Annotated in this window: 54 protein-coding genes and 1 pseudogene (1 of these 55 running past the window's edge); 33 read left to right on the top strand and 22 right to left on the bottom strand. The window is 62.5% G+C overall.

Going from position 1 to position 56,489, the window contains the following annotated elements; all coding sequences use genetic code 11:
* From ONR57_RS00275 to ONR57_RS00225, 11 genes and pseudogenes are all read left to right on the top strand, one after another.
* Positions 1–159, top strand: partial view of an MmcQ/YjbR family DNA-binding protein gene (locus tag ONR57_RS00275; RefSeq protein ID WP_265120802.1) — the 3' portion only. 210 nt of this gene lie to the left of the window's left edge; only the last 159 of its 369 coding nucleotides appear in the window; the start codon falls outside the window, past its left edge; it ends in the stop codon at positions 157–159.
* Between the two features lie 48 nt (positions 160–207).
* Positions 208–411: pseudogene (locus ONR57_RS00270) on the top strand (helix-turn-helix domain-containing protein); the annotation flags it as partial.
* Between the two features lie 17 nt (positions 412–428).
* Positions 429–656 carry a hypothetical protein gene (locus ONR57_RS00265; RefSeq protein WP_265120847.1) on the top strand — a complete coding sequence of 76 codons (228 nt, stop codon included), beginning with the start codon at positions 429–431 and terminating at the stop codon, positions 654–656.
* 71 nt (positions 657–727) lie between these two features.
* Complete coding sequence (locus ONR57_RS00260) at positions 728–1,513, top strand: TIM barrel protein (RefSeq protein ID WP_265120800.1); 786 nt, start codon at positions 728–730, stop codon at positions 1,511–1,513.
* A gap of 25 nt (positions 1,514–1,538) precedes the next feature.
* On the top strand, positions 1,539–2,570 hold the full coding sequence (locus ONR57_RS00255; RefSeq protein WP_265120798.1) for a Gfo/Idh/MocA family oxidoreductase: 1,032 nt from the start codon (positions 1,539–1,541) through the stop codon (positions 2,568–2,570).
* A gap of 27 nt (positions 2,571–2,597) precedes the next feature.
* Positions 2,598–3,632, top strand: coding sequence for a LacI family DNA-binding transcriptional regulator (locus ONR57_RS00250; RefSeq protein ID WP_265120796.1), 1,035 nt, complete (start codon positions 2,598–2,600; stop codon positions 3,630–3,632).
* Positions 3,633–3,745: 113 nt separating this feature from the next.
* Positions 3,746–5,137 carry a serine/threonine-protein kinase gene (locus ONR57_RS00245; RefSeq protein WP_265120795.1) on the top strand — a complete coding sequence of 464 codons (1,392 nt, stop codon included), beginning with the start codon at positions 3,746–3,748 and terminating at the stop codon, positions 5,135–5,137.
* A 56-nt stretch (positions 5,138–5,193) separates the two neighbouring features.
* Positions 5,194–6,624 (top strand): NAD(P)/FAD-dependent oxidoreductase, encoded by a 1,431-nt coding sequence (locus ONR57_RS00240; RefSeq protein ID WP_265120794.1) that lies wholly within the window; start codon positions 5,194–5,196, stop codon positions 6,622–6,624.
* 64 nt (positions 6,625–6,688) lie between these two features.
* Positions 6,689–6,967, top strand: coding sequence for a hypothetical protein (locus ONR57_RS00235; protein ID WP_265120793.1), 279 nt, complete (start codon positions 6,689–6,691; stop codon positions 6,965–6,967).
* A gap of 140 nt (positions 6,968–7,107) precedes the next feature.
* Positions 7,108–7,266, top strand: coding sequence for a hypothetical protein (locus ONR57_RS00230; RefSeq protein ID WP_265120791.1), 159 nt, complete (start codon positions 7,108–7,110; stop codon positions 7,264–7,266).
* Between the two features lie 186 nt (positions 7,267–7,452).
* On the top strand, positions 7,453–8,898 hold the full coding sequence (locus tag ONR57_RS00225; protein WP_265120790.1) for a sodium:alanine symporter family protein: 1,446 nt from the start codon (positions 7,453–7,455) through the stop codon (positions 8,896–8,898).
* A 5-nt stretch (positions 8,899–8,903) separates the two neighbouring features.
* Here the strand turns inward: ONR57_RS00225 and ONR57_RS00220 are convergent, their stop codons facing one another.
* Positions 8,904–9,767, bottom strand: coding sequence for an alpha/beta fold hydrolase (locus tag ONR57_RS00220; protein ID WP_265120789.1), 864 nt, complete (start codon positions 9,765–9,767; stop codon positions 8,904–8,906).
* 81 nt (positions 9,768–9,848) lie between these two features.
* Here ONR57_RS00220 and ONR57_RS00215 point away from each other — a divergent pair, with 81 nt between their 5' ends.
* Entirely contained in the window at positions 9,849–10,469 is a 621-nt protein-coding gene (locus ONR57_RS00215; RefSeq protein WP_265120787.1) for a TetR/AcrR family transcriptional regulator, read from the top strand.
* Here ONR57_RS00215 and ONR57_RS00210 read toward each other — a convergent pair.
* The 3 genes from ONR57_RS00210 to ONR57_RS00200 all read right to left on the bottom strand — a co-directional run bounded on the left by ONR57_RS00210 (position 10,466) and on the right by ONR57_RS00200 (position 12,998).
* Positions 10,466–11,182, bottom strand: coding sequence for an HAD family hydrolase (locus ONR57_RS00210; protein WP_265120786.1), 717 nt, complete (start codon positions 11,180–11,182; stop codon positions 10,466–10,468). The two genes, ONR57_RS00215 and ONR57_RS00210, sit on opposite strands and share 4 nt — an antisense overlap.
* 50 nt (positions 11,183–11,232) lie before the next feature.
* Positions 11,233–12,405: a 4-hydroxyphenylpyruvate dioxygenase gene (gene hppD, locus ONR57_RS00205; protein ID WP_279347300.1), complete on the bottom strand. Its 1,173-nt coding sequence runs from the start codon at positions 12,403–12,405 to the stop codon at positions 11,233–11,235.
* 125 nt (positions 12,406–12,530) lie between these two features.
* Positions 12,531–12,998: a hypothetical protein gene (locus ONR57_RS00200; protein ID WP_265120783.1), complete on the bottom strand. Its 468-nt coding sequence runs from the start codon at positions 12,996–12,998 to the stop codon at positions 12,531–12,533.
* Positions 12,999–13,180: 182 nt separating this feature from the next.
* Between ONR57_RS00200 and ONR57_RS00195 the strand changes: the two genes are divergently transcribed.
* Positions 13,181–15,361: a thiamine pyrophosphate-dependent enzyme gene (locus tag ONR57_RS00195; protein WP_265120782.1), complete on the top strand. Its 2,181-nt coding sequence runs from the start codon at positions 13,181–13,183 to the stop codon at positions 15,359–15,361.
* Here ONR57_RS00195 and ONR57_RS00190 read toward each other — a convergent pair.
* The 3 genes from ONR57_RS00190 to ONR57_RS00180 are packed head-to-tail and all read right to left on the bottom strand — an operon-like array spanning position 15,341 to position 17,192.
* Positions 15,341–15,769: a VOC family protein gene (locus ONR57_RS00190; RefSeq protein WP_265120781.1), complete on the bottom strand. Its 429-nt coding sequence runs from the start codon at positions 15,767–15,769 to the stop codon at positions 15,341–15,343. The genes ONR57_RS00195 and ONR57_RS00190 overlap by 21 nt on opposite strands.
* A gap of 57 nt (positions 15,770–15,826) precedes the next feature.
* Positions 15,827–16,549 carry a type 1 glutamine amidotransferase domain-containing protein gene (locus ONR57_RS00185; RefSeq protein ID WP_265120780.1) on the bottom strand — a complete coding sequence of 241 codons (723 nt, stop codon included), beginning with the start codon at positions 16,547–16,549 and terminating at the stop codon, positions 15,827–15,829.
* Positions 16,550–16,574: 25 nt separating this feature from the next.
* A complete protein-coding gene (locus ONR57_RS00180; protein WP_265120779.1) occupies positions 16,575–17,192 on the bottom strand; it encodes a TetR/AcrR family transcriptional regulator in 618 nt (205 codons plus the stop codon).
* A gap of 123 nt (positions 17,193–17,315) precedes the next feature.
* Here ONR57_RS00180 and ONR57_RS00175 point away from each other — a divergent pair, with 123 nt between their 5' ends.
* Genes ONR57_RS00175 through ONR57_RS00165 form a run of 3 tightly spaced genes read left to right on the top strand, consistent with a single transcriptional unit; the run spans position 17,316 to position 19,922 of the window.
* Positions 17,316–18,203, top strand: coding sequence for an alpha/beta fold hydrolase (locus tag ONR57_RS00175; protein WP_265120778.1), 888 nt, complete (start codon positions 17,316–17,318; stop codon positions 18,201–18,203).
* An 8-nt stretch (positions 18,204–18,211) separates the two neighbouring features.
* Positions 18,212–19,276 (top strand): DUF6670 family protein, encoded by a 1,065-nt coding sequence (locus ONR57_RS00170; RefSeq protein WP_265120777.1) that lies wholly within the window; start codon positions 18,212–18,214, stop codon positions 19,274–19,276.
* A 43-nt stretch (positions 19,277–19,319) separates the two neighbouring features.
* Entirely contained in the window at positions 19,320–19,922 is a 603-nt protein-coding gene (locus ONR57_RS00165) for a cysteine hydrolase (RefSeq protein WP_265120776.1), read from the top strand.
* A 7-nt stretch (positions 19,923–19,929) separates the two neighbouring features.
* Here ONR57_RS00165 and ONR57_RS00160 read toward each other — a convergent pair whose 3' ends face one another.
* Positions 19,930–20,580 carry a class I SAM-dependent methyltransferase gene (locus ONR57_RS00160; protein WP_265120775.1) on the bottom strand — a complete coding sequence of 217 codons (651 nt, stop codon included), beginning with the start codon at positions 20,578–20,580 and terminating at the stop codon, positions 19,930–19,932.
* Between the two features lie 245 nt (positions 20,581–20,825).
* Here ONR57_RS00160 and ONR57_RS00155 point away from each other — a divergent pair, with 245 nt between their 5' ends.
* Positions 20,826–21,731: an AraC family transcriptional regulator gene (locus tag ONR57_RS00155; protein WP_265120774.1), complete on the top strand. Its 906-nt coding sequence runs from the start codon at positions 20,826–20,828 to the stop codon at positions 21,729–21,731.
* Here ONR57_RS00155 and ONR57_RS00150 read toward each other — a convergent pair.
* The 6 genes from ONR57_RS00150 to ONR57_RS00125 all read right to left on the bottom strand — a co-directional run bounded on the left by ONR57_RS00150 (position 21,650) and on the right by ONR57_RS00125 (position 29,701).
* Entirely contained in the window at positions 21,650–22,381 is a 732-nt protein-coding gene (locus ONR57_RS00150) for an alpha/beta fold hydrolase (RefSeq protein ID WP_265120773.1), read from the bottom strand. The genes ONR57_RS00155 and ONR57_RS00150 overlap by 82 nt on opposite strands.
* Positions 22,378–23,742 (bottom strand): NAD(P)/FAD-dependent oxidoreductase, encoded by a 1,365-nt coding sequence (locus ONR57_RS00145; RefSeq protein WP_265120772.1) that lies wholly within the window; start codon positions 23,740–23,742, stop codon positions 22,378–22,380. Before ONR57_RS00145 ends, ONR57_RS00150 begins: the two co-directional genes overlap by 4 nt.
* Positions 23,743–23,874: 132 nt before the next feature.
* Positions 23,875–24,321 carry a L,D-transpeptidase gene (locus ONR57_RS00140; RefSeq protein ID WP_265120771.1) on the bottom strand — a complete coding sequence of 149 codons (447 nt, stop codon included), beginning with the start codon at positions 24,319–24,321 and terminating at the stop codon, positions 23,875–23,877.
* A 141-nt stretch (positions 24,322–24,462) separates the two neighbouring features.
* A complete protein-coding gene (gene betT / locus ONR57_RS00135; protein ID WP_265120770.1) occupies positions 24,463–26,553 on the bottom strand; it encodes a choline BCCT transporter BetT in 2,091 nt (696 codons plus the stop codon).
* 5 nt (positions 26,554–26,558) lie between these two features.
* Positions 26,559–28,217: a choline dehydrogenase gene (gene betA, locus ONR57_RS00130; protein WP_265120769.1), complete on the bottom strand. Its 1,659-nt coding sequence runs from the start codon at positions 28,215–28,217 to the stop codon at positions 26,559–26,561.
* Positions 28,214–29,701, bottom strand: coding sequence for an aldehyde dehydrogenase family protein (locus tag ONR57_RS00125; RefSeq protein ID WP_265120768.1), 1,488 nt, complete (start codon positions 29,699–29,701; stop codon positions 28,214–28,216). Before ONR57_RS00125 ends, betA begins: the two co-directional genes overlap by 4 nt.
* A gap of 124 nt (positions 29,702–29,825) precedes the next feature.
* Between ONR57_RS00125 and ONR57_RS23245 the strand changes: the two genes are divergently transcribed.
* A complete protein-coding gene (locus ONR57_RS23245; protein ID WP_265120767.1) occupies positions 29,826–30,413 on the top strand; it encodes a TetR/AcrR family transcriptional regulator in 588 nt (195 codons plus the stop codon).
* A 79-nt stretch (positions 30,414–30,492) separates the two neighbouring features.
* Positions 30,493–31,974 (top strand): glyceraldehyde-3-phosphate dehydrogenase, encoded by a 1,482-nt coding sequence (locus ONR57_RS00115; RefSeq protein ID WP_374116359.1) that lies wholly within the window; start codon positions 30,493–30,495, stop codon positions 31,972–31,974.
* Here ONR57_RS00115 and ONR57_RS00110 read toward each other — a convergent pair whose 3' ends face one another.
* A complete protein-coding gene (locus ONR57_RS00110; protein ID WP_265120764.1) occupies positions 31,975–33,030 on the bottom strand; it encodes an alpha/beta hydrolase in 1,056 nt (351 codons plus the stop codon).
* Between the two features lie 85 nt (positions 33,031–33,115).
* Between ONR57_RS00110 and dinB the strand changes: the two genes are divergently transcribed.
* Positions 33,116–34,324, top strand: coding sequence for a DNA polymerase IV (gene dinB / locus ONR57_RS00105; RefSeq protein ID WP_265120763.1), 1,209 nt, complete (start codon positions 33,116–33,118; stop codon positions 34,322–34,324).
* On the opposite strand, the gene ONR57_RS00100 is transcribed toward dinB, so the two are convergent.
* Positions 34,325–35,485, bottom strand: a complete 1,161-nt coding sequence (locus ONR57_RS00100) for an NAD(P)/FAD-dependent oxidoreductase (protein WP_265120762.1) — start codon at positions 35,483–35,485, stop codon at positions 34,325–34,327.
* Between the two features lie 63 nt (positions 35,486–35,548).
* Here ONR57_RS00100 and ONR57_RS00095 point away from each other — a divergent pair, with 63 nt between their 5' ends.
* Positions 35,549–36,460, top strand: coding sequence for a cation diffusion facilitator family transporter (locus ONR57_RS00095; protein WP_265120761.1), 912 nt, complete (start codon positions 35,549–35,551; stop codon positions 36,458–36,460).
* 40 nt (positions 36,461–36,500) lie between these two features.
* Positions 36,501–38,597 carry an ATP-dependent DNA helicase RecQ gene (locus ONR57_RS00090; protein ID WP_265120760.1) on the top strand — a complete coding sequence of 699 codons (2,097 nt, stop codon included), beginning with the start codon at positions 36,501–36,503 and terminating at the stop codon, positions 38,595–38,597.
* Here the strand turns inward: ONR57_RS00090 and ONR57_RS00085 are convergent.
* Positions 38,594–39,142 carry a dihydrofolate reductase family protein gene (locus tag ONR57_RS00085; protein ID WP_265120759.1) on the bottom strand — a complete coding sequence of 183 codons (549 nt, stop codon included), beginning with the start codon at positions 39,140–39,142 and terminating at the stop codon, positions 38,594–38,596. The two genes, ONR57_RS00090 and ONR57_RS00085, sit on opposite strands and share 4 nt — an antisense overlap.
* Complete coding sequence (locus tag ONR57_RS00080; protein WP_265120758.1) at positions 39,139–40,074, bottom strand: helix-turn-helix domain-containing protein; 936 nt, start codon at positions 40,072–40,074, stop codon at positions 39,139–39,141. The genes ONR57_RS00085 and ONR57_RS00080 overlap by 4 nt, the downstream gene beginning before the upstream one ends.
* Positions 40,075–40,181: 107 nt before the next feature.
* Here ONR57_RS00080 and ONR57_RS00075 point away from each other — a divergent pair, with 107 nt between their 5' ends.
* A complete protein-coding gene (locus tag ONR57_RS00075; RefSeq protein ID WP_265120757.1) occupies positions 40,182–41,363 on the top strand; it encodes a thiolase family protein in 1,182 nt (393 codons plus the stop codon).
* Positions 41,364–41,369: 6 nt separating this feature from the next.
* Here ONR57_RS00075 and ONR57_RS00070 read toward each other — a convergent pair whose 3' ends face one another.
* The gene (locus ONR57_RS00070; RefSeq protein ID WP_265120756.1) at positions 41,370–42,329 is read right to left on the bottom strand and encodes a DUF3048 domain-containing protein; all 960 of its coding nucleotides are present in this window, start codon (positions 42,327–42,329) and stop codon (positions 41,370–41,372) included.
* A gap of 7 nt (positions 42,330–42,336) precedes the next feature.
* On the bottom strand, positions 42,337–43,743 hold the full coding sequence (locus tag ONR57_RS00065) for a glutamate decarboxylase (protein WP_265120755.1): 1,407 nt from the start codon (positions 43,741–43,743) through the stop codon (positions 42,337–42,339).
* Between the two features lie 97 nt (positions 43,744–43,840).
* On the opposite strand from ONR57_RS00065, the gene ONR57_RS00060 reads away from it, so the two are divergent.
* The 3 genes from ONR57_RS00060 to ONR57_RS00050 are packed head-to-tail and all read left to right on the top strand — an operon-like array spanning position 43,841 to position 46,212.
* Positions 43,841–44,479, top strand: a complete 639-nt coding sequence (locus ONR57_RS00060) for a response regulator transcription factor (protein WP_265120754.1) — start codon at positions 43,841–43,843, stop codon at positions 44,477–44,479.
* 1 nt (position 44,480) lies between these two features.
* Positions 44,481–45,683, top strand: a complete 1,203-nt coding sequence (locus tag ONR57_RS00055) for a sensor histidine kinase (protein ID WP_265120752.1) — start codon at positions 44,481–44,483, stop codon at positions 45,681–45,683.
* A 55-nt stretch (positions 45,684–45,738) separates the two neighbouring features.
* A complete protein-coding gene (locus ONR57_RS00050) occupies positions 45,739–46,212 on the top strand; it encodes a limonene-1,2-epoxide hydrolase family protein (RefSeq protein ID WP_265120751.1) in 474 nt (157 codons plus the stop codon).
* A 263-nt stretch (positions 46,213–46,475) separates the two neighbouring features.
* Here the strand turns inward: ONR57_RS00050 and ONR57_RS00045 are convergent, their stop codons facing one another.
* Positions 46,476–47,384 (bottom strand): amidohydrolase family protein, encoded by a 909-nt coding sequence (locus tag ONR57_RS00045; RefSeq protein WP_265120750.1) that lies wholly within the window; start codon positions 47,382–47,384, stop codon positions 46,476–46,478.
* Entirely contained in the window at positions 47,381–48,421 is a 1,041-nt protein-coding gene (locus ONR57_RS00040; protein WP_265120749.1) for an enoyl-CoA hydratase/isomerase family protein, read from the bottom strand. Before ONR57_RS00040 ends, ONR57_RS00045 begins: the two co-directional genes overlap by 4 nt.
* Before the next feature lie 158 nt (positions 48,422–48,579).
* On the opposite strand from ONR57_RS00040, the gene ONR57_RS00035 reads away from it, so the two are divergent.
* The 7 genes from ONR57_RS00035 to ONR57_RS00005 form a co-directional block, all read left to right on the top strand.
* Positions 48,580–49,842 carry an HNH endonuclease signature motif containing protein gene (locus ONR57_RS00035; RefSeq protein WP_265120748.1) on the top strand — a complete coding sequence of 421 codons (1,263 nt, stop codon included), beginning with the start codon at positions 48,580–48,582 and terminating at the stop codon, positions 49,840–49,842.
* Between the two features lie 14 nt (positions 49,843–49,856).
* Entirely contained in the window at positions 49,857–50,747 is an 891-nt protein-coding gene (locus ONR57_RS00030; protein ID WP_265120747.1) for a DNA-3-methyladenine glycosylase, read from the top strand.
* Positions 50,748–50,829: 82 nt separating this feature from the next.
* Entirely contained in the window at positions 50,830–52,704 is a 1,875-nt protein-coding gene (locus tag ONR57_RS00025; RefSeq protein WP_265120746.1) for a hypothetical protein, read from the top strand.
* Between the two features lie 284 nt (positions 52,705–52,988).
* Positions 52,989–54,284 carry an ABC transporter substrate-binding protein gene (locus ONR57_RS00020; protein ID WP_265120745.1) on the top strand — a complete coding sequence of 432 codons (1,296 nt, stop codon included), beginning with the start codon at positions 52,989–52,991 and terminating at the stop codon, positions 54,282–54,284.
* Complete coding sequence (locus tag ONR57_RS00015; protein ID WP_265120744.1) at positions 54,281–55,219, top strand: carbohydrate ABC transporter permease; 939 nt, start codon at positions 54,281–54,283, stop codon at positions 55,217–55,219. The genes ONR57_RS00020 and ONR57_RS00015 overlap by 4 nt, the downstream gene beginning before the upstream one ends.
* Complete coding sequence (locus tag ONR57_RS00010; protein ID WP_265120743.1) at positions 55,216–56,055, top strand: carbohydrate ABC transporter permease; 840 nt, start codon at positions 55,216–55,218, stop codon at positions 56,053–56,055. The genes ONR57_RS00015 and ONR57_RS00010 overlap by 4 nt, the downstream gene beginning before the upstream one ends.
* 53 nt (positions 56,056–56,108) lie before the next feature.
* On the top strand, positions 56,109–56,489 hold a 381-nt coding region (locus tag ONR57_RS00005), incomplete at its 3' end, for an ABC transporter ATP-binding protein (protein WP_265120742.1).

The raw sequence follows: 56,489 nt of genomic DNA, 5'->3' as shown, positions 1-56,489 counted from the left end.
ACCGCTGGAGGATTCGGGTGGGTCGTCGTCTACCTCGAAGGAATCGATAGCCGCGAACTGAGCGAGCTGGTCTATGAAGCGTGGCGCTTGTCCGCTCCTGACGATCTGTCCGAGCGTCACTCGTTCGCCGGTTATCTTCGAGCTTTCGACCGCAGCTAGTGTCAACTCACATTGACGCTAGCTCCACCGTCAATGCAGGTTGACAGCATGACCGAAGCGACAGAGCTTGCCGCCTCCGCGGGCAGCCAGGATCCCCATACAGGACTGCGCGCAGTCGTAGCCCTCCGCCGTCTGCTTGAACGACTCGAAGCGCTCCAGGTGGCGAACGCGCGCAGACAGGGATGGTCATGGCAGGCGATTGCTGATGCGCTCGGAGCCAGCCGACAGGCAGGGTCACGAGAATCTCATCGAGGCACTTCTTGCGGCCGGTGCAACCCCGAGAAGCAGCGCTGGGTTATTTGCGCATTGCCCGCAGCCCTGACGTGCTCGGAGAGAAGGATGCCGCTGCCTTGCGCGCGATTTGCATCGATCTCGACGCGGTTCGCAGCAGTGCAGCGGAGAGCTTCGATGCCGACGTCTTCGCGAATCAGCGCGGCTATTGCTGCCTCGATCGACGCCCCCTAGCCGCCGGGTGCATTCGTCGCTTACCGATCTGACCCTTGCCTCCCTTCGTTAGAACGTTCTACACTTAGGTTACTAGAACGTTCTATCGAGAGGCGTAACCGACATGCCAAAGCTCGCGGTCTGCGCGGAGATGGTGTTTAAGAACCGCCCGTTCACGGAACGCGTGCGAATCCTCGATGATCTGGGTTTTGCTGTAGTCCTGTGGGATTGGAGCAACTACGATATCGATGATCTCGTGCGGACCGGTGCGGCCTTTTCGTCGATGACGGGTTATCTGCGAGGCAGCCTCACTGATGCGGCAGGTGCAGCAGAACTTCTTCGCACAGCCCGGCAATCTGCTGCGATAGCGCAGGAACTCGGCTGTACGCGACTCAATCTGCACGGCACCGGACTCGACCGCAACGGATTGCCAATCCACCCAGTCCAGCACGTGACCGGAGCGATGTGGGTTAAGGCCGCGCAAACGTTGGGACGCATCGCTGAACTTGGCATGCAACATGGCGTGACGTTTATGCTCGAAAACCTCAACACTGCCGTAGACCATCCAGGCGTGCCCTTTGCGAGGGCGGCAGACACTCTGGCGCTCGTTGAATCGGTCGCCAGCCCTGCGCTCCGCATGAACCTCGATCTCTACCACGCACAAATCGGTGAAGGTAACCTGATCGAACTCCTGCGAAGCGCCGTCGGGCGCGGACTTGTGGCGGAGGTGCAAGTGGCTGACGTGCCCGGCCGGTGCGAACCCGGAACCGGAGAAATCAACTATCCGGCTATCGCCACCGCCCTTGCGGTCGCGGGCTACGACGGCCCCGTGGCGATGGAAGCGTGGGCCAGCGGTGACGATCATGAGGCACTCGATCGGTTCCGCACCGCATTCAGTCTCTCTCAATGATCACTTCGCAAACAAAGGAACCCGCATGACCACTTCAACACCCGTCACGATAGGACTCATCGGTGCAGGCCGCATGGGTGCGTTTCACGCCGAGGCCCTGGCCCGCAGGATTCCCGGCGCTCGGCTCGGAGCCATAGCTGACCCCGCACCTGGCCTCGCTGCAAACCTCGCGAAGACGCTCGCCTGCCCACGTCATTTCAGCAATGTCGAGGAATTATTCGCCGATCCCGCGATCGACGGCGTCGTGATTGCAACGCCGGCCCGCACACATGCAGCGATGATCGAAGCGGCAGCCCGTGCAGGCAAAGCCGTGTTCTGTGAGAAGCCCATGGCAGCGACCCTTGAGGAAGCAGACCGCGCCATCGCGGCCGCGGCGAGCGCCAGCGTGCCACTGCAAGTCGGCTTCAACAGGCGTTTCGATCGCGGGTTCGGGTCAGCGCTCGCGAAGATTTCAGCTGGGGAGATCGGTACCCCGCAACTCATGCGTTCGAACACGCGAGACCCTAAGCTGGCAGATCCCGCGCGCATCCCACAATGGACGATCTTCCTGGAAACTCTGATCCACGACTTCGACACACTCAACTGGCTCAACCCCGGTGCTACTGCCGTCGAGGTGTATGCCGCCGGAGACGCACTTATCCGGCCTGACTTCAAAACACATGGTCTGCTCGACACGAGCGTCGTGACTATCCGCTACGACAATGGTGCGTTAGCGATCGCGGACGCCAGCTTCCAGGCGGTGTACGGCTACGACGTTCGCGCCGAAGTGTTCGGCACCGGCGGCCTCGTCACGGCGGGCGACCTTCTAGCGACTCACACCACGACCTATACCGCAGCTGGTGGCACGACGAGCACGGTGCGCTCCGACCAGGAGTTGTTCCGGGACGCATACATCAGCGAACTCGCTCATTTCGCAGAGTGCACACGCACGGGACAGCAGCCTTCGGTGACTGGTCATGACGCCCGGGCTGCACTGACAATTGCCCTCGCCGCCATTGAGTCCATCGAACGGGGCGTGCCCGTGCGTCCCCGCGCGGCGTTTGCGACTAACGTGTAAGGCAACCCACCTCAGGAAAGGTTGAGTGTGTCTCGGGGGCAGAGCACCGGAACCGCCGCCAAACGGCCAACGCTTGTCACAGTGGCGCAGCGTGCGGGGGTGTCAACAGCGCTTGCGTCAATCGTGATGCGCGGCGCCAAGGGTGCAAGCGACGAGACTCGGCAGCGCGTTCTTGAGGCCGCGCGCACCGTCGGTTACCAGCCCGACGCACGCGCGCGAATGCTCCGACAGACCCGGACCAGGCTTATCGGTGTGCAGTTCGGGCTGCAACACCCATTCCACTCGGATCTCGTGGAGGGCGTGTACCGGGCTGCGGAGTCGGCCGGTTACGACGTCGCGCTCAGCGCGGTTTCCCAGGACCGAAAGGAATCACGCGCAATCGAGTCGCTGCTCGCTAACCGGTGTGAATCACTGATCCTGCTGGGACCGCAGCAATCCACGGAGCAACTTGCCAACGTGGCGCAGCAGCTACCCGTGGTTTGCGTCGCCAGGCGGCTGCGGGGCCAGATCGCGAAGTCGATTGATGTGGTACGCAGCGCGGACGACGCCGGCATCCGGGAGGCAGTGGGACATCTCGTTCAACTCGGGCACCGGCGCATTGCTCACCTCGACGGTGGTGACGCACCAGGTGCCGCTGACCGCCGCCGGGGATACCTTACTGCGATGCGGCGCAGAGGTCTCGAAGCGGAGAGCGTGATCCTCGCCAGCGGTTTGAGTGAGGACGACGGCGCGGCCGCCGCTCACCAACTGCTTCAGCGAACACCAAGACCTACTGCGGTAATCGCATTCAACGATCGGTGCGCCGCCGGGGTCCTTGACGTGCTCTTGCGCCGCGGGGTGGATGTGCCGGGCGAGATATCAGTCATCGGTTACGACAACAGTTACTTCGCGAGCATGTCGCACATAGGGCTGACGACAGTCGGTCAGGACGCGGATGAGCTCGCACGCCTCGCCGTCGAGCGCGCTATCGCACGCCTCGACGGCGAGGAGGCCATCGATGAGCGGGAGATAGTCTGCGTTCCGCACCTCGTAATCCGGGGCACGACGGGTCCAGCCGCCTAGCCGCCGCGACGAATCTCACAGCAGCAAGGGAGCCGCGGCACCCTCAGCATCCACGTGCCGCCGTCATACTTATTGCCGCACACACGTCACGTCGGCAGCAGGCAGGATCAACGATGACCTACCCACTCCACGGCTCCACCCGGAGCGCGCACACCGCCGCCCGGCTACTGGCGAACCGGTACCGGCTAGGTGAATTGCTCGGCACCGGCGGCGCCGCAGATGTGTATGCAGCAGTTGACGAGGCGCTCGGGCGCCGTGTTGCCGTGAAAGTCTTCCGCTCCAACGACGACGACCCCGCCACCGCGCGTCAACGTATTGAAGCCGAGAAGCTCACGCTGGCGCGATTGAATGAACCGGGTCTTGTGGCGTTGTACGACGCAGGTGTCGATGATGACGAGAGACAGCTGCCTGTCCCATTCTTTGTCATGGAGCTGGTCGACGGCCCAAGTCTGCGGCATGAGCTCAACGTCCACACCATTTCCCCGGCTGAGACGGCTCTGATCGGCCGGGAACTCGCGACGACGCTCGCATACGTGCACAGTCGCGGCGTCATCCATCGTGACATCAAGCCCGGCAACATCTTGCTCGGCCCGCCGCGCGGTCATTCGGGGCGTTATTCCACGAAGCTCGCAGATTTCGGCATCGCCCGGCTCGCAGGCGCGGACCGGCTCACCGCGCATGGCTCAGCCGTCGGGACGGCCCACTACCTCAGCCCTGAACAAGCCCTGGGCGAGTCGCTCGGGCCTTCTTCGGATATCTACTCACTCGGCTTGGTTCTCATTGAGTGTCTAACCGGCGAGATGGCATTCCCGGGCGATCCCATACCGGCTGCGGTGGCGCGCCTCCGCAGCGATCCGCCCGTCCCAGCAGAGTTCGGTGCCGCGTGGCAGCGCGTACTTACGGCCATGACCGATCGCAAGGCCGACGCTCGACCTTCAGCGAAACGCGTCGCCGCACTCCTCGCCGATATCGAGACCGGCACTATTGATGGTGCGGCGATCTTGCCCGTGCATCCGCATAGGCGCCGCACCTCTGTGCTTGCCGCGCCGCAGGTGACCGCGACGACGCCGCTCACACCGCGGCAGGGCAAGCTGCGCCGTCCCGTGGGCGTTACCGCAGTCACCCTAGCCAGCCTGGCCACGGTGCTCGGCGGCGTGCTCATCAGTCAGCACACACCAGAGGCAGAGACGTTTGAGCCGCGGGCGGAACTCGAGCGCAAAGGCTCCGCAACCGTAGAAAAGTCACGCGTATTCGCCGGCGAAACCGCTGAATACACCGCCCCGGCGGAAACTGCGCCTGCAACCTCGCAGCCTATAATCGTTCCTGTCGCGGCGGAACCGGAACAGGCCCCCGAAAGCCCCGCTGCCGCACCTCCCGCGGATGACTCGGCTGAACCGCCCGGGAACCCGCGTGGCCCCGGCAATAACAACGGAAACGGCCCAGGCAATGGCAATGGCAACGCCAACGGTCCCGGCAACAGCAACGGTGCCCGCTGGCGCAACTAAAGCATTCTGACCACCGATTGCCACATCAGCCTCCGCCCAACGGTTACATTCGGTTCATGCCTCAAGACACGTACGACGTTGTTGTCATTGGCGGTGGACCAGCGGGCGAGAACGCGGCGGCGTACGCAATTGCGGGCAGCCAGCGAACCGCAGCGATCGTCGAGCGTGAACTCGTCGGTGGTGAATGCTCATACTGGGCATGCATCCCGAGCAAAGCGCTCCTGCGTCCCACTCAGGTACTCGAGGGCGGCCGCGCGCTGCCCGGTGTCAGCGAACGAATCACCGCCGGCGGACTGCAACTCGACGCTGTGTTCGCGCGCCGGGACGCGTTCGTCAGCCACCATAATGACGCCGGGCAGGTGAAGTGGGCTGACAGCAACGGCATCGACGTGGTCCGTGGCGTGGGACAACTCGCGGGGAGAGGCGCGGTCAACGTGGGTGGGCGAACCCTGCGTGCGAGGCATGCCGTTGTTGTCGCGACGGGTACCACGGCGAGACTTCCAGATGTACCCGGTTTGCCTGCGGCACTGCCCTGGACGTCGCGTGATGCGACCAATATGCACGAAGTCCCGCAACGAGTCGTCATTGTGGGCGGCGGCGTGGTGGCCTGCGAATCTGCCACCTGGATGGCCGCGTTCGGCGCCGAGGTGACCATGCTGGTGCGCGGCAGCAGTCTCGTCAGCGGGGCGGAGCCCTTCGCCCGGGAACGCATTGTGGCTGGGCTGCGCGCACATGGGGTGGACGTCCGGTTCAGGACCGCACCGGTGTCGGTGCACAGGGAGCGCCCTGAGAATACGGGCGAGGGCCGCATACACGGTGGGCCTGTGTTGGTACAGCTCGATGACGGCTCACTTCAGGCTGACGAGATCGTCGTCGCTGCGGGACGGGTGCCCGCAACCGCAGACCTAGGTTTGGGCACTGTGGGGCTAGAAGCTGACAAGCCAATTCCCGTGGATGATCACTTGTGCGTGACGAACGCAGGAGGTGAGTGGCTGTACGCCGTCGGTGACGTCAACGGCCGTACCGCTGTCACACACATGGGCAAGTATCAAGCGCGCGTGTGCGGCGACGTGATCGCGGCACGTGCCGAGGGCCGACCGCTTTCTGGGCCGCGCTACACAGCGCGAGCCGATCGAGGACTGGTCCCCCAGGTCGTCTTCACGGCTCCGGAACTTGGATCTGCCGGAATCACCGAGGCACAGGCGAGAGAGCGCGGCTTGAGCGTCCGAACCACGGAGATCGACATCGCGGTAGCCGGGGCGTCGCTATCGCGTGATGACTTCAGCGGTCGCGCAAAGCTCGTCATCGATGCCGACCGTCAGTGTCTCCTTGGCGCAACATTTGTCGGCCCAGATGTTGGCGAACTGGTGCATGCCGCGACAATTGCCATCGCTGGTGAAGTGCCGCTCGAAACCCTATGGCATGCCGTCCCCGCGTTTCCCACCGTCAGTGAGATCTGGCTGCGCCTGCTGGAATCCCTCCGCTGAAGCTCGCTGCGCAGCGCTATCATGGGAGCCTCAGGCACACGCTCGGCTGAGTTCGTGAGGCGCCATGTATATCGAAGAATTCTGTGCTGGCGGGCCGCTCAGCAGCGAGATAGCGGACGAGCTCACGTGGAAAACGGCGGCGTATACCTCACGTATTCTCGTGATCGTGGAGGGACGTAAGGTGAGCGCAAACTGCCTGTCGCTCTGCTGGAATGAACTCAAGGTTCGCGCCGGAATGCCAATACTGGTGATCGTCCATGGCGGGTGCTCTCCTCCGGATGAAGAGGACCGGCGTGCACTCAGAGATTTTTCGGAGGCATTCAAGGCCCTGACGGCAGCGTGATCCGGGCGGGCGGCACCATCGGCGTGTGGTGTTTCACGCCCACAAACGCCCGTGATTCTGCGGAACTGCCGACGCTGGCGCATTTTAATGGCCTACGATTTGTCTGAACATATGTACATGAGTCTTAGCTAGGCGGCACCATGAACGAGATTCCCGATCGTCCGGAAGCTCTCCAGCACGGTGTGTTTCGCTCGCTTGCCAAAGACGTCGCAGCACTCGTGGCACCAGCCCGGATTGCGGCGTGGCTGCGCCTCGGCGCCGACACTCCACCAGACGGGCAGTCCTGTAACAAGCCATAGGGTCTGTGTGAATAGTTCGTGACGACAAGCCTCGCACACGTGATCTTCACACTGTGAAATTGCGCTTCTACATGCTCGTTCACGGCGCGGTAACACAATTCGGACGGGCATTCCTGGGTGCCTGCGCGTGGGTATTGTGCTCTCGGCCGTAACCCGGCCGTAGATCACTCACCCAAAGGTGGAGCCATGGATCAACTCAACGACATCATCACGACTGTTAACGACCGCTATTGGTACCTCATCATCGCCATCTTGCTGGCATCCGGAATCTTTTACACGGTTCGGACCAAGTTCGCCCAGTTCCGGATGATGCGGGACATGGCTCGTTCGGTAACCGAGCCGCCCCTCGTCATGGAGAACGGGCGCAAGGGCCTGTCCGCGTTCCAGTCCTTTTCCATTTCAGCGGCCGCGCGGGTCGGTACCGGAAACGTCGCAGGTGTCGCCGTCGCGATTACAATCGGCGGGCCCGGCGCTGTCTTCTGGATGTGGGTAACGGCCCTCATTGGCGCGGCGACCGCTTTCGTCGAATCGACACTCGCTCAGCTGTACAAGGTCAAAGACCACGACAGCTATCGCGGCGGTCCCGCGTACTACATCACCCGCGGACTAAAGAAACGCTGGCTTGCCTTGATCTTCGCCGGGGTCGCGCTTGTCACCTATCCGCTCGCCTTCAACAGCGTTCAGGCAAACACCATCGCGGACGTCACGAAAAACGCAATCGGCTCCGACTCGGCCCCGTTGACCATCGCTATCGGCGTGGGCCTCGCCACCCTCACTGCGCTCGTGATATTCGGTGGCATTCGGCGGATTTCATGGGTGTGTTCGATAGTCGTCCCCGCGATGGCGATCTCGTATGTGGGAATCGGGCTTGTTGTCGTCGCGATGAACATCTCCGAGGTGCCCACCGTTCTTCTTCTAATCGTTGAAAACGCATTTGGGATCGGTGAGGTTATCGGCGGCGGCATCGGGGCAGCATTGATGTATGGAATACGGCGCGGGCTGTATTCAAACGAAGCAGGCATGGGATCGATCCCCAATGTCAGCGCTACCGCAGCCGTTTCACACCCTGTCAAACAGGGCTTCGTACAGTCCCTCGGTGTCTACTTCGATACGCTCTTGATTTGCAGCATGACCGCATTCATCATCTTGCTGTCAGATCCAGACCTTTCAGAACGCGCGGGCGCCTCGCTTACGCAGGATTCGCTGGCAGCACAGTTCGGCAACTGGGCGCTCGTCTACCTCGCTGTCGTGATGTTCTTCCTCGCCTTTAGCTCGGTGCTCGGCAACTACTACGTGGGGCAGGCGAATGTTCAGTTCCTCACGTCGTCGCAATCGGCCCTGCAACTGTTCCGGCTCGCGGTAGTTGGGTGTGTCTTCGGCGGCGCCGTCGGATCGCTTCCCTTCGTGTGGAACCTGGCGGACCTCACCATGGGTGTGATGGTACTAATCAACCTGCTCGCGATCGCACCGCTCTCATTCGTGGCATTCCGCCTCCTGGAGCACTACCGCAATCAGCGCAGACTCGGACTGGATCCGGTATTCGTCCGGAGCGACATGCCAGACCTCACCGGCGTTGAGTGCTGGGAGCGCGTCAGTCAGCCCGACTCAATTGGCGCTGACGTGCGACGCTGACCCGGTCAGGCCCGGGGCTCGCTGGCCTCATCGGCGTCGTGGACGAAGCTCGTGATTATGTCGGTGACCCGGTGAGGCTCTTCCAGCATCGGAAGGTGCCCGCACTGCTCGAGCCATTCCGCACGTTCTGGACGCAGCGACTCGTTGAGCACCCGTCCCGCATCTGCGGAAAGCACCCGGTTCTGTTCGCCCCAGATCGTGCATACACGCGGAAAACCTGGAATATCTTGTTTGGGCTGTAGCGCGTCGAGGTCGCGATACCTCGGAATATCGGCGAGAAGCCCGGTCAGTGAGCGCATCTCGCCCTCACTGCGCAGCGCTGCGTGAAGGTCCGCATTCCGATGCGTACGCTCCCTGCGTCCAGACGTGCCGACCAGCATGGGCGTCATGAGCGCCGGGAGCCATCGTGGCAGCTTCGGCACCCGTCCCGCGAGCCGGCCTGCCAGTGGCAGCTTTCGGTCAAGCCAGTAGAGGGCCCCGGTGATTGTGCTGCGCATCAGGGTCGCCTCTGTCAGGGGGTTGATCAAGACGAGGCACCGTACGTCGGCGCTCCGGCGGCAGGCGAAGTTCAGCGCAATCGCGCTCCCCATGCAGTTGCCGACCAGGGTGATAGGGGGAAGTTCTTGGTGGTCGACGAAGGCTTCGACGAGATCTGTGTAGGTGTCAAGGGTGTATCCGTCCCTCGGCCTCGCAGACGCGCCATAGCCTGGCAGGTCCAGGGCGAAAACCTCATGATCCCGCGCGAGCTGCGCGATCTGGAAGCGCCAAATCGCGTGAGAAGTACCCCCGTTGTGGAGGAAGACGATGGGATCGCCCGCCCCGGCGCGGACGAAGGCGACCTCGTCTCCCTTGAAGTCGAACCGCTGCACAGGACTCCTCTCACACGACGACACTGTCAGATAACGAGTATTATCTGAATCTCCGCATGCTGCAACCCAGGGAGGCGGGATATGCCACGATCGACGGAGAAGAGCGTGAAACTGACACGCAAGGAAGCCCAGCAGCAGACTCGTCAGGGTCTGCTCGCCGCGGCCGCACGCGTATTCTCCGAGCATGGCTACCACGGCGCGAGCGTGCCCGCCATCGCAGCCAGAGCGGGCTGCACGACCGGCGCGGTCTACTCGAACTTTCGCGGCAAGGAAGATCTTTTCCTGTCCCTCATGCAACAGCGAATGGAACAAGAGGCACAGCAGCGAGATCACCTGAGCCGTGCCCACTCCACCCCGGCTGAACGCACGCGCGCGACTGCGGCGTCATGGACCGGCCTGCTCGAGTCCCGGCCAGAAGAAGTGGTGCTATTAGTGGAATTCTGGTTGTACGCGGTTCGCACTCCGCGTGCGCGCACTCACATTGCGTCCCGCTTCGCCGCAGTTCGCAGCGGCCTCACCGAATTGATCGCAAGTGTCACCGATACGCGTGACGAGGCCGCCGCGCTCGCCACGTCGATTCAGGCGCTCGCATACGGTTTTGCCTTGCAGCATGTAGCCGACCCAGAAGGCGTGCCAGCGGAGGCGTTCCTCACTGCGGTACAGACACAGCTTCGCGGCGCACAAGCTGCCGACCCTCGCTAACGTTCCTGTACAAACCCGAAATCAGCGAGCGCCGTGACGAGACCGTCGGCCCGATCGGTGGTCGGGTGTGGCTGAACGAGCGCGAACTCACAGCCTACTGTGCGAGCAGCGCCGTCGGCTTCCTCACTATCACCCACCATGAGCGTGCGTCTGGCGTCGCATTGCAATGCGTTCAGTGCGTATTCAAAAATAACGCGGTTCGGCTTGACAGCGCCGACCTCGAAGGACAGCACGAATTCGTCGACGAAACTATCCGCCCCAATCGCAGCGAATGCGGGCCGGATGTCGAAGGCGATGTTGCTGAGCACGGCAACCTTGATCCCCTGTTTGTTCAGCGCACACAGTGTCGCCGCGGTGTCCGGGTACGGAGTCCAACAGTCAGGATCGATGACCCGCGCGTACAGCGCCGCCGCCTGCTCCTGAACTATTACCCCCGACTTGCGCAGCACTTCCAGGTACGCGCGCCGGTGCAGCGCGGGATCGAGATCCCGGTTTTGCCATGCGAACAGCCCCTCCGCGTCCATGTCGACCATTTGCCCGACGGGAGCTGTCAAGCGCCGCATGATCTCGGCGCTCTGATGCACATCAAACGGCACGCCATCTTCCCCCGACAGGCCGTCGAGCCAGTTGTCATCTTCCTCAAACCGGAAAAGCGTGCCAGAAAAATCAAATAGGACTGCATCAAATTGGGTAGCGAACTGCGATTGAGCCATCACAGGTGCAAGCGTAGCCAGGCCCCGCCCAACTGGACCAAAACTGCTGGTCAGAGATTCCCCCGCGCCGCCTGTTCACGTTCAATCGCTTCGAACAGCGCTTTGAAGTTTCCCTTGCCAAAACCGGAAGAACCGTGCCGTTCGATCAGCTCGAAGAAAACGGTAGGGCGGTCGCCGATCGGTTTAGTGAATATTTGCAGCAAGTACCCATGCTCGTCCCGGTCAACGAGTATTCCTCGCTTCTGCAGCTCGCCAGTCGGCACCCGCACCTTGCCAATACGCTCACGCAGCACCGGATCACGGTAGTACGCGTCGGGGATGGCCAGAAACTCAACTCCATTCTTTGTCATCTCGTCCACCGCACGCACGATGTCGCTCGTCGCTAACGCGAGATGCTGCACACCCGGACCGCAGTAGAAGTCGAGGTATTCGTCGATCTGAGACCTCCGCTTGCCCACCGCGGGTTCGTTGAGGGGGAATTTGACCCAGTGGTTGCCGTTCGTCACAACCTTGCTCATCAAAGCGGAATACTCGGTCGCGATGTCAGCGCCGATGAATTCGGCGAGGTTCGTGAACCCCATAACACGGTGATAGAACTCAACCCAGGCGTCCATTCTCCCGAGCTCTACGTTGCCGACTACGTGATCGAGCGCTTCGAAGAGGCGGTCGGGAGCCGTAGTCCGCTTCTGGTACGTAGACGTGCGTGGAACGTAGCCCGGCCAGTACAGACCGTGGTAGTGCCGACGGTCAACGAGTGTATGAGTCGTTTCCCCATACGTCCCGATCACCGCACTGCGAATGACCCCCAGCTCATCGGCCTCATTGTGGGGTTCTGCAAGCACCCGGGCCCCCGCTCGGCGGGCTTGCGCGACACAGCGGTCGACGTCGGGAACCTCGAGCCCAATGTCCAGCACACCGTCACCGTGGCGGCGATGGTGATCAGCGAGCGGGCTGTTCGGTGAAACTGCTCCTTTCACGACGAAATGAACCGACCCGCTCTGCAAGACATATGCGTGGTGGTCGGGGTTCCCAGTCGTAGGCCCCGAGTACGCGATGAGTTCCATCCCGAGTGCGGACTGGAAGAAATGCGAACTCTGAGTCGCGTTACCTGCGGCCCACACGATTGCGTCCCACCCGATCACCGGGAAAACATCACGGGTGGGATCGTAATCGACGAGTCCAACAAGGTCGTGTAATTGCTCAGCATCGACACCGGCGAGCATCTCATCGTTCGGCAGAAAATGATCAGTTGTCACGTCGCACCGCCTTCGTGAGCCGCCGCGACGGACCTGCACGCGGCGGACCGTAACTCCAGGTTGACGCTCAGCACCAGGTGCGTCAAGAGCTATCAGTTCGGCTGCACCGCGTACGTCGCATTCATCGTGGGATAGCCGGTGCTGACATTCGTGTGAATCGTGAAGGCGTCGCCGTAGTCGCCAGTGGTATGAGTGCCGTCAGTCGTTGCTCCGGAGGAATAGTTGTTCGCTGTAAAGACGGCACCCGATCCGCTCGTGATGGAATACGAGGCGTCGATGCCGAAGCCGCCCGGGTCAGCGGACGACGCGGTGACGATCTCCGAGCTGTGCGGTGCGATAGATTCCTGCGGTGCCTGGATCCACTGGCCATGGGGGTTGTCCGACCCCTGCAGGAACATGGGGAAGTCGGTGTTGTTTGTGATCGTCATTGCGACGGTCACGTCGTTCGCGGGAACCGTTCCAGCGTGTGCGATACCGGCTGCTGCGCCAGCGAGCGCGAGTGTGGCGAATGAAATGCCGGCGATTTTTGCTGTGCGGCTGCGGCGTGCTGAGGTTGTCATCGGATTGTCCTCTCGGAGTGTTCTTTTGGTTGAGACCGGGTTGCTCCGGCGATGTCCTTAACTATCCGCCCGGTGCCGCAGCGGGACAGTCCACCGAACGGGCCCCTTCCCGGCTGATCAACTTCTCCCCCAATCGGTGGACATCTGGTTGACTAGAAACGCTCATCCGAGGAGTCAGGCGCATGGCTGAACACGTCGACGAAAACTTCGTTGCGGCACTGTCTGCGATGACAGGACCGCCCGAAAGCGATCGCCACATGCGCGATCCGATCGTTCCCGGCGCCCCACTCACCATCGCGGACGTGCGAGAACTATTCGATTCGCAGATCGGTAATAGACACCTTGATTTGGCCGCGCGGGACCTGCGCGGACATGGTGTCGGCTTCTACACGATCGGATCGTCTGGACACGAAGGGAACGCAGCAGTCGCCAGAGCGGTCAGACTAACCGATCCTGCTTTGCTGCACTATCGTTCTGGTGCGTTCTTCATCGAGCGCGCACGCGAAGCCCACGGGAGTGATCCACTACGCGACATCCTTCTCGGAATGGTTGCGGCTGAGGCGGAACCTATCGCGGGCGGGCGCCACAAGGTGTTTGGCCGCTATGACCTGAACATCATCCCGCAAACTTCAACCATTGCTTCACACCTTCCCCGGGCTATGGGGCTGGCGTTTGCGATCGAGCGCGCCGCGCGGTTGCGTACCACGACCCTGTGGCCTCGCGACGCCCTCGTGGTGTGCAGTTTCGGTGATGCATCAGCAAATCACTCGACCGCACTTGGCGCGATCAACGCCGCTTTGCACACGGCATACCAGGGTTTGCCGATGCCATTGCTCCTCGTCTGCGAAGACAACGGCATTGGGATCAGCACGAAAACACCCGCTGGGTGGATCCAGTCGATGTTCAGCCAGCGTGCTGGTGCTTATGGGCTGCAATGCTTTTCGGCTGACGGCTGCGATGTCCTCGACACTTTCCAGGCCGCGTCAAGCGCAGCACGCTGGGTGCGCGACACCCGGCGCCCAGCGCTTCTTCATCTGCGAACCGTGCGGCTGATGGGGCATGCGGGTGCGGATTTTGAAGCGGCATACCGCAATCCCCATGAGATCGCCGCGGAACTCGCACGCGATCCCCTCATCGGCACTGCCCGGCTGCTGATCGAGAGTGGCGCCGCGTCACGGGAGTCGATCCGCGCCGCATATGAGCGGAAACGGGAGGCAGTAGCCCGCCTCGCCACCGAGGCGGCGGCATGCGCACAACTGCCCGATGCGGCCGCTGTGATGCGACCGCTGACGCTCACCGCACACGCAACGGTCCAGGCGGCCCCGGCAGACGACGGGCATGAAGCTGACGACACTCCACTTACGCTCGCCCAGGCAATAAATCGGGCCCTTGCGGAGGTGCTGCAGAAGTATTCTGAGACGCTCGTCTTTGGTCAGGACGTGGCACGCAAGGGTGGCGTCTACGGGGTGACGCGCGGGCTGGTCAAAGCATTCTCCCCCGCCCGTGTGTTCGACACCATTCTGGACGAACAGTCCATTCTGGGCCTGGCACTCGGTGCGGGCCTTGCAGGCCTGCTGCCGCTGCCGGAAATTCAGTACCTCGCCTACCTGCACAATGCGGCCGATCAGATTCGTGGCGAAGGTGCGACCCTGCAGTTCTTTTCCCAGCGGCAGTACCGCAATCCGATGGTCGTACGTGTCGCCAGCTTCGCCTACCAGAGGGGCTTCGGCGGGCACTTCCACAACGACAACGCCATCGGCGCGCTCCGCGACATTCCAGGCCTGATCATCGCGGTACCGGCGCGGCCAGACGACGCCGCAGCGATGCTCGCCGCGTGCGTGGCCGCCGCCCGGTCAGCAGGCGCGCTGTGCGCGTTTCTCGAGCCGATCGCGCTGTACCACGTCAAAGACCTGCACACCGACGGAGACGAAGGCTGGATCGCCCCCTTCCCGCGCGGAGCCACGGTCGAAGTCGGCCAGGCTCGAACCTACGGCAGCGGTTCGGCCCTGACTATTCTCACGTTCGGCAACGGGTTGCGGATGAGTTTGCGGGTCGCCCGGCGGCTGGATAGGGAGGGTACGGCCATCCGGGTGGTTGACCTGAGGTGGATCGCTCCCTTGCCTGTCGCGGACATACTTCGCGAAGCGGAAGCAACTGGAAAGGTGCTCATCGTCGACGAAACTCGCCGAACCGGCGGCGTCAGTGAAGGTGTCCTCGCACTCCTCGCGGATCACTCCTTCAGAGGCACGGCCGTGCGTGTGACGAGCGAAGACAGCTTCATCCCCCTCGGTGACGCGGCCGCGCATGTCCTCGTCACCGAGCCGGACATCGAGAAGGCAGCGCTAGGTCTTCTGGGCGGGTGAGGCCAGCGACCACACATGTCCGAAGGGATCCCGTACCTGACCGTAACGATCGCCCCAGAACTGATCGGCAAGTTCCATGATCACGGTCGCACCTGCGTTGACAGCACGTTTCCAGGCCGCGTCAACATCGGCAACGTCGAGGTGCAGGACGACGGGCGAGCCGCCGAGAGCCTCTGGCGTGCTTCCTTTGCCGTCGCCATACTCCGGGAAATCATCCATCAGCATGACAAGCCCACCGTTGATTGTCACCGCAGCATGCATCAAGCGGCCGTCTTCGCTGGGCATGCGGTGTAGCTCGACCGCGCCGAAAGCGGCCTTGTAAAAATCGATGGCCTCCGCTGCACCTTTGACGATCAGATGCGGCGCCACTGGTGGCATGGGGAAGTCGGTATTCGCGTTCTCCGTCATCGGGATCTCCTCTCTCAGCAAACCCGGCTGAGTTATTGACCCGACGCGACATCGCGATTAATCGCTACTGCCGGACTTTCCTCGCTCGGTCAGCGCGTTGATGATCTCACGCGCGAGGGGTGCCGATGACGCAGGATTCTGCCCGGTGAAGAGGTTGCGATCCACGACCGTATGCGATTGCCAAGGCTCGCCTTCCTGAAACTCCGCACCGATCCGGACGAGACGGTCTTGAAGCAGCCACTTTGCCTTGCCTGCAAGCCCGGCTTGCTTCTCTTCGGCATTGGTGAAGCCGGTTAGGCGGTAACCCTCGAACGGTGACTGGCCGTCGGACCCTGTGGCGGCGAGGAGCGCTGCCGGGGCGTGGCACACAACGCCGAGCGGTTTGCCGGAACGCAGCGCCTCGGTAACGAGCCTGCCCGAGTCCGCGTTAACCGCCAGATCCTCCATAGGCCCATGCCCGCCCGGATAAAACACGGCCGCATACTCGTCGAGGTCAATGTCTTCGAGACCGATAGGATTGTTGAGCTCGGCAAAGCTCTCGAGTTCGTGACGCACACGTTCCGCCCCTTCTTCACCCCCGTTTGCATCTGGGGCGAGGCTGGCCTGGTCCACGGGCGGAACTTGGGCTCCGGGCGTGGCGACCACGATCTCGAACCCAGCATCCTTAAAGGTCCGGTAGGGCACCACAGCCTCTTCAGCCCAGAAGCCGGTGGGGTGTTCGGTCCCATCGTCGAGTGTCCATTTGTCCGCGGCGGTCATGACGAAAAGAATTTTCTGCATACCTCCGACGGTAGCGCGCAAGTGGTCACGCCCCGCCTTGCGCGCTATTTCCCGTGATGGTGGCCACGAGGCGCTGGCAACGCTCGATCATTTCCCCGGCCGAGGTTTCCGGGTGCCGGAGCCACCAGTTCACGACCGCGCCCACCGTGCTCATCCACACATCCGTCAGGATTGACAAGTCGTTCGCATCGGTGCCGCCCGCAAACTCTCCGGCCGCGGCCACGCCCCGCGCCGCCTGCTGTGCGAGTCGGCGGCGGATCTGGCGAGCCGCGTCGTACGCGACACCATCGCGCGGGATCGTGCGATCGAAAATGACATTCCAATCGTGTGGCCTGGGGGTGAGCGCCTCGATGAACGCCCGCAGCGTATCTGCGGCGAGGCGCGCGGTTCCACCATCAGAATCGAGTGCCAGCTCGATACGGCCGCAGAGATTGTTCCCCGCGCGTTCAGCACAGGCGACGTATAAACCATCCTTGGATCCGAAGTACGTGACTATGAGTGGCTTCGAGATCCCGGCGGTGGCAGCAATCATCGCGAGCGACGTTCCGGCGTACCCCCGGTGTGCAAACTCCGCTGCCGCGGCATCGAGTATCTGCTGCTCCCGTTCGCGCCGCGGAACTCCCTTTGTGCCAGCCGTACTCATCACACACATCTAATCACTGCCCAGGGCACCTATTGACCACTTCGGTGCATGCCAGGTAATTTACCGACTGGTCATATCGAATCGAGCGGCACAACGGTGTGCTTGCCGAGAGGAGTGTGTGCGATGAAATCGTCACGCATAAACATCGTCGTCAACGACGACCTGGTATTCGACGTCATCGACTCCGGGCCGATCGACGGGGAGCCCCTTATTCTGCTGCACGGCTTCCCACAGACGGGGCGTTCCTGGTCGGGGGTCGCGACCCACTTGCACCGGCGCGGCTTCCGGACGTTCGCCCCGACCCAGCGCGGGTACTCTCCGTTCGCTTTTCCCCGCGGGCGCATTGCATACCGCATGAGCTCACTCGCGGGCGACGTAGTGGCGCTTATGAACGAAATCGCCGCACCGAGTGTGCACCTTGCAGGCCACGATTGGGGCGCAGCGGTGGCGTGGTCCCTGGCGTCGAGTCGGCCCGCACGGGTGCGCACACTCACCACCGTCTCGGTACCGCATACCGGAGCTTTCCTGCGTTCGATGCTCACGAGTGATCAAGTACTGCGTTCCTACTACATGGGCCTTTTCCAGATCCCCTGGGTGCCGGAACTAGTGCTACGCCGCAACCCCAGTATGTTCGCTCAGCTATTGCGGGACACAGGGATGTCACCGGAAGAGGTCAAGGACGTCAAGGAAGAGATTCTCGACAATGGCGCTCTCACTGGCGCAATCAACTGGTACCGCGCGATGCCTTTCGCTAATCCGCTGACTTTTGCTCGTAAAGTTTCGGTGCCGACAACGCACGTTTGGGGCACGAAGGATACTGCATTGAGCCGCCGCGGAGCCGAACTCACGGCCCGCTACGTCACAGGGGATTACGAGTTCGCGGAAATCCCAGGCGCCACACACTGGATACCCACACAGAACGCGGAAGCTCTCGCGGACATCATCACTCACCGGGCGATGAGCTTCCACGCGGCGTCAGCTGCATGTCCCGGCACAGCGCACGAGAACTGAGGACCCCAATGACACAGTGGCCACAAAAGTTCGCGGCGCGGTTGCTCCTCGATGGCCTCGCACCGCGGATTGACCAGCGCATTTCCGCATCAAAGATGCCGTTCAGCGCACCTGAAATACTGCGTCCGGAAGTGAATTCGCGACGCTGGGCGTCGACGCACTACGGTGTGTTCGTGCCGGAACTGCCCGCACCACATCGCTACCTGAACACGATGACGCTCATCGGGGCGACGGGCAGCATCTGCTTCGACAACGACTACCTCTGTTCCTCCGACGCCCGGCGCACCGCGACCGTGCTGTCGTCCACTGCCGCTCCCGGCCACCGTCACTACCGCGCGTACGACACGCACGCGGACTGTGCATTCGACGAAGATGGTTCCGCGCTCACGTGGGGTGACGACCTGACGCTTACCGCAAACTTCCCGAGCTTTACCGTCGACGCGCAGTATCCGCAATTCGCTGCCACGCTAACCATTACCGCGACTCACGCCGCGTCGTGGTTCGTGCGCAGCATGGTATGCGACCATCTGAGCCTACTTGCCACCTGCACTGGCGTGATCGAAGATGCAACCGGCACTACAGATATCGCCGGCTTGTGCACCGTCGAATACGCGCGCTACATGTCACCGCAAGCTCTCACCTCTCGCCCGCTTCCCGGCGCGCTCAAACTTCCCCTCGACTTCTTCACCTACCAAATCGTGAACCTGGACGAGACGACGCAGCTTCTCCTCACCGATGTGCGCGCCGCGGGCGTGACCGCCTGCCGGCTCGCGCACATCCGTTCACTTGACGGTGCCGCCACGGTTTACGAGGACGTCACGATGTCGGTTACCCGCTATCGAGGCGCCCCAGCCATCGATGAATTGGGGCGACCGATGCGAGTTCCAGAGCAGATTCACTGGATCGTTCGCGAAAACGGCCGTGCCGTCGTCGAGTTCACTGCAGACGTGGACTCGGAGCTGCGCTATGGCCATGGGCGCGGTTACGCCGGGGCTTACAGCTACACGGGTGCGTGGCTGAACAGACCGATCGCCGGATCGGGCTACCTCGAGTGGATCGACTGCGAGTCGTAACGCGGCTGTGGCACGTGGCGCGCGAGGGTGGCACGATACGTTTATGACGCTCGATCTCCAGCGCACCGCGATCCTCGGTTTGCACTGGCAAGTGAATGTGATCAAGCCCGACGGCTTCTTCGGGCCGATGCTTGCCGAACCCGTAGCCGCAAGTGGTGTGGTGGAACGCGCGTTCGCGTTCCACCAGGCAATGAGCAGCCTCGGCGTCGCCGTTATCTACACGCGCTTCACCATCCCCGAGGGCGAGGGCCTCCTGGTCCGCAACACAGACTTCATGACGGCAGTCGCCGGGAATCAAGCCGCCTTTCGGCCCGAATCGCCTGGTGCGCAGATTATTCCGGAGATGAGCGAATCGGCAGCCCAGCAGCACGTTGCTGATAACCAGAAGCTCTCCGGTCTCGCTGGCAGTGACGTGCCCGTCTGGCTGGAGGACTGGGGTGTCGACACAATCCTGATCACGGGTGTCGCCACGAACTTGACGGTCGAGCAGACCGCTCGCCATGGTACGGACCTCGGCTTCACGATCCATGTGATGAGCGACTGTGTCGCTGCCGCAAATCCGGAAGTCCATGAGGCCTCGCTGGCGAATCTTGAACTTGTGACCGCTGGCTGCCGATCCTCGAGCGAGGTGCTGGCCCTCATTTAGCGCGGCGTCAGCTGGCGCGAGCCTCAAAGAACGCGATATGACCAAGACGGGTGTCGCGCTGCGCTACTACGCGCACGTCCGTGAACCCCGCTTCCCGTAGTCGATCGGGAACTCCGTCACCGAGCTGATCTTGCACGTACGCGCTGCGATGACTCCGGCGCGCGAACCATCCTCGCGCGTGGTGAGTGTGCCCTGCGATGTCCATTACGTGCAGCGTTCCCCTTGGTTCGAGGACGCGACGTACCTCCGCCAGCGCTTCGGATTTCGCAGCGACTGGCAGATGGTGCAGCATGAAGGCCGACAGTACCCGCGTGAAGCTGGCAGTGCTGTACGGAAGCTGCTGTGCGAATCCGTGATCGAGTTCGACGGCGAGACGCTTGCGCGCGGCCTTCTTCCCGGCTCGTTTCAGCGCCCTGGGGTCGGGGTCGAGCCCGGTGAATTTCGCCGCCGGCTCTGCGGCGGCTGCGCGCAGCAGGAGGTTACCCGTGCCGCAGCCAATCTCGAGTACGCGCTCGCCAGGAGCGATACCTGCCTGGTCTAACAACTGTTGATGGTACTTTCCGATGCCGGTGAGGCGGCTGAAAGGATCATAGAGCGGGAGAAGCCAATCGTGACCAAACCCGGGTAGATAGTCACTCTGAGTGGGCGAGTGTGCCATCGTCATCTCCATTCTGGATTATTCTCCTGCCTGGATTTAGCCTAAAAGAGCTTCAAGAACGCGCATAGGCGCATATGTACGTATTATTTGGATGATTTTCCGGGAGGTGTAATGGCAACCAGGCGGTTCCGGAAACGAGCGGATGGCATCCCGGTCAGACGCGTGACCTGTGGTGATGGTTCTGCTGGTGGGGTGGTTGAGGCACCTTCGCCTACGAGGCGGTACCAGGCCATCCACCTGTCACCGTGGCCCGCTTCGAATCGCATTCCGGTGCACCGTACAGCGGCTCTCACGCACACGATTTCGTCGTTCTGTGCTATTTCGAGGCTGACGGCGGCACCGTCGCATCCGGCGGAATTGACCATCAGATTCGTGCAGGGGATGTCTGCGTCGTGACGCCAGGTCTGGTGATCTCCCCTTCGCAGCACCCTACGATCATGCCGGAGGGATGGATCGCATACTTCCCACCAGACGCGGTGCAAGCCCGCGACGTTGCGTCCTGGGGCGGATGGCGCGCGCACCCCCTTTTGAGCGCCTTCACAACCGGTGCCGAACAGGCCGCACAATGGCTTTCGGTCCCCCTCGAACAGCAACCCGAATGGTCCCGGCGGTTCGCTGACCTCGATCGTGAACTCTCCGAACGACGCGAGGAATACCACGACGCGGTCCGTGCCCACCTCGCACTGATTCTCGTCGCCTGTGCGCGGCTCGCACATGACGTCGCGGGCGGGCTAGCTTTGCGCAACGAAACCCTGCTCGCTGATGTGTTCGGTTACATCGACAACCACTTCAGCGAAGCGCTGTCGCTGCGCGATGTAGCGTCCGCGCTGGGCCGCAGCCCCGGCCATTTGACGACAGTCGTACGCAACAAGACCGGCCGCACGGTTGGCGAATGGATCCTCGAACGCCGTATGAGCGAGTCACGGCGGCTCCTCACCGACACCAGAGATCCGATCGACGAAGTCGCACGCGCAGTCGGCTTCCCCGACGCAGCGTACTTCTCCCGCGTCTTCCGCCGTCATCACAGCACCCCGCCGGGTGCGTGGCGCCGCGCGGCCCGGCAGTCGCCTCAGGAATTGCCACCACGCGGTGTTAGCGGCGCTAGCGTGTCCACTGCCTCCGCGACGATCGCCGCGAACTCCTCGGGATGAGTCGTGGGCAGATAATGCCCGGCCCGGCGAACGTGGCGCAGTTCCACGCCAGCCACCGCTGCGAAGCGCCGCTCGTGCAGGCGAAAATGGTCCAGCGTGCCGTTGACCAGCCACACTGGTCCCGAAAAACTGCGCAGCGCCTCAAGCACGTCAAAATCCGCGACCTCACGGACCACGTCTGGAACTGCCTCCGTGGCGATTCCGGCCGCCATGATCTCGTCTACGAGCGCCCCGCTCGCGAACCGGCTCAATAACGCGCGGCTGGCAGCCTCCCCGCCATCTGGCAGCCGCCGCAAGACGTGGTAACCGGCGAGAAACGGAAGCCCGAAGACTCGGTTCGGAATCGCCGTTGCCCCTGCGACGAGCATCCCTGCGAACCGCTGCGGGAAGCGTGCTGCCGCGGCGATAGTCATGTAGCCACCCAGCGAGTGACCAACAACGAGCGCCTGTCCCCCAACATGATCGATCGCCTCAGCGATGGTGTCGGTTGCGGCATCGACACTGAACTGGTCCCCCCGCCGGCTGCCATGTGCCGGGAGGTCCACAACTGCGGTACGAATGTTCCGTGCTTCGAGCAGCCGGACTTGATCAGACCATGCAGCACCGCTCACGCGGATGCCATGCACGAAAACGACTGGTGGCCGCGTCACGTGCCGATTTCCTTCTTTCGCTCCTCTACCTCTTCGAGCGCATGCCTGCCCATCATCCATTGCTCTGTGACGTTCAGTTGAGTGCGGGCGTTCGACACAAAGGCGAACAACCAGTAGAGAAGCGTGCTGTAGCGATTCTTGAACCCCACGAGGTAAAACAGGTGCACCGCTAGCCACATGAACCAGCCGACCACGCCCGTGACGGGCACCTTCCCCCCGATGACCCGCCCGACCGCGCTGTACTTGGACACCACCGCGATACTGCCTTTGTCCAGGTACTTGAACGGCTTACGCTGCGATGTCGACGCTCCTGGGTTGCTTAGCTCATCCTTGATGATTCGGCCAGCGTAGGTGCCGCTCTGAATCGCCGCCGGGGCGATACCAGGCACGTCATCGAGCGCCATCATGTCACCCACAACGAAGACGTTGGGATGCCCCTGGATCGTCAGGTCTGGGTTCACCTTGACCCGCCCGGCCCGGTCGAGTTCAGTGCCGGTCTGTTCGGCGAGGATCTTGCCCAGCGGGCTCGCGGAAACGCCAGCGGCCCAGATTTTCGTGTAGGCCGGCACGCGCTCCTGGTTCCCGTCCTTGTCCTTCACCACAAGACCGCGTTCGTCGATGTCGGTCACAAACGCATTGAGCACGACTTCGACGCCGAGCTTTTCCAGCCGTCGCTGCGCTTTACCTCCCAGTCGTTTGCCCATCGGCGGCAGGACTATGGGAGCCCCATCGAGAAGGACTATGCGCGCCATCGAAGGATCGATGTTGCGGAACGCACCGACCAGAGTTTGACGGGCCAGTTCGGCAATCTGTCCAGCCATTTCCACACCAGTCGGTCCAGCACCAACCACGACGAAAGTGAGCAGCCGTGCCTGCTCTTCCGGATCTTCGGAAAGCTCGGCGCGCTCGAACGCGGTCAAGATCTTGCCGCGCAGTTCAAGAGCATGGTCGATCGTCTTCATGCCCGGCGCAAACCGCGCGAAATGATCGTTCCCGAAGTAGGACTGCTCGGCGCCCGCCGCCACGATCAGACTGTCGTACGACGTCACTGTGGTGTGACCGGACGCTTCAGAACTCACCGTCTGGTTCGTGACATCAACGTCGACCACGTCACCCAATAACACCTGGGTGTTCTTCTGCTTCCGCAAGATGATGCGGTTCGGCACCGCGATCTCCCCAACGGAGAGGATGCCCGTCGCAACTTGGTAGAGCAGCGGCTGAAACAAGTGGTGGGTAGTCCGTGCAATCAGTGTGACGTCCACATTCGCGTGCTTGAGCTTCTGAGCGGCGAAAATTCCGCCGAAACCCGATCCGACAATCACAACATGATGGCGCGTCGATTGGGCGGGCTGACTTCCCATGGCACTTCCTCAACTCGTGAGCAACGGACCAGCGCGTGCAGTGCTTTCAGTGCTTTCGGTGCTCACCGTATCGAAACGCGAGGGGCCCACATGCGAGTACCACCGAATTGACGGCAGCCTCTCAACAGTCGATCACCACACAACCTGGACCGTGTCGCCAGGGTTAAGAGTGTAGAAGAACGTTTGTGCCGCCTCCCGGCTCAGCCGCACACAGCCACCCGACCCGGAATCTAGGGAGCCCTCATGGAACGCGATCCCGCCGTTGAAGAACACCGAGTACGGCATCGGAGCGTCATAAATCGTGCTCCAATGGTTGATGTTCTTGAAGGTCACCGAGAAGATGCCCGGCGGCGTTTCGTAACCGGGTTTCCCGTGCCGAACCGGCACTGGCCCGTACGTCACAAAACCGCCGTTCATCAGCCATGCCTGGTTCGTCGATAGTTGGACACACGCCTTCGCATAGGAAACACAAGGCGGCCAGATGGACTGCGGTACCTGGGCCGCAGCCGTCGGACCAAGCGTGAGAGCGATTGCCGCAACAACACCCGCCACGGCCGCCGCTAGCTTTCGGGTTATCATCGCCAACTCCCTCCGGAGTGCGCCACGGTTGGAGGCTGCGGCGCTGCAGCCTATCCGCCTTACTCCAGTATCGAACTGGCGTGATCATGTGGTCAAGATCGCCCTCTGCCCCTAGATATGGGGTCGGCACCCTTTGTGGTATTAGTCCGCCTGATCGTCCGGACGCGCGTCCGACGCGGGCAAGCCATGCCCGGGCAACACAGAGGCGTTCGCGGACTCCCGCTGCAAGCGCAAGAACTCCAAGTGCCGCTCGTACTGGTCCAAAATGTCGCCGATCAGCTGCGACTTGCTATAACCCATCACGTCGTAGCCCTGACTGCCCTCATTCAGATACACCCCGTATCGGTAATACGTTGCGTCCGATGAGCCGACGGCATACGGGGAGAACGTCGGCGTGGGATGCTGCTCCGGCCAGATGCAGTAGGCGAAATCTTCCTCGTCACCCATACCGACCTTCAACTCCAGGTGCGGCACACCGAGGGGCTCGACAGGCTCTTCCACTACGTCGGCCTCGCCGCCCTGGTTCCGGATTTCCTCCGCCACATCAGCGAAGGCGGGTCGTGCCGAATCCTCGATGAATCGGGCCACCGCGCGCTCACCCGGATAGGCCATGGCCCTGGCGATGCGCTGACGCCAGGTCCGCCCCGGGCCTAGCGGTTCGCTAGCCGTACGTTCAGAGAGCGACGTCGGCATGCTGGTGCGTGCCGCATCGTCGCGCAGACGCTCCACTCGCAGCGCCTTGTACAAGCCGAACATCACCAGGAACATCACAAAAGAGAACGGCAATCCCATGATGATCGTCGCGCTCGTGAGCGCATCTAGCCCGCCGACCAGGAGCATTGCGAGTGTCAAGAGACCTGTCGCTGCGGCCCAGAACACTCGGACCCAGCGCGACGCGTCCGTAGTCGGTGTTGCGAGGTGAGAGGTGAAATTACCCATCACGAGCGCCCCAGAGTCCGCGGATGTCACGTAGAACAACAGGCCCACGAAGGTAGCGAGCCCCGCACTGAAGGTCACGCCGGGGTACTGCGCAAGCAGTGAGTAGAACCCTTCCTCAGGGGCGTTCATTGCCGCCTCACCGAACTCTCCGTTGCCGCCACGAATGACGCCCAGCGCGGCATTACCGAATATCGACAAGAACGTCAGGGTGAAGAGGAACGGGATGATCAAGGTAGCGGCCACGAACTGCCGGATAGTGCGTCCGCGGGAAATCCGCGCAAGGAACAGCCCCACAAACGGTGCCCAGGCGATCCACCATGCCCAGAAGAAGAGCGTCCACGCGCCCAGCCACTCCGTCGGCTGATCGTACGCAAACGTGTTCAGCGTCATACCCGGGAAGCGGCTGACGTAGTCACCGACGTTCAGCACCCAACTATTGAGCAACCGAATCGGGTCATCCCAAATAACGATGTAGAGCATCAAAGCGATCGCCAGGATGACGTTGAGTTCCGACAGACGCCGGATGCCTTTGTCGACCCCAGCGACTGCGGACACCGTCGCCATCACGACGGCCACGGCGATGAGCCCGATCTGCGCGGCTGTACCCACCGGCACGTTGAACATGAAGTTCAGGCCATAGTTCAGCTGAATCACGCCGATACCGAGGGAAACCGCGATGCCGAAAATGGTGCCGATGACGGCCGCCAGATCGACGGTGTCACCAATCCGGCCGTGGATGCGCTTACCGATGATCGGGTACAGCGCGGAGCGGATCGACAGCGGCAAACGGTACCGGAACGCGAAATAGCCGAGTGCCATGCCCATCAGCGCGTACATGGCCCAGCCGGTAATGCCGTAATGAAAAAGCGTCCACGCGATTGCTTGCCGTGCCGCTTCGACAGTCTCGGGATCGCCCTCCGGCGGGGCAAGGTAATGGCTGACCGGTCCCGCCACCGAGAAAAACATCAGGTCGATGCCTATACCGGCGGCGAAAAGCATCGCACCCCAGGCGAAAAGACTGTACGCCGGCCGCGAATGCTGCGGCCCCAATTTGACGGTGCCGTATCGAGAAAGCGCGACGTACACCACGAAAATGAGGAACAGCGTTGCTGCCAGGAAGTAATACCAGCCGAACCCGGCCGAGATACAGCCGACGACAGTCCCGATCGCGTCTGACGCACCGGTAGGTGTGATGATTGCCCACACCGAAAGCGCAATAATCAAAGCGGACGAGCCGAAGAAAACTACACGATTTATCCGGTTCCGCTGAGTGCCCTGCTCGATGGCGGCCATGTTGGTCACCCTTCCTGATGGCGGTGCCGGTAGTACGGCACCGAGGACGGCTCCAGGGGTGTGTTTCCGAGAATGAGGTCGGCGGCCTTTTCGGCGAGCATCATTACTGGCGCATAGATGTTGCCGTTCGTCAGATACGGCATCGCAGATGCATCGACGACGCGCAAACCCTGCGTGCCGTGCACCTTCATCGAGTTGGGATCGACCACGGCCATGTCATCGACTCCCATTTTGGCTGTGCAAGATGGGTGATACGCCGTTTCCGCATCGCGCGCGACCCAATCGAGGATCTCGTCGTCGGTTGTGACTTCGGGGCCGGGCGAAAGCTCTCCGCCGTCGAACTCAGCGAATGCCGGTTGCTTCAGAATGTCGCGTGCAACGTGGATTGCTTCGATCCACTCTTTCCGGTCGTTCGGAGTGGACAAGTAGTTGAATCGAAGCGCCGGGTGCTGTTTGGGGTCTGCAGACTTGATCTTCACGCTGCCGCGCACGTCGGAGTACATGGGGCCGATGTGGACCTGGTAGCCGTGTTCGGCATCCACCGACGTGCCGTCGTAACGCACCGCTATAGGCAAGAAGTGGAACATCAGATTGGGGTAATCGACGGTGTCGTTTCCGCGCACGAATCCGCCGGCCTCGAAATGGTTAGTTGCCGCAGGACCCTTCTTGCTGACCATCCATTGCATACCGACTTTCGGACGGCTGCGTACTTTCAGCACCGGGTTGAATGAGATCGGTTTCGTGCACGCGTGCTGGACGTATACCTCAAGGTGGTCCTGCAAGTTCTCCCCAACGCCGGGCAGCGCATGGACGGCCTTGATGCCGTGCGGTTCAATGTCTTTCGGATTCCCCACTCCAGAAAGCTGCAGGAGCTGCGGGGTGTTGATTGCGCCGCCGGAAAGGATGACCTCGCCGCCGAACACTTTGCGCCGGGGCCCGCCGGGGCGTTTGTACTCGACACCGATTGCCCGCTTACCGTCGAACAGGATACGCGTGGCCTGGCTGAGGGTGCGCAATGTTAGGTTGGGCCGTGCTCGTACAGGGTGGTAGTACGCACGCGCCGAGGACCACCTGCGCCCTTTCCGGATGTTGCGGTCGAACCGTGCGAAGCCTTCCTGCCGGTAGCCGTTGACGTCCGAAGTGAGATCGTAGCCCGCCTCTTGCGCAGCTTCGAGGAAGGCGCTGAACAGTGGGTTTTCCGCTTCGCCTCGTTCCAGCCAGAGTGGTCCGCCCTGGCCGCGCCAATCGTCGGCGCCAGCTGTGCAGTGTTCCATCCGCTTGAAGTACGGCAGGCAATGCGCGTAGTCCCAGTTCTCCATCCCGGGATCAGCCGCCCAGCGCTGGAGGTCCATGGGGTTGCCGCGCTGAAAGATCATGCCGTTGATCGAACTCGAACCACCGAGGACCTTGCCCCGGCCGTGGGAAACCCGGCGCCCGCCCATGTACGGTTCAGGCTCGGACTCGTAGCACCAGTCGTAAAGCGGATTGCCTATCACCATCGTCAGCGCGGCGGGCATGTGGATAAAGAGGTCCCAGCTCCAGTCTCGGCGCCCCGCTTCGAGCACAAGCACTTCATTGCTGGGATCTTCAGACAAACGATTCGCCAGTACGCAGCCAGCGGATCCGCCGCCCACGATGATGTAGTCGTACTGCTTGGCTTTCATTTGTTACCTCCTGCGCCCTTGAACCACCGCATCGGTGCGGGAGCAATGTTCTGGTAGATGTGCTTCGCTTCGCGGTACTCATCGAGACCGCTATGGCCGAGTTCCCGGCCTATTCCTGACTTGCCAAATCCGCCCCATTCCGCCTGTGGGAGGTACGGGTGGTAGTCGTTGATCCAGATGGTGCCGTGCCGCAGCGCGGCAGCGACGCGCTGTGCGCGGGAGGCATCATTCGTCCACACCGCGCCCGCGAGTCCGTATTCTGTGTCGTTCGCGAGCGCGATCGCCTCCGCTTCGGTGCGGAAACGCTCCACACTGACGACGGGCCCGAAGACCTCCTCGCGCACAATCGTCATGGCATTGGTGCAGTCAGCGAACACAGTGGGCCGCAGGAAATATCCGGCCTGCAAGTCAGGGTCTGCGGGGCGAGACCCGCCAGCCACTAGGCGTGCGCCTTCCGCTCGCGCGGAGGCGATGTATCCCTCAACCTTGTCACGGTGCTCTGCAGAGACGAGCGGACCGCTTTCAGTATCCTCGGCGAGGCCGTTGCCAAGCCGGATCAGATCTGCCCTGCGGCCGAGTTCGGCCACAAAATCGTCATGGATCGCATCCTCGACGATCAGCCGTGAGCCCGCCGAACACACTTGCCCCGAATGGAAAAATGCGGCCGCCAGAGCGTAGTCAACCGCGGTGTCGAAGTCGGTGTCTGCGAACACCACGTTGGGGTTCTTTCCACCGAGCTCGAGGGCGATTTTCTTGACGCCCTCCGCTGCAGTAGCCATGATTCGCTGCCCGGTGGAAAGCCCCCCGGTGAACGAAACCAGGTCTACGCCGCGATGGCGCACCATCGCGTCGCCCACTTCAGCGCCGCTGCCGAGGACGAGGTTAACCACACCTTTGGGCACGCCCGCCTCTTCGATAATTCTGACAAGGTGGACCGTCGACAGCGGAGTGACCTCACTGGGTTTGATCACCGCCGTATTGCCCGCGGCGAGCGCCGGGGCAAGCTTCCAGGACATCTGCAACAGCGGGTAGTTCCATGGCGCGATCATCGCGCACACCCCCACCGGCTCATACACAACCCGGCTGACGGCGGTGTCACTGCCAGTATCGATCATCCGGCCGGCATCGGCGTCGGCGAGGTTCGCGTAGTACTCGAAGACGGCGGTGACATCGTCGACATCTGTACGCGCTTCAGCGAGTGTCTTACCGGTGTCGAGGGTTTCGGTGTGAGCGATGTCCTCTTTGTCGCGCTGAAGATATGCGGCGATAGTGCGCACGATTTCGCCACGTTCTCGCGCTGACGTGCGGCGCCAGGGCCCAGTATCGAACGCGTGCCGGGCGGCTGACACGGCGAGATCAACGTCGGCAGCAGATGCTTCGGCGACCGTAGTCAAGACGCTGCCATCGAAGGGATTGAGGACCTCCCGTCCCTCCGAAGCGAGTGCTGGGGAAACCCAGCTTCCGTTGATGAAGAGATCGTTCATAGCATCGGATCCTTAGTTCAATCGTGAATCGAATGTGTGAAGCAGGCCACTTTGAATGCTATGTGGACGAACGTACACTACTTGTGTACTGGCGTCCATATATCCGCTGAGATAGTTTTGAGGTGTGCACCGAGCGAAACCGGAGGCCGCGCGGCGCCGCCAGCGCGGCCCCACCGATCCGGACCGTCCTGACCGCATCGTGGAGGCGGCGATCACTGTCGTGGCCGAACAAGGCATCACCGCGCTGACGCACCGCCGCGTCGCGGCGGCGGCGGGAGTACCTCTAGGGTCGACGACGTACCACTTCGCGACGCTGGATGACCTGCTCCGGGCAGCCCTGGCCAAAGCCGCCGATCGGAGCGTGGCGGAACTGCGCGCGTGGGAAGAATCACTCGCGCCCGGCGCGGATCTAGCGGCAGCCCTTGCTATCTTTGTCGTTCACTCAGTGCGCGAATCCCGCAGCAGCACGATGGCTGAATACAACCTCTACGCGCTCGCACTGCACCGTCCACAGTTGCGCGAGGCCGCGGTCGACTGGGACCGCGCACTCGCGGAAGTCCTTGGCAAACGCACTGATTCAGTCACCGCTCATATGCTCGGTGTGCTTCTCTGCGGACTCCAGATGCAGTCCGTTCTTTCGGATGAGCCCCCGAGCAGCGAGCACGTCGAAGACCTTCTCAGGCGAGCCCTCGAAGGTCCGCCCACACAGTGAAGCACTGTGAAAGTGGTTACAAAGCCGGCAACCGCCGATAAGTCCGTTTCCCCGGCTCAAGTACGCTCATCTGCGGAGTATGCCCCGGTCATACGGCCTGGGCGCAAACGTTCACTATGGAGGACCGGCTGTGACTGATGCTTTTGGAAACTGGCAGCGCCGTGAAGAGCTCGCCGAGGCAATGATTCCGATCATCGGTCAGCTGTACCGGCGCAAGGATGTCACGATCCTCGTGCACAGTCGTTCGCTCGTCAACAAGTCGGCGGTGCAAATCCTCAAGGTCCACCGTTTCGTGCGCCAGATCGAAGACGCCGAACTTGCGATCGAAGACAGCTTCCCCATCCTCAGGACAGTAGCTGAACTCGACCTTGGACCGTCGCGTATCGACATCGGTCACCTCGCGATGGCGTATAAAAAGGACGCTGGCGGACTCTCCATCGAAGAGTTCACGCGCCGGGCCGTCTCTGGAGCGCTCGCCAGCGAGAACGTGCGCAAGTCCGCCCCGCGGGATGTGGTTCTGTACGGCTTCGGCCGCATCGGCCGCTTGCTCGCTCGCCTGCTCATCGAGAAGTCCGGCTCCGGTAATGGGCTGCGGCTGAAGGCGATCGTGGTCCGCAAGGGCGGTGCGAATGACCTTGTCAAGCGTGCCTCGCTGCTACGCCGTGATTCGGTGCATGGGCACTTCAACGGCTCTATCCATGTCGATGAAGCCAGCGAAACGATTGTCGCGAACGGCAACACCATCAAGGTCATCTACAGCGACGATCCGAACACCATCGACTACACCGACTACGGCATTAACGACGCCGTCCTGATCGACAACACGGGCCGGTGGCGGGATCGCGCCGGACTATCACAGCACCTGCGCCCTGGCATCGCGAAAGTCATCCTCACCGCCCCAGGCAAGGGCGATGTCAAGAACATCGTCCACGGCGTCAACCACCTCGCCATCGAAGATGATGACAACATCATTTCCTGCGCGAGCTGTACCACAAACGCGATCGTTCCCGCACTCAAGGTCATCAATGACCGCTACGGCGTCGACTACTGCCACGTCGAGACGGTGCACTCATTCACCAACGACCAGAACCTGCTGGATAACTTCCACAAGGGCAACCGCCGCGGCCGCTCCGCCCCGCTGAACATGGTTCTCACCGAAACAGGTGCAGCCTCAGCGGTGTCGAAAGCGCTTCCTGAACTTGATGGGAAGCTCACCGGCTCGTCGATTCGCGTCCCGACCCCTGATGTTTCGATCGCGATCCTCAACCTGACCCTCGACAAAGAGACGACCCGCGACGAAATGGTCAGCTACCTTCGCGAGGTATCGCTGGCGTCGCCGCTGCAACGGCAAATCGACTTCATCGCCTCACCTGACACCGTGTCGACCGACTTCGTCGGCTCACGCGCGGCGTGCGTTGTCGACGCTGAGGCGACAATCGTGAACGGTAACCACGCTGTCGTCTACCTGTGGTACGACAACGAGTTCGGCTACTCCAGCCAGGTCGTGCGCGTGGTACAGCACGTCACTGGGGTCCTCTATCCCAAGTTCCCCCAGGCCTGATCACTGTCGAAGTAGCGGGCGGAGTGCGTCGCGGACCCTCTCGAAGGCAATCGCTTCTTCCTTGTGCACCCCGGGAAAGAAATAGAAGCCATGCGGCATTCCTTCGGGGTAGTACCCATCGACGCGTCCGCCCGCCGCTTCCACACGCTCAGCGAACGCACGTGCGGAATCGACGATCGGATCGTGGGTGCCCGTCGCAATAACGGTGAACGGGTACCCCGTCAGGTCTCCTTCAATCGGGCTGGCCCACGGGTGCGACCAGGGTGTGTCCGGGAGGTACGCGCCACGGATAAAGCCGAAGAATGCAGTGTCGTAGACGATCCCGCGCGGCGCCATGCGCTGAAATGATTCCCAGCGCTCACCGTGGAAGTCGGTGAACGCGCCGAGCAAGATAGCGGCGTCGGGCACGCGCACGTTCTCGTCGCGGGCCCGGAGCGGAATCGCGGCGGCGAAGTTCGACCCCGCGGAATCCCCGCCCACCACGATCCGGCTCGCGTCGCCACCGAGACGGTGCGCGTTCTCGGTGACCCACTGGTAGACGCCCATCGCGTCGTCTAGCCCGGCCGGAAACGGAAACTCCGGTGCCAGCCGATAGTTCGCCGACACGACCACAGCATCATTGTCGAATGCCAGCCGGCGCGCGATGAAGTCGGTGTCTTCCGAGGATCCAACCGTAAAGCCCCCGCCGTGGTAGTAGACGACCACTGGCAGTCGCGCTTCGGGCGGCGCAGCGTGCGGCCGGTAGATCTGGCAGCGCGCGACACCGCCTTCGATTGGGATGTACACCTCATCGACGTCGACGCCGGGTACTGCCTCTGCACCCGTCGGCGGGACCAGACTAGGGTCCGGCTTGGGATGGTCAGTGCCGATGTACCCGGTTCGGACCGGTTGAATCATCATGTCGCGCAATGCGACGGGCTGGCGGTTGTTAGCGATGACACGGTACATGGGCATAGCCGGATCATTCGGATCGATGAAGCTCAGCCCGTCAATTGTGCGCGGCGCGGTGATATCAGTAAGGCCGGCTGGAATAGTGCGAAGAGCGGGATCCACCATGAACAGAGTCTACGGAGTGTAGCAGCTGACACGCCGGTTTTGTGGTTTGTGAGGCCCGAAAACTGTCAGACCCACATGCGAACATATGTTCGTGTCCAGCGGGCAGCCTACTATCCTTCATGCGGATCTCGATTCGTTCTACGCGTCTGTCGAGCAACGCGATAACCCGCGCCTCCGCGGCCGGCCTGTCCTCGTGGGCGGCGGCGTGGTGTTAGCTGCAAGCTACGAAGCGAAAGCGCGTGGCGTGCGGACCGCCATGGGCGGCGCGCAAGCAAGGTATCTCTGTCCGGATGCGATCGTCGTGCCACCACGAATGTCGGCGTACGCGGCGGCAAGCCGGGCGGTGTTCGGCGTTTTCCGGAACACGACGCCGCTCGTCGAAGGGATTTCGATTGATGAAGCTTTCCTCGACATCGGTGGCTTGCTCACAATCGCCGGTCCTGCGGAGCGCATCGCTCACAAACTGCGCGCCGATGTGATGCGGGAGGCCGGGCTGCCGATCAGCGTTGGCGCCGCGGGCACAAAGTTTCTGTCCAAAGTGGCCAGCGCGTGTGCGAAGCCGAACGGGTTACTCGTCGTTCCGGTTGGCAGCGAACTCGAATTCTTGCACCCGCTTCCCATCGAGCGCCTTTGGGGCGTCGGTAAAGTCACGTCCGCTAAGTTGCGGCGTTACGGCATCACCACGGTCGGCGACATCGCGCGCACAGGCGAAACAGAACTTGCGCTCGTGCTCGGCCGCGCAAGCGCGCGGCACCTGTACGCCCTCTCATGCGCGCGAGACCCGCGCCGCGTGCAGCCGCGTCAGAAGCGGCGCTCTATGGGGGCGCAGCGGGCACTGGGCAGAGGTGAGCACAGGCCTGAGGATCTCGACGCCGCCTTAATGATGCTCGTCGACCGGGTGTGCCGGAGAATGCGCGCTGCAAACCGGACCGGGCGCACAATTTGCCTGCGGTTTCGGTTCGCCGACTACACGCGCGCCACGCGATCGCACACCTTGCCGCAGCCAACCGCCGAAACCGCAAGCGTGCTGGCTGCGGCGCGAACTATCCTTTCCAGCGCCAGGCCGCTGATAACGGCTCGGGGTCTCACGCTGATCGGCGTCGCGATCGGAAACCTCGACACGCGCGACGGGACTCAGCTGACGCTGCCGTTCGGCGACCACCCGGAAGATGACCACAAGCTGCTCGACGCCGCCGTGGACGGTGTGTGGAACCGATTCGGCAAAGCCTCCCTCACGCGGGGCGCGCTGCTGGGCAGGGATCCAGGAACCTCCGTGCCGCTACTGCCCGATTGATTATTCGAACCACTCAGACAAGCGCTGCGATTCCCACTGTTGCTTCGCAGCGAACGATGCCGCATCTGGCGCGCTCAAGACCACGTCCGGACGCGGTTCAGCATAGAAATTCCCCTCGACGCGCGCCACCTTTCGGCCAGGCAGTTCGAGGAAGCAGTAACCATGGCCGTCGAACTCTGCACGCGAGCCGCCGATCAGATCCGCAGCCAGGTTGGTTGCGGCCACTCTGCCCTCGGCCTCAGCGAACACGCCCGCTTTCGGCAGCTGCGCGTTTGCGGTGGGCACCAGAGTGCAGTCCCCCGCCGCGTAGATGCGGTCGAAAGACGTCGCGAAAGTGCGGGGATCAGGCTTGATCCAGCCCCCGTCAGCAGCAAGCTGACTCGAGGCGACAACCGGCGGCGGTGCGGCTGCTGGCACGCCGGCGATGAGTGAGCCCCGCAGTTCCTCGCCGTTGCCGAAGCGGATCGTCCCATCTGAGTCGATGTCCTCCACCTTGTGTTCGGTGAGAACCCGCACGCCGCGCGCTTTTAACTGCTCGGAGAGGAAATGGCTAGCGTCTGGACCCGCCACCGGCAACGTGATCGGCTGCGGCGTCGACACCACAAGATCGACTCGGTCGCGGCATTCGCGCTGCCGCAGCCACTCATCGACGATCAGTGCTGCCTCAAACGGCGCGGGCGGGCACAGGTACGGCGCCCCAAGAATGCTGATCACGACGGTGGCGTTCTCGTCAGCACCTGTCTCCGCCGCGGCCAGCAGTGCCTGTTTCAGGCCTGGCAGCGCCTGCGCGCTGTACACGTTGTGCACACCTGTCCCGAAGAACGTCGCGTGCTTCGCCGGGTGGGTCGCGCCGAGCGCCACGATCATTCCATCCGCAGTGAATGCACCTGCGGAAGTCTCCACCGAGCAGGCCGACGCGTCGATCGCCGTAATCTCCGCATTGACGTAACGGATGCGATGGTTCTCCAGGCTGCTCAGCGATCGGGTACCCTCCGCAAGCGGACGGACGTCACCAAGCTCCCAGAGCTTCGCGAAACCAACGAAGAACGTGTCGCTCGCCGCGATAAGTGTCACCTCATCATCCGCTGATAACAGGTTCCGCAGCTGGTGCGCTGCGGCCACGCCCCCAAAGCCGCCACCAAGCACTAACACATGGACCATCGCAACCTCCTTGTCGATGCCGACTCCGTCGACGCTACCCCGGACGCAGTAATCTGACCGGCGATGAACAATTCACGGATCGTCGCGCGCCTCATTCTGCTATCGATTTGGGCGGCCCTTTTCTGGGCAGTCCTCGCGATCGTGTGGGGCCTCGCCGTGAGCTCCCAGATGATCGTCTTCGACGGCCTCTACTCCCTGATCAGCGTGCTGCTTTCGCTGCTGTCGCTGCTTGCCTTCCGCGTCATCAAGCGCGGCGAAAGCAAACGTTTCCCCTTCGGCCGTGATGTTCTCGAACCACTCACCATCATCGTCAAAGCCGTCGCGATTGGTGCGCTGTGTGTATACGCGCTGACGGTCGCGGTCATGGACCTGCTCGCTGGCGGCCGGGAAATCGATGCTGGGTGGGCCGTCGTCTACGCCGCCGCGGCCACTATCGGCTGCGGCGCGATCGCCATTTACCTCAAGCGCAAGCAGCGCAGCACGCACTCAGGCCTGGTCCGTGCAGAAACTGCCCAATGGCTGATGGACACCTACCTCAGTGCGGGTGTACTCGCAGGGTTTGTCATCGCGGTGATCCTTCAGCGGATGGGATACGAGACGGTGGCAAACTACATCGATCCCGCAATGGTCGCTCTCGTGTGCCTGCTGTTCCTGGCCATGCCGATGCGGCTGTTCGCTCAGGGCCTTCGGGAGGTCCTCCAGATGGCGCCACCGAGTCATTTGGAGGATCGTGTTCGCGCAGCCGTGGATCGTGCTGAGGCTGAACACGGTTTCATCGACTCGTACCTGCGCAGCACAAAGGTGGGCGGCCAACTCGTCGTGGAGGTCGACTTTGTCGTCGGTCCGCACACCTCGGCGCGAACCGTAGAAACGCTCGATGTAGTCCGTGAAATGATTTCTGAGGAACTGTCCGATCTCGGATTTGATCTCTGGCTGACCGCGTCGTTCACGGCCGAGCGCCGCTGGGCGGAGTAGTACCTTGCCCCATGCAAAAATGTCAGACCGCTAAGGCACTATGGAGACCATGTCGGCGGACCTCAAAGCGCGTGCCCAAGCGTTACTCAGCGACCTCGCCGGTCCCGCCGCGAAACTCCGTGAGGACCAGTGGACCGCGATATCGGCGCTCGTTGCAGAACGCAGGCGCGCGCTTGTGGTCCAAAAGACCGGCTGGGGCAAATCCGCGGTGTACTTCATCGCAGCTAAGCTGCTGCGCTCAATGGGCAGCGGGCCGACGGTTATCGTCTCACCGCTCCTAGCACTGATGCGGAACCAGGTCGCTGCGGCCGAGCGTGCAGGCGTGACGGCAGCCACCATCAACTCCGGGAACATCACAGAGTGGGACGGCATACACAGTCAGGTCGCCGCCGGGGCCCTCGATGTGCTGCTCGTGAGCCCCGAGCGCCTCAACAATCCAGACTTCCGCGATAACGTGCTCCCGCATCTCGCGAACGATGCGGGCATGGTGGTCGTTGACGAGGCACACTGTGTGTCCGACTGGGGCCACGATTTCCGGCCAGACTACCGGCGGATCCGCAGTCTCCTCGGTGAGCTTCGGCCCGGCACGCCGGTGTTAGCGACAACTGCGACGGCGAACAACCGCGTGGTCACTGATATCGCCGAGCAGCTCGGCATCGGTGCGGACACAGAGACGCTGGTCCTGCGGGGCGGACTGGACCGGGAATCCCTGCACCTCTCAGTTCTTAGCCTCGGCCCTGGCAGCAGACGCGCGGCGTGGCTTGCGGAATACCTGAACTCGCTGCCCGGGAGTGGAATTATCTACACCCTTACGGTGTCCGCTGCGGACGACCTGGCCGTGCTCCTTAAGGAGCACGGCTACGAGGTAGCCGCCTATACCGGTCGCACGGATGCTACCGAGCGCGAAATTCTGGAGAAAGAACTTCTCGAGAACAAGGTCAAGGCGCTCGTCGCAACGTCGGCTCTGGGCATGGGGTTCGACAAGCCAGACCTGGGCTTCGTCGTGCACGTCGGTGCGCCGTCATCGCCCATCGCCTACTACCAGCAGGTCGGCCGGGCTGGGCGGGCCGCGGACCGCGCCGAGGTTCTCCTGCTGCCTGGTCCCGAAGACAAAGACATCTGGAACTACTTCGCTTCCGTAGCGTTCCCGGCCGAGGGCGTTGTTCGCACGATCCTGCGTGCCCTCAACCCGGGGCGCGCCCAGTCGACGCAGGCTCTTGAACCGCTTGTCGACCTCCCGCGCAACCGGCTTGAGATGGTGCTGAAAGTGCTTGACGTCGATGGTGCGGTGCAGCGCGTCAAAGGCGGCTGGATTTCAACCGGGGAAGACTGGAGTTACGACGACGAGCGGTACACACGTCTCGAGCAGGCTCGATCGGCGGAACAACAGTCGATGGTCGAGTACACCGCCACCGTACTGTGCCGCATGGAGTTTCTCCGGCGACAGCTCGACGATCCGAAGTTAGACGCTGCCCCCGCGCCGTGCGGCCGCTGCGACAACTGCTCCGGCCCGCGCTTCACCGCGAACATCAGTGCAGAAATGGCTGCCGCGACGGACGCGCGCTTATCGCGCCCTGGCGTCGTGCTCACGCCGCGCCGGCAGTGGCCGTCCGGGCTCGCCAAGCTCGGAGTTCCGCTGTCAGGGAAGATTGATGGGCCCGCCGAGCCAGGTCGCGCTATCGGCCGCCTCAGCGATCTCGGGTGGGGCCAGCGGTTACGGTCGCTACTCGAGCAGCCTGACGGTCCCGCGCCGGACACTGTCGTGGACGCGACTGTCGAGGTACTGAAAGCGTGGGATTGGGCGCAGCGCCCGCGAGCGGTCCTCACGCTGCAGTCCCCCACACACCCGATGCTCAGCGCGTCACTCGCGGCTCGCGTCGCAGAACTCGGCAGACTGACAAATCTCGGTGTGCTGGCAACCCGCCCAGACCATGTCTCAGTGACCGCTCACAACTCGGCGTACCGGGTCGCCGGGCTGTACGGCGCGTGGACGGTGCCTGAGGGGCTGCCACCGGGGCCAATTCTGCTCGTCGACACGCTCACTGACAGTGGCTGGACGTTCACTGTCGCAGCGCACGCGCTGCGCGCCGCCGGTGCTGATGCGGTGCTGCCCTTCGCAATTGCCGCGGTCAGCTAGCGCACCACCGAGTAACGCGCGCACATGAACTCACCGTTGCGAGCGACCTCTTCCGGTTTCAGCTCCAGTCGTCGCGGCAGCAGCGGCTTACCTGCACCAAGCGTCACGGGCGCGATATACAGAATGATCTCGTCGAGGAGCCCTTCATCCGCGAACTGGCCTACCAAATCTCCCCCACCCGCTACCCACACATTCCGGCCGTTGGCCGCCGACACCATCTCCGTATGGACTGACCGGACGCTGTCGCGAACGAACCGGATATTCGCCCCCGGTACGACGGACAGGTTGCGGTGGGTGAAAACCCAGCATGGAATCTCGTAAGGCCAGCGCCATTCGGACGGTTCCTTGTCTGCGAATTCGTAGTCAACGATCCACTGGTAGGTGGTAGCGCCCATAGCCATCGCACCGACATTGGCGAAGAAGTCGGCGTAGTTTAGCGGGCCCGTCTCTTCCTGGTCCCGCGTGAGAAGCCAATCCAGTGAATCGTCGCTGGTTGCGATGAAACCGTCGAGACTTGTTGCTGTGTAGAACTGCGTCATGCTCATAGCTCGTGCCTTTCGTGTGCCGGCTGGTGCCGTTGATGCAGCCACATGATGGGATCGCCGTCATCGGCAGCGACGCCTGCGCTGTGCAACATCCGGCGCAATACCTGGCGCCGGTACGCAGAAAACGTCAGCACATGGCTGATGACGCTGCCGAGAATGAAGCTTTCGGGCGGGTCGCACAGCGCGTCGATCAGAACGTCGCCCCAGCGTCCTTCCTCGGAGATCCGGCTGACAGCACCGAGCCAGCGGGGCACGACAGCTTCATGGCGGGCGACCAGCGTTGCGACGTCACGACCGGTCCGCGCGGGAGTATCACACCCATCGATCGATGCCAGCCAAATCTCCTTGGACCATACGATGTTGTCCAGAACAGCAGCTATCGACTCCTCAGGGCCGTCAAAAGATAGGACCACGTGTCTCGGCAGCATCGGACGGGTGAAATCCTGCGCAGAAACCTTCCCGGCGAGTTCGAGCAGATACCGTGTGTCATCGACGTCGTGGTGTACCAGCAGAATTGAGGGTTCCATGCTCGTCCCTGTCTTTTCCGGCGCATCGACCCACAGCGACATGGGCGGATGAAAGTGGATACCATTCGGCGCGGGCAGCCAGTACGTCGTGAGTTCCCGCGCCGAGCTCGGGGGGCGGCCATAGGCGCGGGAGAACGCACGTGAGAACCCTTCGACCGTGTCATATCCTTCGCTCAGCGCGACCTCTGTGACACTTTCTCCCTGGCCAATCCGCCACGCTGCGCGTTCAAGTATCACTCGGCGCCGCAACGCCACCGGCGACTCGTACGTCCCTAACCGAACCTGGCGGCTGAAATGAAATGGCGACGCATATGCGCGCCGCGCCATATCGTCGCGTCCCTCAGCCGTGTCCGCCAGCACTGCGTCAAGCAGTTCACGGACGCGGTCGCGCGGCATTTCTGTCATGTCCTCAGTATCAGCGCCGTCCCGTCTCTGCCGCTTGATAGTTTGTGCTGTCAGCCCGAGCCGTGCTGCAGCTAACCCGCGCTTGGCGATGTCATAACATCGTGCAAATGACCAATAAAGACAAAATCGTCCTCGTTGATGGCGCACGCACCCCAGTCGGCAGCTTCGGTGGTGCATTCAAGGATGTGCCTGCCCACGAACTTGGTGCCGCAGCTGCGCGGGAGGCGCTGAATCGGGCGAACGTCGCGGCCGCTGACATCCGGGAAGTCGTGATGGGGTGCATCGGCCAGGTAGGTCCGGACGCTTACAACGCGCGCCGGGTCGCGGTGACAGCAGGTCTGCCGAAGAACGTGCCAGCCTACACCGTCAACCGGCTGTGTGGTTCCGGGCTGCAGGCCATCTGGTCAGCGGCGATGCAGATGCGCTGGGGCGGGGCAGACATGACGCTCGCCGGTGGCGATGAGTCGATGAGCCGCATGCCCTTCTACGACTTCTCGGCGCGTGCAGGCTACAAGCTCGGTGATCGGAAGCTCGTCGACGGTACTGTCATGATGCTCACCGACCCCTTCCACGGCGTCCATATGGGCGTCACGGCAGAGAACGTCGCGGCGAAGTATGGCGTGTCCCGGCAAGAGCAGGACGAGTTCGCTCTGCAGTCGCAACAGCGCGCTGCCACACAGCAAGCTAAGGATGCGTTCGCGGAAGAGATCGTGCCGGTCGAGACCCCTGGCCGCAACGGGCGGACAGTCAGCACCGACGAGCACCCGAAACCCGACACCCGCATCGAGACGCTCGCGAAGCTTCGTCCAGCTTTCCAGAAAGACGGCAGCGTCACCGCTGGCAACGCCTCCGGCATCAACGATGGTGGCGCAGCGGTCGTTCTCGCGACCGGGGCAGCAGTCGAGGAACGTGGGCTGAAGGGCCTTGTCACACTGGAGGCCGTCACCACCGCGGCGATGGAACCCGAGCTTATGGGGTACGCGCCGGTGCTCGCGCTACAAAAGCTGTTCGAAACGACGGGCACGTCCCCTAACGACATCGACACGGTCGAGCTCAATGAGGCGTTCGCTTCCCAGGCGGTCGCCGTGATCCGCGACGCGAAACTCGACCCGGCGAAAACGAACCCGTATGGCGGTGCGATCGCGCTCGGTCACCCGGTAGGTGCGACAGGTGCGATCTTGTCACTGCGCGTCGCGAAGGATCTGGTGCGGCGCGACCTGGAACTCGGAATCGTCACCATGTGCATCGGCGGTGGCCAAGCGCTCGCCGCGTTGTTCCGACGCTGCTGACGGGTATCACGGCGCGGGAACGAGTAGCACCCAGGTGGTGCCCTCCTGCAGTGGCAGCGGGGCACCCTCGTCAGTGGTGTATCGAGTGGGTTCTTCCCGCGCCGGGCGGTGCCAGCGGCCATCGAATCGCAGCCCTTCCCGCAGCACCGTCACCCTCCCTTCGCCCACTGTCGCGGCGAGCGGTGACCCGTTGGGCTCGATCGTGACAGGAACTTCTTGCACCACCACGTTCGTGGTACTGAGGTCGCCCTCTCCGGCCGATATCATCGGCGAGCCGTCGAGGGTGATGGACCAGCGTCCCGCTTCCGGCACCCACGCGAAGTCGTACGTGGCCCGCTGGTAGCCAACTCGGTGCGAACTGGTTTCCGTACCGCCCTCGGGCGCAGATCCGAACTCGATCACCGGTTGCGTAGGTTCGCGTGCTGGAGGCGGCAATTGTGCGGGCCGCACGTACAGATTGTGCGGGGCGCGGCGTGCCGGGTCACGGAAGAACGCCGCCGCGAACGCCTGTTCCGATGCGCTGACGAGCGGCGCGTCACCGAGCGCTGAGAGGACGTGCGGTGCAGCGCCGGAGTACGCGAAAGTGGGTTCACCGAGTTGCGCCAGCAGTTCAATGTCGGTGGTGCGCGCACTCCGGACCGGACCAACCGTTTCGGGGAGGTCACCCGCGTACACGGCGAGTATTCGCGTCAGTCCGTATTCGACGGGTTCAATGACGATGACGTCGGCAGCTGCGAGCCCCACGTGCGGCCGAGCGGCAGCGATGTTGTCAACCTTGATGGCGTACATGGGCGGAGGCGGCGGTGGTGGCGGCTCGGGTGTGGGCGTCGGTTCAGGCACCGGCGGCGGCGGTTCAGGTTCCCTGCTGCAGGACGCGAGCAAGGTGACACAGCATGCCGCTGCGAGCGCAAACGCGTCGCGACGGCTCCACTGCCGTGCGCGGGTGGGGTGGGCAGCGTCGAGCATGACGCCATCATGCCGTGTTTGCGCGTGTCCCGCCGTGATCAAAGGAAGCTGCTTCATCACCACGCGCCGGACTGCTCTGTTTCTCTAGCCGCGCGAGCGCCCGTGCGACGTCTTCCAGGAACCTATCGGCGAGATCATGGCTGAACCCGTTGCGCACCACAACCCGCAGTGCGGCGAGGTCCTCGCGATTCTCAGGAAACGTGTAGGCGGGGACGAGCCACCCATCTTCTCGCAGGGCCGCGGACACATCGAACACCGAGTACCGTGTCACGTCGGATCGCAGCGTGAAGGCGAATACCGGGAGCTGATCTCCATGCGTGATGAGTTCGAAGGGCCCGAGCTCACCGATGGACGCTGCGAGCCGGGTCGCGACGTCACGGCAGGTCTGCTGAACACGCCGATATCCGTCGAACCCCAGGCGGATGAAGTTGTAGTACTGCGCCGCAACCTGAGCGCCGGGCCGCGAGAAATTGAGTGCGAACGTCGGCATCTCACCGCCCAGGTAATTCACCCGAAACACCAGATTGTCCGGCAGCGCCGCTGCATCACGCCACACGACCCACCCGACCCCCGGGTACACAAGACCGTATTTGTGCCCCGAGGTATTTATAGAGGCAACCCGGTCGAGCCTGAAGTCCCACTCCAGTTCCGGATCACAGAAAGGCGCGATCATCGCCCCGGACGCACCGTCAACGTGAACAGGGATGTTCCACCCGGTGTTCTCCTGCAGATCGTCGAGGGCAGCACAAATGTCGGCGACTGGCTCGTAACTGCCGTCGAAGGTCGAACCGAGGATCGCGACGACCCCGATAGTGTTCTCGTCGCAATACTTGACGGCCTCCTCCGCAGTAAGGTGCAGCCGGTCACCGTCCATGGGCACGAGCCGCGGTTCAACGTCCCAATAGTTGGCGAACTTGTCCCAGCACACTTGTACGTTCGCACCCATAACGATGTTCGGGCGCCCACCTGAGCCCGTTTGGCGGGCTTGCCACTGCCTTTTCAGCGCAAGCCCGGCCAGCATGCAGGCCTCACTCGATCCGGTGGTCGAACAACCGGTCGCGGCGGCTGCCGGCGGCGCGTGCCAGAGGTGCGCGAGCATGCTGACGCAACGCCGTTCGAGCTCCGCCGTGGCGGGATACTCATCTTTGTCGATCATGTTTTTGTCGAAGCACTCCGCCATGAGCACTTGTGCCTGTGGTTCCATCCACGTGGAGACAAACGTTGCGAGGTTCAGGCGGGCGTTTCCGTCGAGCATAAGTTCGTCGTGAACCACTTGGTAAGCCGTATCCGCGTCGAGCTGATCGGCGGGGAATTGATCTTTGGGAATCCCTACGGGCTCGCGCGTGAAAATCGGGTTAACGCTGGTGTGACGCCGACGCGAGTGGTGCCCGCTAGATGGGTGAGTGAGGGGCATATGCGCAGCGTAAACCAGCTGTGCGGTTTACGTGGGCCTGTCGCAAAATCCTGTCTAATCGGGACCGAATCAGCCATCGCGGTGGGATGCTTACGGTATGTCCGCGAAAGTTCGGGTTGTTGTGGGCGATGACCACCCCCTGTTCCGCGACGGCGTGATCCGGGCGCTCAATCAGAGCGGGTACATCGACGTCATTGGCGAAGCTGACGACGGGGCGGCCGTACTCGACCTCATTCGGGAGCATCAGCCTGCGGTCGCGCTGGTTGACTTCCGGATGCCGCACCTCGATGGCACGCAGGTCGCGGCCGCGGTGCGCCGGGACGGACTAGCGACGCGGGTCCTGCTGCTTTCCGCGCACAACGATTCAGCGATCGTGTACCGCGCATTGCAGGAAGGCGCGTGTGGTTTTCTCCCGAAAGAAGCCAGCCGCGGTCAAATCGTCCAGGCCGTTCTCGACGCAGCCAAGGGCAAGGAGGTGCTGCCGGCGGAACTCGCCGCAGGTATTGTGAGCGAGATCAGGCGGCGCGCCGAGCCATCGGGCCCGGTACTCAGTGCGCGCGAGCGAGAAGTACTGGGCTACATCGCGCGGGGCCAGAGCATCCCCGCAATGAGCAAGGAGATGTTCCTGGCGCCCTCCACCGTCAAAACACACGTCCAGCGGCTATACGAGAAGCTCGGTGTGAGCGACCGGGCCGCGGCGGTGGCCGAAGCGATGCGTCGCGGCCTCCTCGAGTGACATGACCAATCAGTTTCGCGACCGTGCCGTCGCTCGTTACGTCCGTGAGGCCGTTCAGGTCACCGCGGTCTTGAGACTTCCTCTTATTGCGCTCATTGCGCTGCTCGGTCCGGTCGTACCCGTGCATGAGCATTGGCTTCCGTTCCTGTTCCAGGGATTGCTGGTGATCTACGCCCTCATCTCAGTGTGGTGGGTGTGGTTTGTCTGGCGCCGCCCGGTTCCTTCCTGGGCAGGCTGGGCGGCTGCGGTAGTCGACCTGACTGCGCTGCTAGCGTTGTGTGCAGCATCCGGCGGTGCCACTTCCCTACTGCTGCCTGTCTTCTTTCTGCTGCCCGTCGCAGTCGCGTTTCTCTACCGCCCCGGACTCACCGCGCTGCTCGGCGTCTGTGTCGCAGTCGGCTATCTGCTTGTTTGGCTGCTCTTCGCATGGCGGGAGGACCACATCGATCTACCGATCGAGGCATATTTGTACTTTGGTTTTCTCTTGTGGCTCACCGCTGCGACGACGGGGCTTTCGTTCGTGCTTGTTCGGCGGTCCCAGACCATCGCGTCGCTGCTGGCGGTGAGGGAGCAGCTTGTCACGGAGTCCATGCGGACGGAGGAACGCGAGCGGCAGGAATTCGCGGAGCATCTGCATGATGGACCACTCCAGAATGTACTCGCCGCCCGCATGGACCTAGAGGAAGCTATGGAGCGCACCTCGGACCCAGCCATTGCAGCGGCCGAGTCCGCGCTGCGCGATACCGCCGTCCAGTTGCGTTCGACGGTGAGCACGCTGCATCCACAGGTGCTCGCGCAACTCGGACTCGCCGCGGCGATCACCGAACTGGCCGAACGGGCGGCGGCGCGCGGCGGTTTTCAGCTGACAACCCGCATCACAGATGTGGGGCATCCGGACTGTCAGGCGCTGATGTACCGGGTTGCGCGCGAAGCGCTCGTCAACATCACTAAACACGCAGCGGCGACCGCGGTTTCGGTAGAACTGTCAGAGTCGAGCGGTGAGATTCTCCTCGTCATTACTGACGACGGAGCGGGTTTCGATCCGTCCGTTCTCGCGCGCAAAGTTGCGGAGGGCCACATTGGGCTTGCGTCGCAGATCGTCCGGGTGGAAAGCAGGGGCGGGACATTGACGGTGACATCCGCACCGGGCGCGGGTACCCGGATCACCGTGCGTGTACCTCGATCTGCCGGCTCCCCAAGCTGAATGATTGATGCAACAATCAACGAGGATGGCCGATGAAACATGTGGAGGGCGTCAGATGACAAGCACCAATACCGGCACGGTGGTCGAATTCTTGGCGTCACTGCGTGACCGTCATGTTGAGCAGGCGCTTAGCTTTGTCACAGAGGACATCGTGTGGCACAACGTCTCGCTTCCCAAGGTTCGGGGGCGGAATCACCTGCAGCGCGCGTTTTCGCTGATGGACCGGCTTTCGCTCAGATTCGACGTCCAGTTTCACAACGTCACCGGCGATGATCGGGTCGTCCTGACAGAACGCACAGACGCACTATCGTTAGGCCGCTTCCGCTGTGAATTCTGGGTGTGCGGGACATTTGAGTTTCGCGACGGGAAGATCTCCGTGTGGCGCGACTATTTTGACTACGCCCAATTCGGTGGGTCGCTGCTTCGCGGGCTCGTCGGCGTGGTTCTTCCGAGGCGCGAGCAGTTCGCGCTTTTCGCTTCGCGAGACTCAATCATGCGACCCCCTGCCCGCGAGAACGCCAGGGAATGAAGCTCACGCCAACGGCAGCGGCCGCAGCGAGCGATACTCGCAGCCGTGCCGCGGCGGGGCAAGCACGATAACGTTCGTGATGTCGTCCTGCGTCGACCCTTGTGGCCGATAGTGAGGTTCGCGCTGTAGCCAATTCTGGCTGGATCGTTCTTGCATCTCTGCACCGTCCTCTCCGCGATAATCGCGGTTGTTCGATGCAGATAAATATCCGCCGCTTACTGCGCGCGGTCTGTCCAGCTATCGGCGGATAAACCGGATGATCCTCATGTCCGCCGATCGGTGGATACGCCGAAAACACGCGCCGCGTTCTCGTAACAAACGTTGCGCAACCACGGCTCTCCGAGATTGAGTCGTTCAAGCACTTCCAGCGCATGGACATAGCGATACGGAATGTTCGGGAAATCGCTTCCGAACAGAATACGGTCACCGAGTGCGCGAATGCGCGGCAGATCCCGCCGGTCCAGTGGCGCGAGGTCAGCGAGGAAATCGGTGAATGCCATCGTGGTATCTAGAAGGACGCTCTCGTGCGTATCCGCGAGCTCGAGAAAATCCGAATACTCAGGCATCCCCATATGAGCGATGATGAGGCGCAACGACGGATGGACCTTCAGGAGCTTCGCGATCGGTGCCGCGCCCGTGAATCGCCCTGGCGCTGGGCCGGACCCGCAGTGAATGACAATCGGGGTGCCGCTATCCGCCAGGTCGCCCCACACCCCGCTCAAGAGTGGATCGAGCGGGTCATAATCACCAACCTGGATGTGGGACTTGAAGATCCGCGCTCCTGCGGTCAGCGCGTCACGCACATAGCTGGCAGCAGCGTCCTCCGGATAGAAGGTCGCTGTATGCAGGCAGTCGGGTGTGCGGGCCGCGAATTCCGCCGCCCAGCTGTTCAGCCACTGCGCCATGCCGGGCTTGTGCGGATACACGAGCGAACTGAACGCGTGCACGCGATACTGACGCAATCGTTCAACGCGCACGTCCTCAGCCATCCGGTACGCGATGGGCCACGTCATCCCCGTCAACGGTCCGGCGGCATCAAAATAGGCCCACACTTTGTCCATCACGCGTTTCGGCATGAAATGGGTATGGACATCAATGAGCCCGGGCAGGCCGTGCTGCTCCTGGAACTGCAGCACGGATGCGACGTCGTCCGCGAGTTGCCGATCGATCATGAAGGCGTAAGGCCCAGTTCATCGTCACCAAGTGACTGAAAAAACGCACCGACCTGAGCGTCAGGTACCAGCTCCAGCGTAGGGGGCGTCCAGCGTGGATTGCGGTCCTTGTCGATCACCTGAGCGCGAATCCCCTCGACAAGATCGGGGGAACGCAGGCACGCAATCGACACTCGATATTCCTCGTTGAGCGTCTCTTCGAGGCTCTCGGACTGCCGGGCGCTGCGCAGCGACCGCAGCGCTACCTTGAGCGCGGTAGGCGATTTCGCGAGGATCTGCTGGGCCGCCTTGGCGGCTTCTGGCACCCCGCTGTACCGCTGGAGCCGCGCAACAATTTCTTCGACAGTGTCGGCGCTGTAGCACTCGTCGATCCAGTGGCGTTGCGCGGTGAGTTCCGATTCAGGTGCCGCCGTGGCGAACGCGCGAAGGGCGTCGCCGATGGAGCCTGTGCGTAATGCGGCCTCGAAGTCGCCGATTTTGTCGCGTGGTATGTAGTGATCAGCGAAGCCGCAGGCGATCGCATCCCCGGCGGAAAAGCGTGACGTGGTAAGGGCGATGTGTGTGCCAATCTCGCCTGGGGTGCGCGCGAGCAGGTGCGTACCGCCAACGTCAGGTACGAAGCCGATGCCAACTTCAGGCATCCCGATGGTGGACCGCTCGGTGACTATCCGGATCTTGCCGTGCGCGGAAACGCCTACACCACCACCCATGACGATTCCATCCATGATGGCGACGTACGGCTTGGGGTAGCGCGCGATGTACGCATTGAGGCGGTATTCATCGCGCCAAAAGTCTGCCGTGCTTGTGCCGCCTCCTCGGGCGTCGTGGTAAATCGCGACAATGTCGCCGCCTGCGCAGAGCCCACGCTCCCCTGCACCGCGCAACAGCACGGCGCGAATGGTGTCGTCCCGCTCCCATTTCTGCAGGGCTGCCTCCATCGTCAGCACCATGTCGTGCGTGAGCGAATTGAGCGCTGCTGGCCGGTTGAGCGTCAGGAAGCCGATGCCGTCAGCTTCCTCGATCAGGACGTCACTCATACTTTCCCTTTCCTCGCCCGCGCACGTAGCGCCACGACACTAGAAACTATACCTACATCCTATAATTGGACGTCCATGTAATGAAAGGCTCGTGCTGGTTCTGAAGTTTTCTATGCAACCCATTGCATAGTACCGCACATATGTTCGATAATAATGGGGTGACGGGGGAAGATCTCACGGCTGAGTTGTATCAGCTCACAGACGCTGACGTGATAGCGCTGCTCAACCACTACGAACGGTCCGCGCGAGCGGCATTAGCCCGGCAGGCTGAGGTCATCGCTGAAATCGCCTCACGCGGAGTCACTTCAGCATTTGGCTATCGGGACATGCCTGGTTTGCTTCGAGACGTGCTGAACATTGATCGCGGTGATGCACGCCGTCGCACCCGGCGAGCGCACAGCGCCTGCAGCGTCGCCGGGCTGGGTGGCGCGGTAGTGCCACCGGCACTCGAGCATGCCGCACCTTCTTTCCACAGCGGCGGAATCAGCGCGTCACACCTTGATGCAATTGATGATGTCCTCGCTGCATTGCCGCCGTGCATCACACTGGAGCAACGTGCAGAGCATGAACGCACCCTGACCACTCTGGCGCATGCGGCCGATCCGGCTGCTGTACGCGCAGCGGGCCGCCACATTCTCACCCTCGCTGACCAAGATGTGCCACCGGACGAGAAGACGCCCGCCAAGCCGCGGCGTGAATTGCGACTCGAATGGAACCGCAAAGGAGACGAACTGAAGCTGAGTGGCAGGCTCGACAAGGAATCAGGACTGCGGCTGCAAGTGCTGCTTTCCCCGCTCGCCGAGCCACGTTCTGGCGAAGAAGGACATCCGGACACGCGCACCGCGGCTGAACGAAGCGGCGACGCGCTCGCCGATCTGCTCGACTTCACGGAACGGTCGGCGGCACTTCCCCATGCAGCCGGTGAGCCCCCACATGTGGTCGTTACGATGACAATTGCACAATTGCTAGGCCGGTCGACTGCACCGGCCTATCTCAACCACGAGCATCCAATACCTGCCGCCGATGCCCGGCGCATCGCGTGTGATGCGAAACTGATACCGGCAGTACTTGGGACACAAAGTGAAGTTCTCGATCTAGGCAGAACCCGAAGGACCTCGAGCGTGCCGCAGCGCCGCGCACTAGGCATTCGTGACGGGGGTTGCGTCTTTCCAGGGTGCACGCGGACTGCGGCGTGGTGCCACGCGCACCACATGGACGAATGGGCCGAAGACGACGGCCCTACCGACCTTAAGAATCTTGCATTGGTGTGCCCGTACCATCATCGGCTCGTGCACGACTCGGAGTGGGAGCTACGGATGGGTGCTGACGGACACCCCGAGGCGATTCCGCCGAAATGGCTCGACCCGCAGCAGACGCCCCGGCGCAACGAGTACCACCGCATCCGGCAGCGGCCCGCATAATCTATCGTTGCGCTGTGCTGACACTGTCGGTGACGCATCAGCTCAACGCCGCCGCCACGCTCAAACCGCTGTCGCGCGGCGCAGGCGATCCCTGCCATCACCACGCTGGCGACGGAGCGATCTGGCGTGCGTCCCGCATGCCGTCAGGTGTGGTGACCTACCGGATACATCAGACCGACGCGCACACAGTCGGTGTTTCGGCGTGGGGCCCCGGCGCGGACGAGTTCCTCACAACAGTGCCAGAACTGCTGGGTGAGAAAGATGACCCATCAAGTTTCAGGCCACATCATCCGGTGCTGCGGGAAGCTCAGCACCGGGCGCAAGGGGTCCGCATCTGCCGAACAGGCCGAGTAATGGAGGCCCTCGTTCCTGCGATCCTCGAGCAGCGGGTGCACGGCATCGCGGCGCGTGCCTCGTGGCGGCGGCTCGTCCGTCAATTCGGAACTCCCGCACCTGGTCCGGCACCGAGGCCGATGTGGTGTCCACCGGAAACCTGGCGGTGGGTACCGTCTTGGGAGTTTCACAAAGCTGGAGTCGACCCGCGGCGCGCGAAAACAATCATTCACGCAGCCCGGCGCGGTGAGCAGCTTGAGCAGCTCACCGATCCGGAGGTGGCTCTCGCGTACCTCCAGAACATACCGGGGGTTGGTGTTTGGACCGCGGCTGAGACGGCACAGCGCGCGTTTGGTCACGCGGACGCACTGTCCGTGGGAGACTTCCACCTCGCCGCGATGATTGGATGGACTCTGCTGGGACGACCGCTCGATGACGATGCGATGGTGGAGTATCTTGCTCCGCTGCGCCCGCACCGCTACAGGGCTGTGCTTCTGCTGGGCGCGAGCGGACTGGCGTACAAGCCAAAGTTCGGGCCCCGCACCCCGATAATGGACCACCGCGGCCATTGAGGTGGCGGCATTTGTCCACCTAGGGTCGCTAGAACTCGCAGCCAATTAGACGGAGCATCGTGAGACCACCCGAGGAGTCTCGATGCCTGATTACACCTACGTCCTCTACCGGCCGCTAGTCACGCGCCTTCTGCCGCATGTACATGCCCGTGCACTCACGGTGAAAGCGGTTGGTTTACAAGGGAAATCGTCCACGGGCAGGCGCTTGTTCGAATGGCTCGCTGCGGCGCGGCCCTCGCCTCGTCTCACGGTGAAGGCTTTGGGTATGCACTTCCCCGCGCCCGCCGGTATCGGTGCTCACGTCGACCTCACCGGCGAAGGCCTTCGAATGTGGCACTACCTCGGCGCCGGGTTCACTATCGTGGGCCCAGTTTCAAGCGATGCAGGCCACGAGACCCGGCTGCTGCACGACGTGTGCGGGGTACTCACAGGTGAACGTGACGCGGCAAATATCCGTGACGTGGTACCGAAGCTGCGTGACCCCATGGCACGAGGGCCTGTACTTGTAGCCGTCACCGGACACGACATCAGTTCGGTCATTAAGGATGTGGCGCCGCACGCGGACGGTGTGATCGTTCCGATGCCACCCTCCGACAGGCTTCACACGCTCAGCGTGTGGGCGGAACAAGCCGGCGTGCCAGTAATCGTGGAACTCGCGGCAGATTATCCGCCAGAAGAGGCCATCCGCTGCACGAGGGAAGCGATTGCCGCGGGCTGCGCGGGAGTCATACTCACAGGCAGCGAAACCCGCTTGCTTCCTGCCGGACGTGAGTCCGGCCCATTCCTGCTTAGCCACTCTTGCACACTGACGCGCGAACTCCGGGCGCGCTTCGGCAGGAGCCTTACCATTATCGGCGGACCGGGAGTCATGACGCCCAGCGATGCCAGGGAAGCGCTCCGCTCGGGCGCGGATTTGATCGCGCTCTACGAGGGCCTGATCTACGCTGGTCCCGGGTTGCCGCGCCGCATCAACACTAGCCTGATGACTCGCCGCAGCAAACCGCAATCCCACTCGACTGCACCGGTGCGGCCCGCGGCTATCACCGGAATTCTCTTGGTTGCAGCGCTACTTGTAGCGACGGGGGTCGGTGGGCTAACAGACGCGCTGCTCACTCCCCGCCTCACAGCCGAACTCCGCGCCGCACACATCAGCCCGGACGGTCCACTCGCGCTCTTCGTACTGCACAACCGGGTGAACTTGGCCGGGGCGATGATGTGCCTCGGAATGCTGTGGGGGTGGCTAGCGTGGCGCTACCTGCGAGCAGGTTACGCGTGGGCGTGGTGGGCACTTGCCCTCTCCGGCAGCACCGCCGCAGCCGGATTCCTCGCTGGGCACCTCGCTACCTTGCCGCAGCGGACTGACACAACCATAGTCATTCTGGTCGCGGCCGCAGTGTACGCGACGTCACTCGTCGTCAGCGGGCGTGCGAGCCGCATACCCGGAGCACTATTCACGCCGGGGGCGACAGCATGGCTGTGGAGCCCGGCTGGGCGTGGACGAGCGCTGCTCGCGTTAGCCGCTATTGGGCTGATATCGGGCGGTGCGATGATCACCGCAGTAGGTCACACGCGGGTGTTCGTGCCACAGGACCTCCAGTATCTCGGCGATGTCGACTTGATCGCGGAAACGGTGGCATTCGTGGCGGCTGATCGTCTGGCCTTTGGTACCGCACTGTTGGCGTCCGGTGTTGCGGCGCTGCCCATGGTGTGGTGTGGCCTTCGTCCGGGTTCGCGGGCACTGCTGACGGTTCTTGCTTGTGCCATTATGACCGCGCTCGTGCCTGCTGTCGGCATCCATCCAGTGATCGGCTACAACGATATCGGGCACCTGGCGCCATTCATTGCTATCGGTGTCTACTGCCTGGCTGGCACCGCGCTTCTCTGGCGTCCAATGGTGACTGGAATGGTTGACGAATTCCCTGATCTTTGGTTTAAGCCAGTCGCCGGGCTCCATTAGCATAGTGATTTAGATACAGCGTCTCCGCCAGGAAAAGTCGGCCCTCCGCATGACCGTATGTGCCTCGCGCAGTTGAAATCACAGCCGGAACTGTCTGTGCCGGGCCTTGCCGTCTTAGACGTCGCCCACTCGTTTGTCCACCACCTCGGGTGTTGCTAATTCAAGCACCACGATTATGCATAACAATTTCATAACGGCTCCCTCTAAGCACCATTCTCCGTCCGCACTCAGGAGCACGGTGTGAAGTACATCACTAGTGCAATTTGAGAATCTAGGAGCCGAGCATGGAACACACGTTCCTGACTGTGCGCTCGCACAAATGGAGGCGGGTACCGGCCGCGTGTTTGGCGGGAGCGCTCGCGGTGGGTCTTGTGTCGTGTGCGTCTGATGATGGTGTTGTCATCAATGTGTATGGGGGTACTGCGGCGGCGGGTTTTGACCGGATTATTGCGTCGTGTAATGAGGCGGCGGGGGGCCGGTACCGGATTGTGGGGAATCTTCTGCCTGCTGATGCGGATTCGCAGCGGGAGCAGTTCGTGCGGCGGTTGGCCTCGCGTGATGATGGTATGGATTTGCTGGGGATGGATGTGACGTGGACGGCGGAGTTCGCGGAGGCGGGCTGGATCCGGGAGTTGACTCCGGAGCAGGCGCAGCTCGCGACCGCGGATACGTTGCAGCCCCCGATTGATACCGCGACGTGGCAGGACGTGTTGTACGGGATTCCGAAGCATACGAATGTGCAGTTGTTGTGGTATCGGCCGTCGGTGGTGCCGGAGCCGCCGCAGACGTGGGACGAGATGCTGGAGATGGCGGCGGATCTGCGGGATCGTGGTGAGATTTACGAGATCGGTTTCACTGGTGCCCGGTATGAGGGTTTGGTGGTGGGGTTTAACACGCTGCTGAACTCGTTTGGCGGGGATCTGGTCAATGAGGACAGCACCGAGGCCACGATTGATGAGACCACGGTGCAGGCTTTGGAGTTGCTGAATCGGTATGCGCGGTCGGGGCTGGCGAGCCGGTCGTTGTCGAACGCGCAGGAGCCGGAGGTGTTCGCGGAGTTTCAGCAGGGCCGGTCGGCGTTCGCGCTGAACTGGCCGTATGTGCTGAGCGCGATGCGTTCGGCCGCGGAGACCGATGCGCAGTCCCGCGCGGTGTATGAGGATATGGCGTTCGCGCAGTATCCCGAGGTCGTCGCCGGTGAGGACGCGCGGGTGACTCTCGGTGGCATGAATTACGCGATCAGCACCTACAGCAATCATCCGGATGAGGCGTTTGACGCGGCGATGTGTCTGCGCAGCCCGGAGCATCAGTTATGGGCCGCTCTTGATGCTGGTGATGTGCCCGCGAACCGGACGGTGTACGAGGATCCGGAGTTCCAGGAGGCGTACCCGATGTATGAAATCTTGCTCGAGCAGCTGGAGATCGCGGTGCCGCGGCCGAAGACACCGTTTTATCAGAACATTTCCACGATTGTGTCCTCCACCCTGTCCCCGCCGGCCGCGATCGTCCCGGACCGCACCGCGGACGAGTTGCGTGACCGGATCCAGGAAACCCTGGAAGGAAGGGGCATCCTGCCATGACCACAAGCGCTGTAGGTCCCGCCGCGGCGGGCGCTGACGAAAGCATCCGCAAAGCCCGCCAGCGCCACAGTGAGGGCAAACGCGCTGAACGGCGCCTCGGTTTGCTGCTGTGCGCGCCCGCGATCATCGTGATGCTCGCGGTGGCGGCGTACCCGCTGGTGTACGCGGTGTGGCTGTCGTTTTTCCGCGCTGATCTGCGGACCCCGGACGAGAACCAGTTCATCGGTCTCGATAACTACATCACCGTGCTGTCGAGCCCGATCTGGTGGAACGCGTTCGGGGTCACGATGTTCATCACCGTGATCGGCACGTTCTTCCAGCTGATCCTGGGCATGCTGCTCGCGATCGTGATGCACCGCGCCATCATCGGCCGCGGCCTGGTCCGCACCTCCGCGCTGGTGCCGTATGCGATCGTGACCGTGGTCGCGGCGTTCTCCTGGCGGTTCGCCTGGACCCAGAACCTCGGGTGGCTCGCCGGGGACTCCGCACCCCTAACCGAACGCTGGTCCTCACTGTGGATCATCATCTTGTCCGAGGTGTGGAAAACGGTGCCGTTCATGGCGCTGCTGCTCATGGCCGGGCTCGCGCTGGTCCCCGAAGACCTCCTCAAAGCCGCCTCCATGGACGGCGCGAACGCCTGGCAGCGGTTCTGGCGGGTCACCGTGCCCATCATCAAACCCGCCATCCTGGTCGCGCTGCTGTTCCGCACCCTGGACTCGTTCCGCATCTTCGACAACATCTTCGTGCTCACCGGCGGCGCGAACGACACCTCCTCAGTGTCCATCCTGGCGTACAACAACCTGATCCGCGGCCTGAACCTCGGCATCGGATCCACCATGTCCGTCCTGATCTTCATCAGCATCGCGATAATCGCGTTCATATACATCAAGCTCTTCGGAGCAGCGGCTCCAGGAGCAGGAGACGATCGCAGATGAGCTACCACAAAGAAACCACCCAGCGCAAATTCATGTGGGCCGGTGTCAACGCCCTCGTCCTGCTGTATGCGTTCATCCCCGTCATCTGGATCGTGTCCCTGTCACTGAAAGACGCCGGCACCCTCAACGACGGCAACTTCCTGCCCCGCTCCCCCTCCACCGAGTCCTACCAGCAGATCTTCAGCGACTACGAATTCATCCGCGCCCTGATCAACTCCATCGGCATCTGCGTGATCTCCACCTTCATCGCGCTCGTATTCGGCACCATGGCCGCCTACGCCATCGCCCGCATCGACTTCCCCGGCAAACGCACCATCATCGCCGTGTCCCTGCTCATCGCGATGTTCCCCCAAATCGCGCTCGTCACCCCGCTGTTCCAGATCCAGACCGCGATCGGCACCTTCGACACCTGGCTCGGCCTGATCATCCCCTACGTCACCTTCGCGCTCCCGCTGGCGATCTACACCCTGTCCGCGTTCTTCCGCGAAATCCCCTGGGAACTCGAAAAAGCCGCCAAAATGGACGGCGCCACCCCCTACCAGGCATTCCGCAAAGTCATCACCCCCCTCGCCATGCCCGGCGTATTCACCACCGCCATCCTCGTATTCATCGCCTGCTGGAACGACTTCCTCTTCGCGATCTCCTTCACCACCACCAACGCCTCCCGCACCGTGCCCGCCGCCCTGTCCTACTTCACCGGCGCCACCACCTACGAACGCCCCACCGCCGCCATCGCCGCCGCCGCAGTCATCATCACCATCCCCATCGTCATCTTCGTCCTGTTCTTCCAGCGCCGCATCGTCGCCGGCCTGACCTCCGGCGCCGTCAAAGGCTAACCACCCCACCACCCCCAGCACCCGGCGCGCGCCCACACTTAAAGGAGCACCCAGTGGCCGAGATAGTCTTAGACCACGTCATCAAGCGATACCCAGACGGCGCACTCGCAGTCGACGACTTCAACCTCCACATCGAAGACGGCGAATTCATCATCCTCGTCGGCCCCTCCGGCTGCGGAAAATCCACCACCTTAAACATGGTCGCCGGACTCGAAGACATCACCGACGGACAACTCCGCATCGACGGCCAAGTCGTCAACGACAAAGCCCCCAAAGACCGCGACATCGCCATGGTCTTCCAGTCCTACGCCCTCTACCCCCACATGACCGTCGCCGAAAACATCGCCTTCCCCCTCGTCCTCGCCGGCACCGACAAAACCACCATCAAACAAAAAGTGGACGAAGTCGCGAAAATGCTCGAACTCGAACACCAC

The organism is Hoyosella sp. YIM 151337 (genome assembly GCF_026041215.1).
Lineage (GTDB): Bacteria > Actinomycetota > Actinomycetes > Mycobacteriales > Mycobacteriaceae > Hoyosella.
This window is presented reverse-complemented; position numbering and strand designations above follow the sequence as displayed.

What these genes read in the sequence shown, in the direction of transcription:
- ONR57_RS00260 (WP_265120800.1), top strand. Translation starts at nt 728, where the DNA reads ATGCCAAAGCTCGCGGTCTGCGCGGAGATGGTGTTTAAGAACCGCCCG.
- ONR57_RS00255 (WP_265120798.1), top strand. Translation starts at nt 1,539, where the DNA reads ATGACCACTTCAACACCCGTCACGATAGGACTCATCGGTGCAGGCCGC.
- ONR57_RS00245 (WP_265120795.1), top strand. Translation starts at nt 3,746, where the DNA reads ATGACCTACCCACTCCACGGCTCCACCCGGAGCGCGCACACCGCCGCC.
- ONR57_RS00240 (WP_265120794.1), top strand. Translation starts at nt 5,194, where the DNA reads ATGCCTCAAGACACGTACGACGTTGTTGTCATTGGCGGTGGACCAGCG.
- ONR57_RS00235 (WP_265120793.1), top strand. Translation starts at nt 6,689, where the DNA reads ATGTATATCGAAGAATTCTGTGCTGGCGGGCCGCTCAGCAGCGAGATA.
- ONR57_RS00230 (WP_265120791.1), top strand. Translation starts at nt 7,108, where the DNA reads ATGAACGAGATTCCCGATCGTCCGGAAGCTCTCCAGCACGGTGTGTTT.
- ONR57_RS00225 (WP_265120790.1), top strand. Translation starts at nt 7,453, where the DNA reads ATGGATCAACTCAACGACATCATCACGACTGTTAACGACCGCTATTGG.
- ONR57_RS00215 (WP_265120787.1), top strand. Translation starts at nt 9,849, where the DNA reads ATGCCACGATCGACGGAGAAGAGCGTGAAACTGACACGCAAGGAAGCC.
- ONR57_RS00210 (WP_265120786.1), bottom strand. Translation starts at nt 11,182, where the DNA reads ATGGCTCAATCGCAGTTCGCTACCCAATTTGATGCAGTCCTATTTGAT.
- hppD (WP_279347300.1), bottom strand. Translation starts at nt 12,405, where the DNA reads ATGCTCGCCGGTGTCGATGCTGAGCAATTACACGACCTTGTTGGACTC.
- ONR57_RS00200 (WP_265120783.1), bottom strand. Translation starts at nt 12,998, where the DNA reads ATGACAACCTCAGCACGCCGCAGCCGCACAGCAAAAATCGCCGGCATT.
- ONR57_RS00195 (WP_265120782.1), top strand. Translation starts at nt 13,181, where the DNA reads ATGGCTGAACACGTCGACGAAAACTTCGTTGCGGCACTGTCTGCGATG.
- ONR57_RS00190 (WP_265120781.1), bottom strand. Translation starts at nt 15,769, where the DNA reads ATGACGGAGAACGCGAATACCGACTTCCCCATGCCACCAGTGGCGCCG.
- ONR57_RS00185 (WP_265120780.1), bottom strand. Translation starts at nt 16,549, where the DNA reads ATGCAGAAAATTCTTTTCGTCATGACCGCCGCGGACAAATGGACACTC.
- ONR57_RS00180 (WP_265120779.1), bottom strand. Translation starts at nt 17,192, where the DNA reads ATGAGTACGGCTGGCACAAAGGGAGTTCCGCGGCGCGAACGGGAGCAG.
- ONR57_RS00175 (WP_265120778.1), top strand. Translation starts at nt 17,316, where the DNA reads ATGAAATCGTCACGCATAAACATCGTCGTCAACGACGACCTGGTATTC.
- ONR57_RS00170 (WP_265120777.1), top strand. Translation starts at nt 18,212, where the DNA reads ATGACACAGTGGCCACAAAAGTTCGCGGCGCGGTTGCTCCTCGATGGC.
- ONR57_RS00165 (WP_265120776.1), top strand. Translation starts at nt 19,320, where the DNA reads ATGACGCTCGATCTCCAGCGCACCGCGATCCTCGGTTTGCACTGGCAA.
- ONR57_RS00160 (WP_265120775.1), bottom strand. Translation starts at nt 20,580, where the DNA reads ATGGCACACTCGCCCACTCAGAGTGACTATCTACCCGGGTTTGGTCAC.
- ONR57_RS00145 (WP_265120772.1), bottom strand. Translation starts at nt 23,742, where the DNA reads ATGGGAAGTCAGCCCGCCCAATCGACGCGCCATCATGTTGTGATTGTC.
- ONR57_RS00140 (WP_265120771.1), bottom strand. Translation starts at nt 24,321, where the DNA reads ATGATAACCCGAAAGCTAGCGGCGGCCGTGGCGGGTGTTGTTGCGGCA.
- betT (WP_265120770.1), bottom strand. Translation starts at nt 26,553, where the DNA reads ATGGCCGCCATCGAGCAGGGCACTCAGCGGAACCGGATAAATCGTGTA.
- betA (WP_265120769.1), bottom strand. Translation starts at nt 28,217, where the DNA reads ATGAAAGCCAAGCAGTACGACTACATCATCGTGGGCGGCGGATCCGCT.
- ONR57_RS00125 (WP_265120768.1), bottom strand. Translation starts at nt 29,701, where the DNA reads ATGAACGATCTCTTCATCAACGGAAGCTGGGTTTCCCCAGCACTCGCT.
- ONR57_RS00115 (WP_374116359.1), top strand. Translation starts at nt 30,493, where the DNA reads ATGCCCCGGTCATACGGCCTGGGCGCAAACGTTCACTATGGAGGACCG.
- ONR57_RS00110 (WP_265120764.1), bottom strand. Translation starts at nt 33,030, where the DNA reads ATGGTGGATCCCGCTCTTCGCACTATTCCAGCCGGCCTTACTGATATC.
- dinB (WP_265120763.1), top strand. Translation starts at nt 33,116, where the DNA reads ATGTTCGTGTCCAGCGGGCAGCCTACTATCCTTCATGCGGATCTCGAT.
- ONR57_RS00100 (WP_265120762.1), bottom strand. Translation starts at nt 35,485, where the DNA reads ATGGTCCATGTGTTAGTGCTTGGTGGCGGCTTTGGGGGCGTGGCCGCA.
- ONR57_RS00095 (WP_265120761.1), top strand. Translation starts at nt 35,549, where the DNA reads ATGAACAATTCACGGATCGTCGCGCGCCTCATTCTGCTATCGATTTGG.
- ONR57_RS00090 (WP_265120760.1), top strand. Translation starts at nt 36,501, where the DNA reads ATGGAGACCATGTCGGCGGACCTCAAAGCGCGTGCCCAAGCGTTACTC.
- ONR57_RS00085 (WP_265120759.1), bottom strand. Translation starts at nt 39,142, where the DNA reads ATGAGCATGACGCAGTTCTACACAGCAACAAGTCTCGACGGTTTCATC.
- ONR57_RS00080 (WP_265120758.1), bottom strand. Translation starts at nt 40,074, where the DNA reads ATGACAGAAATGCCGCGCGACCGCGTCCGTGAACTGCTTGACGCAGTG.
- ONR57_RS00075 (WP_265120757.1), top strand. Translation starts at nt 40,182, where the DNA reads ATGACCAATAAAGACAAAATCGTCCTCGTTGATGGCGCACGCACCCCA.
- ONR57_RS00070 (WP_265120756.1), bottom strand. Translation starts at nt 42,329, where the DNA reads ATGCTCGACGCTGCCCACCCCACCCGCGCACGGCAGTGGAGCCGTCGC.
- ONR57_RS00065 (WP_265120755.1), bottom strand. Translation starts at nt 43,743, where the DNA reads ATGCCCCTCACTCACCCATCTAGCGGGCACCACTCGCGTCGGCGTCAC.
- ONR57_RS00060 (WP_265120754.1), top strand. Translation starts at nt 43,841, where the DNA reads ATGTCCGCGAAAGTTCGGGTTGTTGTGGGCGATGACCACCCCCTGTTC.
- ONR57_RS00055 (WP_265120752.1), top strand. Translation starts at nt 44,481, where the DNA reads ATGACCAATCAGTTTCGCGACCGTGCCGTCGCTCGTTACGTCCGTGAG.
- ONR57_RS00050 (WP_265120751.1), top strand. Translation starts at nt 45,739, where the DNA reads ATGACAAGCACCAATACCGGCACGGTGGTCGAATTCTTGGCGTCACTG.
- ONR57_RS00045 (WP_265120750.1), bottom strand. Translation starts at nt 47,384, where the DNA reads ATGATCGATCGGCAACTCGCGGACGACGTCGCATCCGTGCTGCAGTTC.
- ONR57_RS00040 (WP_265120749.1), bottom strand. Translation starts at nt 48,421, where the DNA reads ATGAGTGACGTCCTGATCGAGGAAGCTGACGGCATCGGCTTCCTGACG.
- ONR57_RS00025 (WP_265120746.1), top strand. Translation starts at nt 50,830, where the DNA reads ATGCCTGATTACACCTACGTCCTCTACCGGCCGCTAGTCACGCGCCTT.
- ONR57_RS00020 (WP_265120745.1), top strand. Translation starts at nt 52,989, where the DNA reads ATGGAACACACGTTCCTGACTGTGCGCTCGCACAAATGGAGGCGGGTA.
- ONR57_RS00015 (WP_265120744.1), top strand. Translation starts at nt 54,281, where the DNA reads ATGACCACAAGCGCTGTAGGTCCCGCCGCGGCGGGCGCTGACGAAAGC.
- ONR57_RS00010 (WP_265120743.1), top strand. Translation starts at nt 55,216, where the DNA reads ATGAGCTACCACAAAGAAACCACCCAGCGCAAATTCATGTGGGCCGGT.